The 46743-nt window shown below is 73.8% G+C and carries 36 protein-coding genes; 19 read left to right on the top strand and 17 right to left on the bottom strand.

Annotated elements, in window-relative coordinates; all coding sequences use genetic code 11:
- The first annotated feature begins 73 nt into the window (after nucleotides 1-73).
- Complete coding sequence (locus tag V6U89_RS27915; protein WP_334575538.1) at nucleotides 74-1000, top strand: MBL fold metallo-hydrolase; 927 nt, start codon at nucleotides 74-76, stop codon at nucleotides 998-1000.
- Nucleotides 1001-1085: 85 nt separating this feature from the next.
- Here the strand turns inward: V6U89_RS27915 and V6U89_RS27910 are convergent, their stop codons facing one another.
- Nucleotides 1086-2084 (bottom strand): hypothetical protein, encoded by a 999-nt coding sequence (locus V6U89_RS27910; protein WP_334575540.1) that lies wholly within the window; start codon nucleotides 2082-2084, stop codon nucleotides 1086-1088.
- A 38-nt stretch (nucleotides 2085-2122) separates the two neighbouring features.
- Complete coding sequence (locus V6U89_RS27905) at nucleotides 2123-3970, bottom strand: thiamine pyrophosphate-requiring protein (RefSeq protein WP_334575535.1); 1848 nt, start codon at nucleotides 3968-3970, stop codon at nucleotides 2123-2125.
- Between the two features lie 234 nt (nucleotides 3971-4204).
- On the opposite strand from V6U89_RS27905, the gene V6U89_RS27900 reads away from it, so the two are divergent.
- The gene (locus V6U89_RS27900) at nucleotides 4205-4966 is read left to right on the top strand and encodes an MBL fold metallo-hydrolase (RefSeq protein ID WP_334575533.1); all 762 of its coding nucleotides are present in this window, start codon (nucleotides 4205-4207) and stop codon (nucleotides 4964-4966) included.
- Entirely contained in the window at nucleotides 4963-5544 is a 582-nt protein-coding gene (locus tag V6U89_RS27895) for a DedA family protein (RefSeq protein ID WP_334575531.1), read from the top strand. Before V6U89_RS27900 ends, V6U89_RS27895 begins: the two co-directional genes overlap by 4 nt.
- 15 nt (nucleotides 5545-5559) lie before the next feature.
- Here V6U89_RS27895 and V6U89_RS27890 read toward each other — a convergent pair whose 3' ends face one another.
- From V6U89_RS27890 to V6U89_RS27880, 3 genes are all read right to left on the bottom strand, one after another.
- Nucleotides 5560-7842: a phage holin family protein gene (locus V6U89_RS27890; RefSeq protein ID WP_334575526.1), complete on the bottom strand. Its 2283-nt coding sequence runs from the start codon at nucleotides 7840-7842 to the stop codon at nucleotides 5560-5562.
- 114 nt (nucleotides 7843-7956) lie between these two features.
- Nucleotides 7957-8571, bottom strand: a complete 615-nt coding sequence (locus V6U89_RS27885) for a maleylpyruvate isomerase N-terminal domain-containing protein (RefSeq protein WP_334575521.1) — start codon at nucleotides 8569-8571, stop codon at nucleotides 7957-7959.
- Between the two features lie 102 nt (nucleotides 8572-8673).
- Entirely contained in the window at nucleotides 8674-9096 is a 423-nt protein-coding gene (locus V6U89_RS27880) for an acyl-CoA thioesterase (RefSeq protein WP_334575516.1), read from the bottom strand.
- A gap of 157 nt (nucleotides 9097-9253) precedes the next feature.
- On the opposite strand from V6U89_RS27880, the gene V6U89_RS27875 reads away from it, so the two are divergent.
- From V6U89_RS27875 to V6U89_RS27865, 3 genes are all read left to right on the top strand, one after another.
- Entirely contained in the window at nucleotides 9254-10267 is a 1014-nt protein-coding gene (locus V6U89_RS27875; RefSeq protein WP_334575513.1) for a glycosyltransferase, read from the top strand.
- Nucleotides 10268-10379: 112 nt separating this feature from the next.
- A complete protein-coding gene (locus V6U89_RS27870; RefSeq protein ID WP_334575508.1) occupies nucleotides 10380-10841 on the top strand; it encodes a deaminase in 462 nt (153 codons plus the stop codon).
- 116 nt (nucleotides 10842-10957) lie between these two features.
- Nucleotides 10958-11401, top strand: coding sequence for an SRPBCC family protein (locus V6U89_RS27865; RefSeq protein WP_334575505.1), 444 nt, complete (start codon nucleotides 10958-10960; stop codon nucleotides 11399-11401).
- Here V6U89_RS27865 and V6U89_RS27860 read toward each other — a convergent pair.
- Together V6U89_RS27860 and V6U89_RS27855 are read right to left on the bottom strand one after the other, a co-directional pair.
- Nucleotides 11398-12141, bottom strand: a complete 744-nt coding sequence (locus V6U89_RS27860; RefSeq protein WP_334575503.1) for an N-acetyltransferase — start codon at nucleotides 12139-12141, stop codon at nucleotides 11398-11400. The genes V6U89_RS27865 and V6U89_RS27860 overlap by 4 nt on opposite strands.
- A 64-nt stretch (nucleotides 12142-12205) precedes the next feature.
- Nucleotides 12206-13261 carry a nitronate monooxygenase gene (locus V6U89_RS27855; protein ID WP_334575500.1) on the bottom strand — a complete coding sequence of 352 codons (1056 nt, stop codon included), beginning with the start codon at nucleotides 13259-13261 and terminating at the stop codon, nucleotides 12206-12208.
- Nucleotides 13262-13389: 128 nt separating this feature from the next.
- Between V6U89_RS27855 and V6U89_RS27850 the strand changes: the two genes are divergently transcribed.
- Both V6U89_RS27850 and V6U89_RS27845 read left to right on the top strand, forming a co-directional pair.
- The gene (locus V6U89_RS27850) at nucleotides 13390-13899 is read left to right on the top strand and encodes a DinB family protein (RefSeq protein WP_334575497.1); all 510 of its coding nucleotides are present in this window, start codon (nucleotides 13390-13392) and stop codon (nucleotides 13897-13899) included.
- 64 nt (nucleotides 13900-13963) lie between these two features.
- A complete protein-coding gene (locus tag V6U89_RS27845) occupies nucleotides 13964-14710 on the top strand; it encodes an ABC transporter permease (RefSeq protein WP_334575493.1) in 747 nt (248 codons plus the stop codon).
- A gap of 63 nt (nucleotides 14711-14773) precedes the next feature.
- Here the strand turns inward: V6U89_RS27845 and V6U89_RS27840 are convergent, their stop codons facing one another.
- Entirely contained in the window at nucleotides 14774-15502 is a 729-nt protein-coding gene (locus V6U89_RS27840; protein WP_334575488.1) for a DUF4386 domain-containing protein, read from the bottom strand.
- Nucleotides 15503-15770: 268 nt separating this feature from the next.
- On the opposite strand from V6U89_RS27840, the gene V6U89_RS27835 reads away from it, so the two are divergent.
- On the top strand, nucleotides 15771-15893 hold the full coding sequence (locus V6U89_RS27835) for a ribosomal protein bL36 (protein WP_334575483.1): 123 nt from the start codon (nucleotides 15771-15773) through the stop codon (nucleotides 15891-15893).
- A 44-nt stretch (nucleotides 15894-15937) separates the two neighbouring features.
- Here V6U89_RS27835 and V6U89_RS27830 read toward each other — a convergent pair whose 3' ends face one another.
- Both V6U89_RS27830 and V6U89_RS27825 read right to left on the bottom strand, forming a co-directional pair.
- Entirely contained in the window at nucleotides 15938-17038 is a 1101-nt protein-coding gene (locus V6U89_RS27830) for an L-dopachrome tautomerase-related protein (protein WP_334575478.1), read from the bottom strand.
- Nucleotides 17039-17244: 206 nt separating this feature from the next.
- Complete coding sequence (locus tag V6U89_RS27825) at nucleotides 17245-18102, bottom strand: SDR family oxidoreductase (protein ID WP_334575475.1); 858 nt, start codon at nucleotides 18100-18102, stop codon at nucleotides 17245-17247.
- Between the two features lie 110 nt (nucleotides 18103-18212).
- Here V6U89_RS27825 and V6U89_RS27820 point away from each other — a divergent pair, with 110 nt between their 5' ends.
- From V6U89_RS27820 to V6U89_RS27810, 3 genes are all read left to right on the top strand, one after another.
- Nucleotides 18213-18647: a winged helix-turn-helix transcriptional regulator gene (locus V6U89_RS27820; protein ID WP_334575471.1), complete on the top strand. Its 435-nt coding sequence runs from the start codon at nucleotides 18213-18215 to the stop codon at nucleotides 18645-18647.
- 245 nt (nucleotides 18648-18892) lie between these two features.
- Entirely contained in the window at nucleotides 18893-20272 is a 1380-nt protein-coding gene (locus tag V6U89_RS27815) for an FAD-dependent oxidoreductase (RefSeq protein ID WP_334575469.1), read from the top strand.
- 39 nt (nucleotides 20273-20311) lie between these two features.
- Complete coding sequence (locus tag V6U89_RS27810; protein WP_088963037.1) at nucleotides 20312-20653, top strand: MmcQ/YjbR family DNA-binding protein; 342 nt, start codon at nucleotides 20312-20314, stop codon at nucleotides 20651-20653.
- Between the two features lie 19 nt (nucleotides 20654-20672).
- Here V6U89_RS27810 and V6U89_RS27805 read toward each other — a convergent pair whose 3' ends face one another.
- Together V6U89_RS27805 and V6U89_RS27800 are read right to left on the bottom strand one after the other, a co-directional pair.
- Entirely contained in the window at nucleotides 20673-22250 is a 1578-nt protein-coding gene (locus tag V6U89_RS27805; RefSeq protein ID WP_334575464.1) for a Na+/H+ antiporter, read from the bottom strand.
- A gap of 268 nt (nucleotides 22251-22518) precedes the next feature.
- Nucleotides 22519-23322: a hypothetical protein gene (locus tag V6U89_RS27800; RefSeq protein ID WP_334575462.1), complete on the bottom strand. Its 804-nt coding sequence runs from the start codon at nucleotides 23320-23322 to the stop codon at nucleotides 22519-22521.
- A gap of 270 nt (nucleotides 23323-23592) precedes the next feature.
- Here V6U89_RS27800 and V6U89_RS27795 point away from each other — a divergent pair, with 270 nt between their 5' ends.
- Together V6U89_RS27795 and V6U89_RS27790 are read left to right on the top strand one after the other, a co-directional pair.
- Nucleotides 23593-24441, top strand: coding sequence for a mycofactocin-coupled SDR family oxidoreductase (locus tag V6U89_RS27795; protein ID WP_334575460.1), 849 nt, complete (start codon nucleotides 23593-23595; stop codon nucleotides 24439-24441).
- A 155-nt stretch (nucleotides 24442-24596) separates the two neighbouring features.
- A complete protein-coding gene (locus V6U89_RS27790) occupies nucleotides 24597-25343 on the top strand; it encodes a TylF/MycF/NovP-related O-methyltransferase (RefSeq protein ID WP_334575458.1) in 747 nt (248 codons plus the stop codon).
- Between the two features lie 138 nt (nucleotides 25344-25481).
- Here V6U89_RS27790 and V6U89_RS27785 read toward each other — a convergent pair whose 3' ends face one another.
- Both V6U89_RS27785 and V6U89_RS27780 read right to left on the bottom strand, forming a co-directional pair.
- Nucleotides 25482-26273, bottom strand: coding sequence for an ABC transporter permease (locus V6U89_RS27785; RefSeq protein WP_334575456.1), 792 nt, complete (start codon nucleotides 26271-26273; stop codon nucleotides 25482-25484).
- Entirely contained in the window at nucleotides 26266-27243 is a 978-nt protein-coding gene (locus V6U89_RS27780) for an ATP-binding cassette domain-containing protein (protein ID WP_334575452.1), read from the bottom strand. Before V6U89_RS27780 ends, V6U89_RS27785 begins: the two co-directional genes overlap by 8 nt.
- A 915-nt stretch (nucleotides 27244-28158) precedes the next feature.
- On the opposite strand from V6U89_RS27780, the gene V6U89_RS27775 reads away from it, so the two are divergent.
- Nucleotides 28159-28389 carry a hypothetical protein gene (locus tag V6U89_RS27775; protein WP_334575449.1) on the top strand — a complete coding sequence of 77 codons (231 nt, stop codon included), beginning with the start codon at nucleotides 28159-28161 and terminating at the stop codon, nucleotides 28387-28389.
- Nucleotides 28390-28404: 15 nt separating this feature from the next.
- On the opposite strand, the gene V6U89_RS27770 is transcribed toward V6U89_RS27775, so the two are convergent.
- A complete protein-coding gene (locus V6U89_RS27770) occupies nucleotides 28405-28626 on the bottom strand; it encodes an acyl-CoA carboxylase epsilon subunit (protein ID WP_334575448.1) in 222 nt (73 codons plus the stop codon).
- Complete coding sequence (locus V6U89_RS27765) at nucleotides 28623-30191, bottom strand: acyl-CoA carboxylase subunit beta (protein ID WP_334575445.1); 1569 nt, start codon at nucleotides 30189-30191, stop codon at nucleotides 28623-28625. The genes V6U89_RS27770 and V6U89_RS27765 overlap by 4 nt, the downstream gene beginning before the upstream one ends.
- Nucleotides 30192-30618: 427 nt before the next feature.
- On the opposite strand from V6U89_RS27765, the gene V6U89_RS27760 reads away from it, so the two are divergent.
- Together V6U89_RS27760 and V6U89_RS27755 are read left to right on the top strand one after the other, a co-directional pair.
- Nucleotides 30619-32742: an MMPL family transporter gene (locus V6U89_RS27760; RefSeq protein WP_334575440.1), complete on the top strand. Its 2124-nt coding sequence runs from the start codon at nucleotides 30619-30621 to the stop codon at nucleotides 32740-32742.
- Nucleotides 32743-34086: 1344 nt separating this feature from the next.
- The gene (locus tag V6U89_RS27755) at nucleotides 34087-36912 is read left to right on the top strand and encodes a helix-turn-helix transcriptional regulator (RefSeq protein ID WP_334575435.1); all 2826 of its coding nucleotides are present in this window, start codon (nucleotides 34087-34089) and stop codon (nucleotides 36910-36912) included.
- 227 nt (nucleotides 36913-37139) lie between these two features.
- Here the strand turns inward: V6U89_RS27755 and V6U89_RS27750 are convergent, their stop codons facing one another.
- Nucleotides 37140-37412 (bottom strand): acyl carrier protein, encoded by a 273-nt coding sequence (locus V6U89_RS27750; RefSeq protein ID WP_334575431.1) that lies wholly within the window; start codon nucleotides 37410-37412, stop codon nucleotides 37140-37142.
- Between the two features lie 104 nt (nucleotides 37413-37516).
- On the opposite strand from V6U89_RS27750, the gene V6U89_RS27745 reads away from it, so the two are divergent.
- Complete coding sequence (locus tag V6U89_RS27745) at nucleotides 37517-39055, top strand: AMP-binding protein (protein WP_334575427.1); 1539 nt, start codon at nucleotides 37517-37519, stop codon at nucleotides 39053-39055.
- A gap of 76 nt (nucleotides 39056-39131) precedes the next feature.
- Nucleotides 39132-46743: SDR family NAD(P)-dependent oxidoreductase (locus V6U89_RS27740; RefSeq protein WP_334575422.1), on the top strand; the 7612-nt coding region annotated here is incomplete at its 3' end.

The following is a 46743-nucleotide window of genomic DNA, read 5'->3' as shown; positions in this document are numbered from 1 at the left end:
ACTGCCGGACGAATCCTCAGAACCGACGGATTACACGATCAACGTTCGAAGACGAGGCACTAGCATCCCGCGCATGCGCCTGAAGCTCGGCCGTCCCGACCTTGACCGCTACGCGGCCCGGTTCGACGTGCCGCCGGCCGCCGGAAGCTTCGCGGCCGTGTTCCTGGGCGTGTCCACCCTGCTGCTGGACGACGGCGAATCCGCCATCCTGACCGACGGGTTCTTCTCCCGGCCCTCGCTGCTCGAGGTCGCGTTCGCCAGGATCGCTCCGGACCAGGAGCGGATCACCGGTGGGCTGGCCCGAGCCGGGCTCTCCCACCGCCGGCTGGACGCCGTCGTACCGGTGCACACCCACTTCGACCATGTCCTGGATTCCGCCGTCGTCGCGGAGCGCACGAACGCCACGCTCGTCGGTGGCGAGTCGGCCGCCAACGTCGGACGCGGTCACGGCCTCCCGCCGGACCGGATCCGCGTCGTGACCCCCGGCGAGCAGGTCACGTCGGGTGCCTTCACCCTCGCGTTCGTGGCATCGGAACACTGCCCTCCGGACCGCTTCCCCGGGCACATCACCGAGCCCGTCGCGCCGCCGGTCAGGGCCCGTACCTACCGGTGCGGTGAGGCGTGGTCGCTCCTGGTTCGGCACGACAGCGGTCGCACCGCCCTGGTGCAGGGCAGCGCGGGCTTCGTTCCCGGGGCGCTGGAGGGGCACCGCGCCGATGTCGCGTACCTCGGGGTCGGTCAGCTCGGCGTGCGGGACGAGGGGTACCTCACGAGCTACTGGGCGCAGACCGTGCGGACCGTCGGTGCCCGGCGGGTCGTCCTCACCCACTGGGACGACTTCTTCCGCCCCCTGGACCGGCCACTGCGCGCGCTGCCGTACGCCGGTGACGACCTCGACACCACCATGCGCGTGCTCGGCCGCCTCGCCGACCGCGACGGGGTCGCCCTGCACCTGCCGACCATCTGGCGCCGCGAGGACCCCTGGAGCGGGCTGCCCTGAGGTCGGACCGGCCGGCGGCCGGCACGGCGCCGGACGTTGATTCCCCGAGCGACCGTGGCGGCGACCGTGGTCCGGGCGGCGGAGTTCAGCCGTCGGGCTCCGGGCCCTGCCGGCAGAGCCGCCGGTGTTCCGCGGTCACCACGCCGAGCAGGAAGAGGTCCACGGCGAGCGCGGTGAGCGCCCCGAACTGGTTGACGGTGAAGCTGAAGATCTGCCCGAACAGCAGGTCGACCAGGAGGGCGAGCTTGAACAGCCGGAAGGCCCGCGTCCGGTCGCGAGGCAGCAGCCACGCCCCGCGGATGCTGAGCACCGCGGTGATCAGCGCGGAGATCGAGACCCCGAGCACGGCCCGCCACTCCCGCTGGTCGTGCAGCTGGCCGGTGATCGTGTCCAGCAGGACGCCCAGCACGACGACGAACGGCTCGCCGACCAGGTAGAGCACCACCAGCGCCACCACCCACCGGTGCGTGGTCACCCAGACCACGGCCCGACGGGCCCGGCGCAGCCACGGCTGCCAGAACCGGGGGCCGGGTGCCTCGCGCCGGGGCACCGTGTCGAGCAGCCGGGTGATCGCGTCCTCGACGTCCGGGCCGCATCCGCGCACCAGCCGGGTCGCGGCAGCCCGCCGGTCGTCGGTGAGGCCGGTGCGCAGCCCGCCGACCACCACGTACAGCGCGTTCGCCGTCCGCTCCGGACCGGTGAGGCGGATCCGGCCCCGGATCGCCTGGGTGATCACCACGAGCAGGGCGAAGGCGCCGTAGATGATGCCGGCCGCCGGGGCGTAGAAGTAGTCGGTGCCGGCGGTGACGAACTTGCCCACCTCGTCGATGAACAGCCCGAAGCCGATCCCGCCCAGGACCGCGCCGAGGTTGCGCGCCGCGCTGCCCAGGAAGACCAGCGCGACACCCAGCCCGCTGGTCATCAGCAGGCCACCCCAGAGCACGTGCGCGATGTGCAGCCCGCCGCCGCCGAGCTGCGGGTAGCCGGCCGCCTGGAGGAAGGCCCGGACGAGCAGCACGGTGACCACCCCGGACAGCACGAACGCCTGCAGGTACGACGGCGCCTCCAGTACCCGGAGCGGCATCGTCCAGCGGGACGGACGGGCGGGCATGCTCCCGTCGCTCACCTGCGACGTGATCGGTAGGCGGTGAGGGTGGCGGGCAGACCCCGGCGGATGATGCCGGCCCAGTCGGTGTCACCGCGTAGCAGCGCCCCGGCGGTGTTGCGGGCCTGTTCCAGCGTGAAGTGCGGGGGCAGCATCAGCTCGGCGGGGTCGACGAGGGCGTTGACGACCACCGGCCGGTCGGCGTTCAGCGCCCGCTCCCACATGCCGGGGATCTGCTCCGGCGCGTCGACCAGCTCGCCACCGAGCCCGAGCACCTCCGCCCACCGGTGGTAGCCGATGTCCGGCAGTTCCTGGCTGTCCGGGAACATCGGCGTCCCCTCGGTGGAGCGCTGTTCCCAGCTGACGAAGGCGAGGTCCCGGTTGTTCAGCACCAGCACCACGAACCGCGGATCGGCCCAGCTGCGCCAGTACTTGGCCACGGTGATGAGTTCGTTGACGCCGTTCATCTGCATGGCGCCGTCGCCGATGAGCGCGACCAGTGGGCGGTCCGGGTGGGCGAACTTCGCCGCCAGCGCGTACGGCATCGCGCCGCCCATCGACAGCAGGGTGCCGGAGAGGCTGGCCAGCATGCCCGGGCGGACCTGGATGTGCCGGGCGTACCAGGCCGTCGTCGTGCCGCAGTCCACCGAGATCATCACGTCGTCGGGCAGGCGGTCGTTGAGGGTGGCGAAGAGGAGCTGGGGGTTGACCGGGTCGGCCGGTTGCTCGGCGAGATCCCGCTGCGTCCGGCGCCACGCCCGGGTCTCCGCGGAGATCGTCTCCCGCCAGCCCGTCGGCGCGGGGCCGGGCCCCAGCTCACGCAGCAGCGCGCGGAGGGTGGCGGCCGCGTCGCCGGTCAGGTTCACCTCGGTCGGGTACCGCAGCCCCAACTGGGTGCCGTCCCGGTCGACCTGTACCGCCCGGGCCTGCCCCGGCGGCGGGTAGAACTCCGAGTAGGGCATGTTGCTGCCGACGATCAGCAGCCGGTCGCAGCCCTGCATCAGCTGCCAGCTCGGGCGGGTGCCGAGCAGCCCGATCGCGCCGGTCACCCAGGGCTCCCGGTGGTCGACCGCGGGGAAGCCCAGCAGCGCGGTGGCGACGCCCGCCCCCAACCGGTGGGCGACCTCGCGTACCTCGGTCTCGGCGCCGAGCGCGCCCTGCCCGACCAGCATGGCCACCCGCTCGCCGCCGCGCAGGACGTCGGCCGCCCGGCGCACCTCCGCCTCCGGCGGCACGGTCGGGCCGCTGCTCGGCACGCTGCTGGTGTGGTAGTACCCGTGGGCGTACGGCGGCTCCGGCACCGCCGGCTCGTCCTGCACGTCCAGGGGGAGCACCAGGGCGGTGACGGTGCGGCGGGCCAGCGCGGTCCGGCAGGCGCGGTCCACCAGGTGACGCACCTGGGCGGGATGGTCGAGCTGGGCCAGGAACGCCGCGGCCACGTCCTTGTAGAGCGCCAGCAGGTCGACCTCCTGGTAGTACCCGCCACCCTCGGCGGTCAGGGCGGTGTGGCCGACCAGGGCCACCACCGGCTGGTGGTCCAGCTTGGCGTCGTACAGGCCGTTCAGCGCGTGGATCGCCCCCGGCCCGCTGGTGACCAGGACGCTGCCCAGCGGGCCGCCCCCGTACTTCACGTGCGCGGACGCCGCGAAGCCCGCGGTCTCCTCGTGCCGGACCTGTACGAACTGCGCCCGCTCGTCGGTGCGTTGCAGTGCCGAGGTCATCCCGTTGATGCCGTCGCCCGGGTACCCGAAGTAGCGGCGGACGCCCCAGCACGCCAACCGTTGCACGAGGTGATCCGCCACCGTGGCGTCCCTGGGCAGCGGCCAGGGTTCCGCCGGCACCCGCCCGTCGCCGTCCACACTCACCTGCCTGATCCCTCCCTCCACGACGCGGGCACCGGCCTCCGCCACCCCGGCCCCGCCCGGCCGCCGCCGGACGGTATGAGTATGTGGCAGCGTTTCCGGCAGAATGGCCGATTCGACCCCTCCGCCGACCGTCCGGGGGAGGGGGCCCATCTCGGTCCGACGGCGGGCCAGGTCAGGTTCGGGCCGCGCGGTGGCACCGCCGGATACGGTGGCAGGCGTGACCGAGGCGGTGTGGTGCGGCTGACGTGGTACGGGCACAGCACCGTGTGGATCGAGGACTCCGGCACCCGGCTGCTGACCGACCCGCTGCTGCGTGACCGGCTCGCCCACCTGCGGCGACGCCGTGGGCCCACCCCGCGGCTGCCGGGCGCCCCGGACGCCGTACTCGTCTCCCACCTGCACGCCGACCACCTGGACTTCGCGTCGTTGCGCCGGCTGCCCCCGGACATCGCGCTGGTGGTGCCGGCGGGTGCGGGCCGGGTGGTCCGCCAGGCGCTGGGCGCGGCGGCCGCCCGCCGCTGCACGGAGCTCGCGGTCGGCGACCGCACCACGATCGGCCGGGTCACGGTCGCCGCCGTTCCCGCCGCACACCACGCCGGCCGGGGCCCGTGGTCCCGGCACCGGGCACCCGCCCTCGGCTACCTGATCGACGGCGAGCTGCGGACCTGGTTCGCCGGGGACACCGGTCTCTTCGACGAGATGGCCGGGCTGGGGCCGCTCGACCTGGCGCTCGTCCCGGTCGGTGGGTGGGGACCCACGCTCGGCCCCGGCCACCTCGATCCGGCGGGCGCCGCGGAGGCGGTCCGGCGCGTGGCGGCGGCGTGGGCAGTGCCCATCCACTTCGGCACCTTCTGGCCGGTCGGCTGCGAGCGGGTCCGGCCGGACCGGTTCTTCGGCCCGGGGGACGACTTCGCCCGCCACGCCGAGGCGGTCTCCCCGGGCACCCGGGTGCGCGTGCTGGGGCCGGGCGAGTCCGTCGCGGTGCGCCGGCCGTGACGGCGACGCTCGGCGTGCTGGGCTCGCTGGTCCTGGTGGTGCTCTTCGGGTCCGTCGTCCCGGTGGTGCCGACCGGCGCGGCGGTCAGTGGCGCCGCCGCGCTCGCCGCCCACCAGCATCCGGTCACCGTGGTCCTCGTCGTGATCGCCGGCGCGTTCGGAGCGTACGCGGGCGACCTGGCGACCTACGGCATGCTCGGCTGGGGCGGCGAGCGACTCGCCCGACGCCTGCACTGGCTGCGCGGCCGGCAGCGGGTCGGCCGGATGACGGCGCGCGTGCGCGATGAGCTGGTTTCGACGCTGCTGGTGTCCCGGCTCATCCCGGGCGGCCGGATCCCGGTGCTGCTGGCGGCGGCCCTGTCCGGGCTGACCTGGCGGCGTTTCGCCCTCGCCGACGCGCCCGCCAGCCTGCTGTGGTCGGTGCTGTACGCCGCGATCGGCGTCCTCGGGCGGGCGATCTTCCCCGAGCCGTGGCAGAGCGTCGTCGCCGCGATCCTGCTCGTCGTGCTGGTCAGCCAGGGGCTGAGCTGGCTGGCCCGGCGCCGGGCCCTGCCGGGCGAGCCGCCGGTGGCGCCGTGACCGAGGCCGCCAGCGCTACGCGTCGCCCAGGTCGGGGTCCACTGTGCGGACCGCCGGGTCGTCCCCCTCGTCGGTCTGGTCGTCGGGCCGGCGCAGCCCGAGCCGGCGCAGCCAGGCGAGCAACTGCCCGTGCACGGCCTCCGGGCCGACCAGCTCGCCCTCCTGCGGCCAGTCGGCGGGGTGGATCAGCAGTGCCTCCGTCTGCCAGCCGCCGAGCCCGCCGTGGCAGCCCACCAGCTCCTCGAAGGCCGCCACCTCCTCCAGACCCGGGTCCACCGCACTGATCACCACGAGGTCACCGACGTGGTCCATCGCCTGGTGGCGCAGCAGGTCCCGACGCGCCCGCCGGCCGTACGGGGTCAGCGGGTCGTCGCCGTCGACCTGTCCGTCCCGCAGGTTGTGGCAGCCGCGCGCCCCGATCGCCAGCGGCCCGGCCGCCGAGTCGACGACGACCAGACCGATGCCGGGATGCGCGGCCAGGCCGTCGATCAGCCCCGGTACGAGGGTGTCGACCCGCTCGCGGGTCAGCCGCCCCGGATGGCGGGGCAGGTAGATCATCGCCAGGTTGCCCGACGCCACCACCACGGTCTCCGGATCGGTCCGGGTCGCTGCCGCCGCCTCCTCGTCGGCCGGGCCCAGGGTGACCTCGCCCTCGTCCGTGTGCGACCGCACCACCACCCGGGTCGCCGTGCCGGTCGCCCCGCCCCGGCCCGCCACCTCGGTGAGCAGCGTGTTGACCCGTCCCCACTCCTCGACCGGGCCGGCGGCCTCGGCGGTCGCCGCCTCCCGCACCGGCATCGGGAGCCCCGGCCGGCCGTCGGGGCCGGTCGGGCGCACGGTGGGCGCGGCGAGCCGGGCGACCACCTGCGCCAGCGACTCGCCGTACCGCTGGCGGAACGTGGCGCCCTGGCTCTGCCCGTGGTCGCTCAACACCACGATGTGGTAGCGCCGCGCCGCCTCGGCCGCCAGCCGCTGGAGGATGCCGAGCGTCTGGTCGAGCGCTTCGAGGACCGCCAGCGCCTGCGGCCGGGCCGGCCCGGCGTGGTGGGCCACCTCGTCGTAGTCGAGGAAGTCGCAGAAGATCACCGGCGCCCCGCCGGCCATCTGCTCGGCGATCAGCGACACGTTGAGGTCGCTGAGCAGGCTCGCCATCGGACGCAGCGCCAGGTAGGAGCCGCTGCGGCGGCCCCTGGGCTGTACGCCGCGCAGCCGCTGCCGCCGTGCCTCGTACAGCTCGCGCACCACCTGCCCGGCGCCGCGCACGATGGCCCGGGCGAACCCGTACGGGCTGGCCATGAACGCCGCGTAGCCCCGGGTGGACCGCCCGGGCAGCCCGGCGCGGCTCACCGTGAGCAGGCTGGTGGGGGCGTCGCCGGAAAAGACGGTGCTGATGCTGACCCCGCCGTCGCGCAGCAGCCCGTGCCCGGTGGACAGCCGGCGCTCGACCTCGGCGGCGTCGCGCGGCCGGCTGGTCACCATGAGCCGGCTGGCGGTGTCGTCCGCGGTCGCCTTCTCGTACCAGCGATAGGCCGGCACCCGCCGGACCTCGCCGTGCAGCAGGCCCGCCTGCGCCGCGGGCGTGGTGGCCGGCAGGCCGGTGTGCCAGTGCGTCATCCGGTGGCTGCGGGAGCGCAGCCACCCACCGATCGTGGGCAGGTTGCCGGCCCGGATGGCCCACTGCACCAGCGGCGCGGCCACGCCGTCGAGCTGGACGACGAGCAGGGCGTCCGCCGTCTGCCGCTCGGGCGGCACCCCGGCGACGCCCCGGCGGCGCCACACCCGTCGCCGGTGGCGAGCCGGTCCACGGCGTACCCGGTTCATCACCCACAGCATCTCGCTGACGAACGCGTCGTCGGTGCCGGCGTCGGCGAGCCAGTTCAGGATCGCGGCCAGCGCCACGGCGAGCCACGCGGCGGCGAAGGCGTCGGCGAACCCGCGGACGTGCGCCTCCGGGTCCAGGCGCAACGCGACGTACATGACGACGGCCTGCACGCACACGCCGATGGCCAGCGCCCCGAGGCCGCCCAGCGCGGTGGAGAGGGCGAACAGCAGCGGGCGCAGCACCGCACCGATCCCGGCGATCAGCCCGACCAGCCACAGCATCGCGACCAGGCCGCTGGCGGTGACCCCCGGCAGCAGCCACAGCGTCAGGCTGAGCACCACGAACGAGGTCACCATGCTGCGCAGCAGCGCCCGCAGCCGCCGGAGCGTGGGCCGGTAGTCGCGCAGCACCCCCAGGCCCACCCGGAGCGGTTCGGGCAGGGTACGGCGGGCCTCGGCGTCACCGTCCGGCTCCATCCCCATCACGATGCCACACCCCGCCCACCAAGATCGGCGGCTGCCGACCGGGGCGTCCGGGCAGGTCCGCCGGCTTGCCGCCGAATGCCACCTGGACCCGCGGCCGGCGTGCTGTCAGAGCACCGAGAAGCCGGCCGGAAGGCTGCCCGGGCGGCCGGTGGCGGCCAGCAGGAGCGGCCCGGCGAGACCGTGGCCGACGGCCAGCTCGGCGACGATGCGCAGCGCCTGCGCCGCGGCGGTCGCCGGCACCTCGGGCGGTACGCCGAGTGCCGTGGCGAGGTCCGCGGTGTGCACGGCAAGCTCGAACGTCCGGGTCGGCAGGTAGTCCGCGAGCCGCATGCCGCCCACGACGGTCGTGACGAGCGCGCCGCCGTCCCGGGTGTCGACCAGCGCGAGGACGCGGGTGGCCAGCTCCGCCACGGCTGCCGCCGGATCGCTGCCCAGCGCCGCCCCGGCGTCGCGTCCGCGCGCGGCGACCGCCGCACCGGCCGCGGCGGCGCTCGTGGCGCGGAAGTAGTCGCCAGTGGAGGCGACCTCGACGCCGTCGGCGGGCCGGGCCAGGTACTCCTCGACCGTGCGGAGGGACCGGCTGGTGTGGCCGACCAGGGCCCGCACGTCCCACTCGCCCAGGCCGGGCCGGCTCCACCGGTCGCCGACGAGGGCGGTGGTGCGGACGAACCAGAGCGCCGCGTCGGTGAACGCCCGACGCGAGTCGTCCCACGAGTTCATGCCTGCCAGCGTAGAAGTCCGGCCGCCCGGGACCGGCTCGTGGCGGCGGGTTTCGTCGTGCACGCCGCGTGTGTCGGTCGGCGGCCAGTGGGCGCGCCGGCCTCAGAGGCGGAGGGGTCCCGGGTCGGTGGCCAGCTCCCGGAACCGCTCGCGCGGGTCGGCCACGAGCCGCCGGGTCGACAGGTCGAGCAGACCGCCCACCCCGGTCACCGTCGCGACCTGGGTGCCGTCCAGGCGGCGGTAGTCCTGCTCGATCCGGAAAGTCCGGCCCTCACCCCAGTGGAACTCGCAGGACACGTCCACCTCGTCCCCGCCGCGCAGCTCCCGCAGGTATCGCAGGGTGACCTCCAGGGCGACCGGGCCCACGCCGGTGGCGATCAGCCGGTCCTGCGAGATGCCCGCGGCCCGCAGGCACTCCCACCGGGCGTGCTCGGCGTACTGGAGGTAGACGGCCTGGTTGAGGTGGCCCTGGGTGTCGAGCTCGTAGCCCCGGACCGCGATGCGCACCGTGAAGGGATCTCCCATGCACCCGGAGCGTAGGCGGTGGGTGCGACGCCGCTTCCGCGGCTCGTCGTCTGGCCGCTGTCGGCCGGCGAAGACCTGGACGTCGCCGACCCCCAGCCGTTGGGGGCCGACCCGGGGGCCGCGAGGTGCCCGGGAGTGCGGGCGTACCTTCGTCGGAATGCGCGTACTGTTCGCCAGCCTCGCATCGGTCGGCCACACCTATCCGCTGATCCCACTGGCGGTGGCCGTCCGGGACGCCGGACACGAGGTGCACTTCGCCGTCGGCGAGGAGGTGCACGCACCGCTCGCCGCGAACGGCCTGCGCCCCTTCCGTCCCGCGGACGCGTTCTACGAGATCTACGCCGAGGACCTGGCACCGGAACTCGCCCGGTTGGAGCCCGACCTCGTCGTCCACGAATGGGGCGTGCCGGGAGCAGCCGTCGCCGCCCACCGGGCCGGCATCCCGGGGATCTGGCACGGCTTCGGGCGGATGATCCCCGAGGGCATCGGCCTCGAACTGCCCACCCGGAACGCCGAGGCCGCCGGACGGCCGCACGTCGACATCTGCCCGCCGTCGTTGCAGGACGAGCGCTTCCTCGCCACCGCGGACCGGATCGAGTTACGGCCCGTCGCGTACTCGACGCCGGCGGCGCTGCCCGCCTGGGACAGCCGCCGCAGCTCACTGCCGCTGATCTACCTGACGCTCGGCACCGCCTTCGGCACCCGGGACCTGCTGAGCGCGGCCGTCGAGGGGCTGGCCACCCTGGACGCGCGGGTGGTGGTCGCCGCCGGCCGGGTGCCCCTGGACCAGCTCGGAAACGTGCCGGACAACGTCAGCGTGCAGCGCTGGGTGCCGCAGGCGCAGCTGCTGCCGCACGCCGATCTCGTCGTGCACCACGGCGGCAGCGGCACGACCCTCGGCGCGCTCGCCGCCGGCGTCCCGCAGCTGATCCTGCCGCAGGGCGCCGACCAGTTCGCCAACGCCGAAGCGGTCAGCGCGGCCGGCGCCGCGCTGCGCCTGCTCGGCGACGACGCGAGCGCCACGGCGATCGCCGAGCACGCCCGGCGGCTCCTGCCGCGCACCGGGCGGACCGACCACCGGGACGCCGCCCGCGCGGTCGCCGAGGAGATCGCGCGGATGCCCTCCCCGGCCGAGGTGGCCCGCCACCTGCCCGATCATGTGCGCGGGTGAGAAGTGGGCTCTCGCCGGCCGCGCCGACCACCTCGCCCGGGTCCGGGTCGGGTACGAATGACAGCATCAGTCCGGCGGAGGGGAGCGACGAGATGAGTGAGCGGCGATCAACGTGACCCCGCCGGCCGCCCTCGACCGCCGCTGGCTCCAGGACGCGATCGACCTCTCCCGGCGGTGCCCGCCGAAGGCCACCGCGTACGCGGTCGGCGCGATCGTGGTGGGCCGCGACGGGACGGAGCTGGCCCGGGGGTACTCCCGGGAGACCGATTCCCATGTGCACGCCGAGGAGTCCGCGTTGGTCAAGCTCCGCGGGGTCGACCTGTCCGGAGCGACCATCTACAGCTCCCTGGAGCCGTGCAGCGTGCGTCAGCGCCCGTCGTCCACCTGCACCGGGCTGATCCTGGCCGCGGGCATCCGTCGGGTCGTGCTGGCGATGCGGGAACCGCCGATCTTCGTGGACTGCCAGGGGGTCGAGCTGCTGGCGGCGGCGGGCGTCGAGGTGGTCGAGCTGCCGGACCTCGCGGACCAGGTACGCGCGATCAACGGGTACGTCCTGGATGTGCCGGGCGCCTGACGCCGGGCCGGCGGACGCGGCGGCGAACCGGCCGGTCACATGCCCCGCTTTCGGTGTGTCATGAGTGGTGGGCGGGCCACCCTCGACCCGCCGCGTCAGCACGAGCAGGAGGAGCCATGACCGCCGCCGTCTCCACCATCGACATCGACCGGCCGCCGGAAGAGGTGTTCGCGTACGTCACCGATCCCTCGCGGTTCGCCGAGTGGCAGCACGACGTCGTGGGCGTACGCGTGGAGTCGGGTGGCCCGGTCGGGTCGGGCGCCCGGTTCACCACGACCCGCCGGATCGGCGGGGTCGCGCGCACCATGACGCAGGAGGTGACCGAGGACAGCCCGCCCGGCCGGTGGGCGGTGCACGGGGTCGACGGGCCGATCAGGCCGAGCGTGACCGTCACCATCGAGCCTCTCGACGAGGGCGCGCGGTCACGCGTGACCTTCGCCCTGGACTTCACCGGGCACGGGGTCGGCGTGCCGCTCGTGCCGATGGTCCGCCGGCTGGCGGCGAAGGGCGCCCCGGCGAGCTACCGGCACCTGAAGCAGCGGCTCGAGGGGACCGCCTAGAGCCGGTGCCGGACCCAGACGTTGGGTTCCACGTAGACGGCGTGGTCGTGCTCCACGTCGCAGTGCACCGGCACCAGCGCGCCCGGCACGTGCACCGGCCCGCTCGTGTCGAACGGCAGGCCGGTCCAGCGGCGCCAGTCGTCGAGGCTGCCGCTGATCATCATGGACCGGGTGGCCACCCGCTCGATGCGTCCGCCCGCGCGCACGTGTACCCGCAGCCACGGGTCGACCGGCAGGCCGTCGTCGCGGACCCGGGCCGCGTACTCGGTCATCGGCAGCTCGGGGTCGGTGTGCTTGCCGCTCGGGCGGACCGGGGCGACCAGGGTGTCGTACCCCCGATCGGCGACGGCCCGCCGCATGGCGGCGAGCATCCGGGCGGAGAGTCCGGAGCCGCGCCGGTCGGGCCGGACGCAGATCTCGATGGCCGACACGATGTTCGGCGTGGCCCCGGTGAGGTGGGTGACGGTGGCCCGCTGGATCGCCCGGTCCCAGCCGCCGTCGGGCAGTTCCGGCTCGGTCCAGCGCAGCGGCACGGCGTACGCCTTCGCGACGGCGCGCCCGGGCTCGGTGGAGTCGACGGCGGCGAACACGAACTCGGGACAGAGGTCGTGGGCGACGTTGTAGTAGATGCCACCCATCGGATCCCAGAGCATGAACTGCGGCCACGCCCCGTCGAAGTCCTCGTCGAGCAGGGCAGCGAGGTCCGGGCGGTCCGCCAGGCTCACGATGTCGATCGTCACGGAGGGACACCGTAGGGCGGCCACCGGGGCGGCGCATCCCAATTCACCGCCCGAGGGCCGTGGCTCAGCCCCAGGCACCGGACCTCTCGGCCGCCGCCGTCAGCGCGGCCCTGGCCCCGGCGGTCAGCTCGGCGACCAGCTCACCCGCCGGCGTCTCCGTCGCCAGGGCGTGCGCCTGACCGGCCCACTGGTTCGCCACCGAGGCGTCCCCGCTGCCCTTGGCGGCGGCCAGCAGCGGGCGGGTGAGGTGCAACACCTGCGGGTAGCCGACGGGTGCGGACCCGTCGTGCCGGCGAAGGAAGTCGTTGACCAGCCCTCGCGCCCGTTTCCCGGTGAACGCGCGGCTCAGCGCGGTCGGCGCGGTGCTGGCCACCGCCGCCCGGTGCATCGGCGAGGTGCCCGCCTCCGGGCAGCGCAGGAAGGCCGTGCCGAGCTGGGCGGCGGCGGCACCGGCGGCCAGCACGGCCGCCACCCCGGCGCCGTCGGCGATGCCGCCGGCGGCCACCAGCGGCCGGTCGCAGCGGGCGGCGACCAGCCGGAGCAGGGGCAGCACCCCGTAGTCGTCGTCGTCCGGCAGGCCACCGCGGTGCCCGCCGGCCTCGGTGCCCTGCACGACGACGGCGTCCACGCCGAGCCCGACCGCCGCCGAGGCGGCGTCGGGGCTGGTGACCGTGGCCCAGACCTCGGTGCCTCGCTCCCGCAGGGCGGCCACCGCCGCCCGGGCGGGCAGCCCGAACACGAAGGACACCACCGGCACCGGGTCCGCGAGCAGGGCGGCCAGCTTCTCCGGGTACGCGTCGTCGCCGCCGACCGGTTCGCCGAGCGTCACCCCGTGCCGCCGGGCCTCCGGGGCGAGCCGTTCGGCGTACGCCCGGACGGCGGCCTCGTCGACCGCCCCGCCGGTCGCGTCCGGCAGGAAGACGTTGACGCCGAACGGGCGGTCGGTGCGGCTACGGACCTCGGCCACGTCGGCGGCGAGCCGGTCGGCGCTGATCATCCCGGCGGCCAGGAAACCCAGGCCACCGGCGGCCGAGACGGCCGCCGCGAGGGCCGGTGTCGACGGGCCGCCGGCCATCGGCGCGGCGACGACCGGGCGAGGCAGCACGGACAGCACGGACATCCACCCATCCTGCCGGATCGCCGTCGCTCCCACGAGGACGCGGCCCGAGTTCCGCCCGCGCGCGGGTGTTCCGTCGCCGCCGCCGTCGTGGGGTCCCCTTCCGGCGGTGGTGCCGTTAGCCTCAGCGGGTGGATCGATGCGACGAGTGCGGCTTCGACTACGCCGCCGTCTCCGCCGCCGACCTGCCGCGGCTCCTGCGCACGGTCGGTGAGCGGTACGCGACCGCGGTGGGCGGGGTGGCGGACCTGCGGCGGCGACCGGCCGAGGGGGTGTGGTCGCCACTGGAGTACACCTGCCACGTCCGGGACGTGCTCCGGGTGCAGACCGAACGGCTGGTCCTGGCGCTCACCGTCGACCAGCCGGAGTTCGCCCCGATGGGACGCGACGAACGCGCCGTCACCGACGCCTACAACGAACAGGACCCGACGGTGGTGCTCGCCGCCTTGGCCACCGCCGCGACCGACCTGGCGACCCGGTTCGCCGCACTCGACCAGGCGGACCTCGCCCGCACCGGCGTCTACCCGTGGCCGGAACCCCGGGCCCGGACGCTGCTCTGGCTCGGCCAGCACACGATCCACGAAACCGAACACCACCTGCTGGACATCACCCGCGCCGCCGGCGCCGCGCCCGCCCGCTGACCCGTCGCCGCGCCCCAGGGGGTCGTCCCGCGCGGACCGTGCGAGGTCGCGGGAGACTGACCCGATGTCGTCGACGATGCTGGTGATCGGCCCGAAGCTGGCGGTGACCCTGGTCGTGCTCACCGCCGTGGCGGCGGCCGTGGCCACCGTCGGCCGGCTCGGGCACGGGCGTCAGATCGCGGTCGCCGCCGTCCGCGCGGCGCTCCAGTTGGCGGCGGTGTCGCTGCTGATCGCCGCCATCGTGGCGTCGCTGTGGGCCACCGCCGCCTTCGTGGTGGTGATGTGCGCGGTCGCGGCGGGCACCTCCGGCCGGCGGATCACCGGCGGGGCGCGCGGCTGGTGGGCCGCCGTGCCGATCGTGGCCGGCAGCCTCTCCGTCGTGCTGGGTCTGCTGCTGGCGGGGCTGGTGCCGGCGCGCGGGATCGCGGTCATCCCGGTCGCCGGGATCCTGATCGGCGGCGCGATGACCGCCACCTCGTTGGCCGGTCGGCGGGCCCTGGACGAGCTGACCGGCCGCCGGGGTGAGGTGGAGGCGGCCCTGGCGCTGGGGCTGCTGCCCCGCGACGCGGTGCTGCTGGTCTGCCGCCCGGCGGCCGGCCAGGCGTTGATCCCGGCGCTGGACCAGACCCGCACGGTGGGCCTGGTGACCCTGCCGGGCGCCTTCGTCGGGATGCTGCTCGGCGGGGCGGGTCCGCTCGCCGCCGGGATCACCCAGCTCGTCGTCCTGGTCGGGCTGCTGGCCGTGGAGGCGGTCGCGGTGGTGCTGACCGTCGAGCTGGTGGCCCGCGGGCGGCTGCGTCCGGCGCCGTGACCGGCCGGGCCGGTGCCGCGGCTGCCGGCCCGGCCGGTCGCGGCACCACCCCGACCGGACCGCTCACACGGCCGACAGCTCGGCGCGTACCGGGCCCGTCGGTGCGTCGCCGCCGGAGGCGGCGGCCGGCGCGAAGCCCCGGAGGATGAGGTAGCCGGCGAGGCTGACCTCCCAGGCGAACACGGGCAGCGCGGCGAGCGATCCCCAGGTGGAGACCTGCTCGTAGCGCCCGAACAGCACGGCGGTCGCCGAGGCGCAGATCAGCGGCCCGCCGACCAGGCCCAGCACGGCGATGGACCGGGGCACCAGCCGCGACCGGTACAGCAGGTGGGCGAGGAGCAGGCTGTTGGCCCCGAGCGCGACGTTGGGGCCGAGCAGGAAGGCCCAGTCGTGGAGGGCGACGAGTGCCCGGGCGGCGGTGACGAGTGCGGCGTCGTCGGTGCCGGCCGTCCCGGCCACGTCCCGGCGCAGCGTCACCACCGACAGGACGCTGAGGATGCCCACGACGATGACGACCGCCTCCAGGATGCGTAGGCAGAGGTAGCCGAGAGCGGCGGCGTGGTGCTGCCGCCTGACGACGGGGTAGAGCGTGACCGCGGTGCCGACGATGGCACCGACGAGGATCAGCTCGAAGAACCCGCCGAGCAGCACCCGAGGGTCGGCGCCCGCCCCGAGGACGTAGTCGGCGTCGGTCAGCACCGGGCGGTAGAGCACCAGCCCCGCGATCGCGGCGATCTCGGTGATCAGGAAGAACACTCCCGCGGCCACCGCGGTCCTTCTCGTGGGGCTCATGTCGACTCCTGTCCGCGACCAGCAGGTGTACGCCGTACACCTGAGTACCCACGAACCCTAGGTGTACGACGTACACCTGTCAAGCGGGAGCGCCGCGCCCCGTCAGCGGCCCACCGCGGGTACGGCGAATGCCCGTTGCCGGGTCGGGTACACCAGCCGCGGTGTGCCGACGGCCCGGGCGACGAGGTCCCGGCGCCGGGGCCGCCTCCTGCCGGCCGACCGTCCACCGGTCACGGCTGCGCGTCACCAGAGGAAGGGATGGCTCGGGATGAAGGTCAGAAGCTCCCTGCGGTCGTTGAAGCGGAAGGCGAACTCGATCGTGGTCCGCCGCCGAGGCAAGGTGTTCGTGCTCAACAAGGCCGACCCGCGCCAGAAGGCGCGGCAGGGCTGAGCGGCGGCCCCGCGCGCCACGCGGGGCCGCCCACGCGCCCGCCGTCAGCGCAGCAGCACCGGTCCGGCGTCGATCCGGGTCCGGAACAGGGCGTACGGCTTGCGCCGCAGATCCTGGCCGCGCTGGTAGGTCGGCTGGCGGTGCAGTTGGTTGGCGGTCACGTAGAGGTACCCGTCGGTGGCGACCGACATCGTGTCGGGCCACAGCAGCCGGGGATCGTGGATCAGCGTCTCGTACTCGCCGTCGGCGCGGCGGCGCAGCACGGCGTTGTGCTCGTACGAGGTCAGGTAGAGCCGGCCGGCGTCGTCGGACTCCAGCCCGTCGGAGGCGCCGCCCTTGTCGCCCTCGTGGGCCACGGACGCGGCGACCACGCCGTCGTCGACCGCCGGGTCGGCGAGCGCGTCGGTGGACACGCTGTACCAGTGCCGCGAGGCGAGCGGGCAGTAGTACAGCCGGGCGCCGTCGTGCGAGATGGCGATGCCGTCCGAGCCCATCGCGATCGGCTTCGGCGGGCCGTCGGCAGGGCGTTCCAGCAGCGGCCGGCCCTCGACCACCGGCCGGAACGTCGCCAGCGGCTCGGCCTTGGTGGACGGGTGGTCGTGCAGCCGCCGCCAGGACGCCCCGGAGGCCAGGTCCACCACGACGATCCCGTTCGGGCCGGAGTGCGACGAGTCGGTGACGTAGGCGATGCCGGCCGCGCCGCGCCGCAGGTCGAAGCGCACGTCGTTGAGGTACGTCGTGGGCAGCGCCACGTCGGTCGGGAAGGTGATGACCTGGCCGACGTTGTCGGTGTCCAGGTCCACCCGGACCAGTTTCGGCCCACCGGGGGCGGTGGGTCGGAACATCGGACTGCCGGTGTCGAGCACCCAGAGCCGGTCGGCGGGGTCGACCACGACGCTCTGCACCGACACGAACGCCGTCGCGTCGTCGTCCCCGGACGGACTGTTCCATCGCTGGTCCGGGAAGGGCACCTCCGCGCCGTCGCGCAGTTCGACCACCGTCGCCGGCACCTCGTCGCCCCACTGGGGGAAGTTGACGAAGACGCGGCCGGTGTGCGAGACACTGACCCCGGTCGGCATCGGCCCGGTGAAGCGGTGCACGAGTTCCAGCTCACCGAGCGGCTCGTCGGCCACCGGCCCGGTCACGACGTGCTCCGTCGGCTGCGCCCGCTGGCTCGCGCCGCGAGGGTGCGCGGCCACCGGTGGGTCAGGTCCTCCATCGAGGTCATCTCCGTTCGGCGGGTGGAGGTCGGTCCTTCCCGCCGCCCACCGCCGCAAACGCCCGAATCACCACCGTGCTCGGCGCGGGCGCCGGTGGCCGGGCTGCGCCAGGGCCACCGGCGCCGAGGGCGTCAGCCCTTGAGTGCCACCGCGACCGCGTCGGCGAGGGGGGTGGTGGGGCGGCCGGCGAGGCGGCGCAGGTCACCGCTGTCGGTGGTCAGCTCGCCCCGGGCGATGCCCCGGTCGCACTCGGCCAGCGTGGCCGCGTACGGCTCCGGCAGGCCGGCGGCGACCAGCGCCGTCGCGTACTCCTCGGCCGGCAGGTCGCGGTAGACCACCTCGGTGCCGCTCTGCCGGGAGATCTCGGCGGCGAGTTCGGCCAGGGTGAACGGCTCGTCGCCGCCCAACTCGTAGACCGCGTTCTCGTGGCCCTCGCCGGCCAGGACGGCGGCAGCGGCGGCGGCGTAGTCCGCGCGGGTGGCGGCGGCGACCCGGCCGGCACCGGCGCTGCCGAGGACCGCGCCGTGCTCGAGCGTGGCGGCCAGGTTGCCGGTGTAGTTCTCGGTGTACCAGCCGTTGCGCAGCAGCACGTACGGCAGGCCGGAGGCCCGGATCAGCTCCTCGGTCGCCTGGTGCTCGGCAGCGAGCGGGAAGGTGGCGGTGTCGGCCTTCAGGACACTGGTGTACGCGATCAGGCGTACCCCGGCGGCCACGGCGGCGTCGATGACGGCGCGGTGCTGCGCCACCCGCCGCCCGACCTCGTTGGCGGAGACGAGCAGCAGGCGGTCGGCGCCGGCGAGGGCGCCGGCCAGGGTCTCGGGGCGGTCGTAGTCGGCCTCGCGCACGAGCACCCCCCGGGCGGCCAGGTCGGCGGCCTTCTCCGGGGTGCGGACCGCCGCGACGATCTGCTCGGCGGGAACGCCCCGGTCGAGCAGTTCGGTGACGACGAGGCGGCCGAGCAGGCCGGTGGCTCCGGTTACGACGATCATGGTTGCTCCTCGGGATGGCGGATGCCTTGAGCATGCACTAACTTTTGGAAAGTGCCAACTCGCAAGTAAGTGCGGTGGATCGGAGGGTGTCGGCCGGGTACCGTCGAGCCATGACTGCTCCCCTCACCAACCCCGGCGGAGCGGACGCCCGGGACGCCGACGACCAGCTCGTCGCGGACGTCTTCGCCCGCGGCTGCGGCTCGCGTCGCACGCTGGAGAACATCGCCGGCAAGTGGGGGATCCTGGCGCTGTCCGCGCTGCACGAGGGCGCGTACCGGTTCAACGCGCTGCGCCGCCGCGTCGACGGGGTGAGCGAGAAGATGCTCTCCCAGACGCTCCAGGCGCTGGAGCGGGACGGCCTGGTGCGGCGGGACGTGCAGACGACCATCCCGCCGCACGTCGAGTACAGCCTCACCCCGCTCGGCGCCCGGGTGGCCGAGCGGCTGATCGGGCTGATCGAGCTGGTCGAGAGCGAGCTGGGCACCGTGCTGGCGGCCCAGGCCGAGTACGACCGGGCCGCGGCGGACCGCAACCGGCGGAAGTAGGCCCGGTCGGCGGGTGCACCGGGTGGGAAGCCTTCTCCGTTTTCGGCGGCGTCGGAATGACGACAGCCTTAACGGAGGCCGGCGGGCGGCCGAACGGTTAGATTCGCCGCGAGGCTCACCGCAGAGTCAATCCGCTCGGCCTGCCCGTCGATGCCCGCAGCCCCGGCCTCCCCGCGCACCCGCGGGGACGCCCGGACACGCGCCACGACGCCGGCACCCGGACCGCCGCCCCCCGGGAGGTCGTGATGTACCAGTCGCCCGCGCGCGTCTTCGCCCGGATCGGCGCCATCGGGCCCGCGACGGCACCATCGGTGCTCATGGGCCGGGCCGTGGTGCTCGGCGCGAGCGTGGCCGGGCTGCTGGCGGCCCGGGTGCTCGCCGAGCACGCCGAGAGCGTGTTCATCGTGGACCGGGACGAGCTGAGTGCTGGCACCGGACACCGGGCCGGTGTGCCGCAGGGCACCCAGATGCACGTCCTGCTGCCGGCGGGCCGGGACCAGATCGACCGGTGGTTCCCCGGCTTCTCCCGCCAGGCGGTGGCCGAGGGTGCCGTCCTGCTGCCCGCCGCCGCCCGCCGCAGCTACCTCGACGGCCGGCGCAAGGTCGCGGGCTCGGACGTCGACATGATCGCGGCGAGCCGGCCCTTCCTGGAGGAGCTGCTCCGCCGCCGCACGTTGGCGCTGCCCAACGTGACCCTGCTGCCCGGGCGCGTCACCGGCCTGGACTTCGCCGGCACCGCGGTCACCGGAGTACGGCACCAGAGCGCCACCGGCCCGGTCGTCACGCCCGCCGACTTCGTGGTGGACGCCACCGGCCGGTCGAGCCGCCTCGGCGACTGGCTGGAGCAGGGCGGGTGGGAACGCCCGCCGATGCGCCGGATGGCGATCAACCTGCACTACGCGACCGCCACGTTCCGGCGTACCGAAGAGCACCCGGTGCCGGTCGCGGTGCTGGCCGGCTGCACCGCCGCGGCCGGCGGCGACATCGCCGGCGCCGCCTTCTCCGCGATCGAGGGCGACCGGTGGATCGTGATGCTCGGCAGCTACGGCGACGACCGGCCCGGCCGCGACGCGGACGACCTCGTCCGCCGGTGCCGGGAGGACTTTCCTCCCGAGTTCGCCCGGGTGGTGGCCAACGAGATGCTCGGGACGGTCCGCACCTACCGGCAGGCCGACAGCCGGCGCCGGGACTACCACCGGCTCCACCGGCTGCCGGCCGGGCTGGTCGCGGTCGGTGACGCGGTCTCCTCGTTCAATCCGATCTACGGCCAGGGCATGTCGTCGGCGGCCCTGCACGCCTCCTGCCTGTCGGAGTACCTCCGCTCCGGCGCCGACCTGCGCCGCCCGGCCCGGGCGTTCCTCGCGTTGCAGCGGGTCGTGGTCGACGCGGCCTGGGGGATGTCCACCTCCGCCGACCTGGCCCGCCCGTCGGTGCCCGGCCCCCGCCCCCCGGGCTACCGGATCTCCCGGTGGGTGGCCGACCAGATCACCGCCGCGTCGGTGACCGACCCGGTGACCGCCCGGCGCTTCGACGCCGTCGTCGAGATGCGCCGCCACCCGAACTCGCTCGCCGCCCCCCGCACCCTGCTGCGCGCGGTCCGGGTCAACCAGGCCCGGGGGCGCTGAACGCCCGGGGATGTCGGCCCCCACCGCTACGGTCGGCGCATGGTCACCGTCGCCGACGTACGGTCGCTGGCACTGACGTTGCCGCGCACCACCGAGCACCTGATCCGCGACCGGGTGAAGTTCCGGGTGGGCGCCATCGTCTACGTCGCGTTCTCCCGCGACGAGACGACGATGGGTTTCGGCTACCCGAAGGAGGAACGCGACGCGCTCGTCGCCGCCGAGCCGGACCTGTTCTTCCTGCCCGGCGCGTCCGACCTGCGCTTCCACTGGGTCTGCTGCCGGCTCGACCGGCTCGACCACGACCAGATGACCGAGCTGGTGACCGAGGCGTGGCGGATGGTCGTGCCGAAGTTCCTGGCCCGCCAGCGGCTGGGTGCCTGAGGCCGGTCCGCCCGGCGCGTCATTCGCTGGTGCTCGGCCCCAGTAGCCGGATCTCCTCGATGTCCAGCGCGGCCTGCACCTCTCGCTGCACGGCGTCGTCGATCTCGTTGTTGTCGCGCAGCCGGTTGACCTCGCGGCGCTTGTGGTCGAGCACGCTGAGCCGCAGTTGGCGGTCCAGTTCCCGGGCCTGGGCGGCCTCGTCGCCCGTCTCGGCGGCGAGCGTCTCCTCCAGGTGCCGCTGGTAGTCGGCGCGGAGCCGGTCGACCGCGTCCTCGCCGATGCCGAGCCCGGCGGCGACCTCGGGCAGCGCGGCCAGGCCCGCCCTGGTGGCCGCCGTCCGAGCCCGCTTGACCTCGTCCTCCCGCTCCACGTCACCCTTGAGCTGCGCCCAGTTGACCACCGCAGGCAGGGTGGTGCCCTCGATCACCATCGTCAGCACGATGACCATCGCGGTGCAGAAGATGATCAGGTCACGCTCGGCGATCGGCTCTCCCGCCTTCGTCGTCATCGGCACCGCGAGCGCCGCCGCGAGGGACACCGCGCCACGGAAGCCGGCCCATCCGGCCGCGGTGCGCACCCGGTAGCCGGTCGGGCCCCTGAGTCGCGACCTGCGACGGGCGACGACCTCCAGGCCGTAGCCGGAGATCTGCACCAGGATCATCCGGGTCACCATCACCACCGCGGCCGCCACCGCCCCGATGGTCAGCGCCTGCACCGTCGAGGTGCTGGTGATGCTCTCCGCCGCGCGGGGGATCTGCATGCCGAGGAGGACGAACAACGAACCGTTGATCAGGAAGGTGGTGAGATCCCAGAAGGCGTACGCCAGCACCCGGGACCGGGCCCGGATCACCCGCGGCCCGAAGTAGGACAGGACGAGGCCGGCGACCACCACCGCCAGCACCCCGCTGGCGTGGACGAGCTCCGCCAGCAGGAAGGCGAGGAACGGGGTCAGCACGCTCAGCGCGCCCTCGCGCAGCGGGTCGTCGAGACGTTTACGGATCGCGATCACAACCCCGCCGGCCAGCAGGCCGGCGGCGACCCCGCCCGCCGCCGAGCCGGCGAACTGGCCGAGCAGGACCGGCGCGGCCGGCCAGGCGCCCCCGGCGATGAGGCCGACCGTGACGGAGAAGAGCACCAGCGCCGTGCCGTCGTTGATCAGGCTCTCCGCGCGCAGCGTGGTCAGCAGCCGGCGGGGCATCCGCTTGGCGAGGCCGGCGACCGCCGCGGCGTCGGTCGGCGCGAGGACCGCGCCCAGCACCCAGGCCGCGGCCGGTTCGACGCCGAACTGCTGCACGGTCAGGGAGACCACGATCATCGTGACCGCCACCAGCACCACCGCGAGCAACGTGATCGCCGGCAGGTTGGCCCGGATCTCGCGGATGCTGATCACCAGGCTCTCCCGGTAGAGGATCGCCGGCAGGAAGAGCAGCAGCACCACCTCCGGCTCCAGCACCACCTCGGAAAACGGCGGGAGCAGCGCGAGCAGCGCACCCATGGTGATCAGCAGGACCGGCGGGGCCACGCTGTACCGGCCACCGAGGGTGGTGCCGACGAGCACGGTGGCGGCCAGCACCACGATCAGCACCAGCGCGCTCACGTCACCCCTTCCGCCGGTCGACGGTCGGCACGCCGCAGGAGGTCGTCCCGACCGGTTCCGGGCCGATGGCCGCCGCCGCCCGCCCGCGCGGCCGGGGGCGGGCCCGCCGGTCGCCGGCCACCCCGAACATCGTGATACGGCCGGTGGCCGGCGCGGGCCGGAATGATCGATCCGGCCCGTCCCCGATGCGACGGCGGGGGAGCGAGTCAGCGACCTGCCCTCGGGCCGTGCGCCTTCGTCGTCGGGACGTCGACGTTCGGGTTGATCGTCACGGTGCGTCCGACGGCGCGAGGTCGCGGTGCGGCGCAGGCGGGAGCGGGCCGTCCAGCAGCCGCCGGACCGCCTCGCCGATCACCGGGTCCACCGGGAACCGCCCCGCCAGCCAGTCGAACACCGCCCGCGCCGCCTCCCGGTTGCGCGCGTACCCCGGGACCATCGCGGCCAGCGGCAGGACCTCCGGCCGGTACGCCTGCTCGACCCGCCGGCTGGCGTCGAACGGGTCGCGCCGGTGTCCCGCCCCGGCCCCGGTGAGGCGCAGCAGTGCGATCACCCGGTCCACCGCGTACGACTGGATGAAGCGGGCCGCGGTGAGCCGTTCGCCGCGCAGCTCCCGGTGCAGGCCGACGTAGAGGTTGGTCAGCGCCTCGTTCAGGTGGAACTCCACCGTGTCGTACGGCGGCCCGCCCGGTGGCCGGCCGCACTCGGCCAGGGTGGCGGGCGCGTCGTCCCGCTGCCAGACGACGCGGGCGCCGGTGAACGGCAGCCGCGCCAGCTCCGCGACGGTGAACACCGCGTACTCGACGAAGATCCCGTCGGCGTAGAGCGCCTTGCGGCCGTTGCGCTCGTTGGCGAAGCTGTACGCCACCGGGCACGGCGCCGCCAGCCAGCCGATCTCCTCGACGTAGCGGGGCACCGCGCCGTCGGCGACCACGACGAAGAAGTCCAGGTCGGAGTGCTCGTCCAGGCGGTCGTACGCCATGCCCGCCGAGCCGAGGCCGAGCAGCGCCACGGCATCGGGGCGGGTGCGCAGGTGGGCGGCGAGGTCATCGAGCCGCCGCAGCATCGGGTGCATGCCGTCGTCCCTTCGGCGAAGAGTCGACGTTTCAGCCCGTACGGCCCTGATCGCCGCCGGGGTCGCGACACCGGTGCCGCCCATTCTGTGCCCCGCAGGCCGTGCCGTTCAAGGGACCAGTAGGGGTCGGAAGGGGTTCAGAGGAGTCCCGTACCTGGTTAGCGTCGGCCCCGAGCGGGCCACCGTACGCGAGAAACCACCGCCGCACGCGGCGCTGCTCCCGGTCGGTCTCGACTCACCTTTCACGCGATCCGGCAGAGGGAGACCCACATGGGGCGGGCGGAGAACAAGGTCGTCGTCATCACGGGCGCGGCCCGTGGTCAGGGGCGCAGCCACGCGGTCCGGCTGGCCGAGGAGGGCGCCGACATCATCGCGATCGACATCTGCAGGGACATCGACTCGGCCGGCTACGGCATGGCCGGCAACGAGGACCTGGAGGAGACGGCGCGCCTGGTCAAGGAGGCCGGCCGCCGGGTGGTCGTCCGGCACGCGGACGTCCGCGACTACGGCGCGCTGCGCGGGGCCATCGACGAGGGCGTCGCCGAGCTGGGGAAGATCGACGTCCTGATCCCGAACGCCGGCATCCTGCCGATGGGGCCGGACCAGCCGATCACCGCCTTCACCGGCACCATCGACGTCAACCTCGCCGGGGTGCTGAACACGGTGCACGCCGCGCTGCCGCACTTCAACGAGGGCGTGTCGGTGATCATCGTCGGCTCGATCGCGAGCTTCCTGCCGCCGATGCCCTCCGACGTGATGGCCGGCGCCGGGTACGCCGGGTACCGGTTCGCCAAGCACGTCCTGGTCGACTACGTGAAGGCGCTGGCGCTGCAGCTCGCGCCGACCAGCGGGCGGGTCAACTCGGTCCACCCGACCACGGTGGACACCGACATGGCGTTCAACAAGGGAATGTTCCAGACCTACCGGCCGGACCTCGACGACCCCACCGTCGAGGACGTCGCGCCGATCCTGAGCGCCATCCACGCCATGCCGATCTCGCACGTGACCCAGGCCGACGTGACGCACGCCGTGGTCTACCTGGCCTCCGACGAGTCGCGCTACGTCACCGGCAGCCAGATCAAGATCGACGGTGGCGCGCTCGCCATGCAGCACCTCTGACGTCGTCCCGCCGTACCCGTACGGCGGGGTGGTGGACGCACCGGCGGTCGGGCCGTGCCGGATGCGGCGCGGCCCGACCGGCGTCCGGCAGGGCAACCAAGGACCGATCGACAGCGGCGTCGGCACGCGCGCCGGCCGCGGAAGAGGACGGACAGATGACCGACACGGGAGTCACGCTCTACCTTGAGCTGATCAAGAAGGTGATCGCCAACGAGATCTACACCGACAACGCCGCTCCCTGGTGGACGGGGGCCGAGGGCGCCGCGGTGCCCGAGGGGGGCCTTCCGGGCACCTCCGCAGCCCACACGCTGGTCGGTCTCGAGGGCCTGGACAACGTGCAGGAGTGCGTCGAGCGGGTGCTGGCCGACGGAATCCCCGGGGACCTGGTCGAGACCGGGGTGTGGCGCGGCGGCGTGACGATCCTGATGCGCGCCATCCTCAAGGCGCACGGCGTCACCGACCGGCGCGTCTGGGCCGCCGACTCCTTCGAGGGCGTGCCCGAGGCGGGGGAGGGCAGCCACCCGCTGGACCAGGAGATGGCGCTGCACAACCTGAACAGCATGCTCAGCGTCTCGGCGGACGCGGTCCGGGCCAACTTCAAGGCGTACGACCTGCTGGACGAGCAGGTGGAGTTCCTGGAGGGGTGGTTCAAGGACACCCTGCCGGCGGCCCCGATCTCCTCGATCGCCGTGCTCCGCCTCGACGGCGACCTGTACGAGTCGACCCGGGAGGCGCTGATCCCGCTCTACCCCAAGCTCTCCGTGGGCGGGTTCATCATCATCGACGACTACAACATGGAGCCCTGCCGGGCGGCGGTGCACGAGTACCGCGACGAGCACGGGATCACCGACGAGATCCGGCCGGTGGACAACGGCGGGGTGTTCTGGCGCAGGACGGCCTGAGCCCGCGTACGCCGACAGGGCGCCGCCTCCCGACGGAGGCGGCGCCCTTGTCGTGTCGGCCCTGCCCGCGCACGCGCGAAGGCCCTTCTCCAACGGGGGAGGAGAAGGGCCTTCGCTGTCGGTGACCGACGCCCGCGCTCAGTCCGTCTTCTTCTGGAAGAAGACCGCGGCGAGGGTGACGGAGACGACGAGGATGCCGACGGACCAGGCGAGCGCGATCCAGGGGTTGTCGCCGACCGGCCGGTCGAGCAGGAACCCGCGGACGCTCTCGATGATCGGCGTGGACGGCTGGTGCTTGGCCACGCCCTGCAGCCAGCCGGGCAGCGTGTGGATCGGGACGAACGCGCTGCTGACGTAGGGCAGGAACATCATGATGAAGGCGAAGCTGGCGGCCGCGTCGGTGGACTTGGTGAGCAGCCCGACCACCGCGGAGAGCCAGGACATCGCCAGGATGAAGGTGACCAGGATGCCGCCGGCGGCGAGCCACTGGAGCAGGCTTGCCTCGGGCCGGAACCCGATGAGCAGGGCCACCGCGATCACCACGACCGTGGAGACGATGTTCTTGATGACGCTGGCGGTGACGTGGCCGCCGAGCAGCACGGCGCCGCTGACGTCCATCGACCGGAACCGGTCGATGATGCCGGTGCTCATGTCGTTGGCGACGCCCACTCCGGTCTGGGCGGCACCCCACACCGTGCAGAGCAGCAGCACGCCGGGGGAGACGTAGGTGACGTAGTCGCCGCCGGTCTGGATCGCCCCGCCGAAGAGGTAGACGAAGAGCACCATCATCATGATGGGCAGCATCAGCGCCATCATCAGGGCGTCCAGGTCCCGGCTGGTCAGCCGGGTGCAGCGCGCGATCATGGTCATCATGTCGGTCCCGAGCGAGGTGGGTCGGGGCCGGTTGCGCAGGACGATGGACTCAGTCACCGACAGTCTCCTTAACTCGCTCCACCTCCGGGCTCGGGGTGGGGTGGCCCGTCAGCGCCAGGAACACGTCGTCCAGCGTGGCGCTGTGCACCTGGAACTTGGTGATCCGGTTGCGCTGCGGGTCTGCCTCGTCCAGTACGGCCCGTACCTGGTTGGCCGAGCCGTCGGTGGTGACCCCGATCGTCAGCAGGTCGAGATCCTTGGTGACCACCCGCTCGCCCAGCAGCGTGAGGACGTCCTCCAGCGCCGTGCGGTCGACCAGCTCCAGGTCGAGCCGCTGACCCGCGACCCGCTCCTTGAGCTGGGTGGGGGTGCCCTCGGCGACGATGGTGCCGCCGTCGAGCAGTGCCACCCGGTCGGCGAGGCGGTCGGCCTCCTCCAGGTACTGCGTGGTCAAGAAGATGGTCAGGCCGTTGGCGGCGAGGTCGGCGATGACGCCCCACAGGGCGAGGCGGCTACGCGGGTCCAGGCCGGTGGTCGGCTCGTCGAGGAAGACCACCGACGGCGCCCCGACCAGGCTCGCGGCGAGGTCCAGCCGGCGGGCCATGCCGCCCGAGTAGGTGGCCAGTCGCCGGCCACCGGCGTCGGTCAGGTCGAACCGGGCCAGCAGTTGCTTCGCGCGCTCCTGCGACTCGGCGCGGGACAGGCCGGTGAGCCGGCCCATCATGCGCAGGTTCTCCTCGCCGGTCTGGTTCTTGTCGATCGCCGCGTACTGGCCGGTCAGGGTGATGGCCCGCCGCACCTTGCGCCGCTCCTTGACGACGTCGAAGCCGGCGACCCTGGCCTGTCCCGCGTCGAGGGAGGTGAGCGTCGAGAGGATCCGGACGCTGGTGGTCTTGCCCGAGCCGTTCGGGCCCAGCAGGGCGAAGACGCTGCCCCGGGGGACGGTGATGTCCACGCCCTTGAGTACCTGCACGTCGCCATAGGACTTTCGTAGCCCGCTGGCTTCTATTGCCAATTCGTAGGCCATTGTCGTTGCACTCCTTGCCGTCCCTGCTCCGGGTGGTCTTCTGCGTGCCTCATACGCTGATTCGTGTAGACTGTACGCAGTTCGATGTTCGCCTGTCAACCGTCTTCGTCGCCGCAGGTCAAGACCGTTCTCGCCGCCGCGCCGGGCGCCTCCGGTGGGGGCTCGCGGGCGGCACCGGTCCACGGGTGGTGAGGCGGTGGCCGGCGGGTCGGCGAGCGCTGGAGCGGCGGCGGCGTCACGGCCTGCAATGGGAGGCGGCGTGGCTGGATTTCCCGTGCTCCACAATGCGCGGAATCGTCACCGACTGTCGGTCGGCTCTGCTGTTCTGAAACGTCCTCACTCATTTTCCGTCACCCGGGATCAGATGGGGGATGACCCTGATTTGTGGCCCCGCGAGGCGCGCGCTGACCCCTAGGTGGTCCGCGTCCGTGCTGCTCACGGCCGAGTTCCGAACCGTCGCCAGTGGTCCTGGTCCCGGGTGCCGGCGGGCCGCTTCCCGGCCGGCGCCCGATGGTGGGGTTGACGCGTCGAGTAGCCGGTGTGTACGGTCTGCAACAACGGTATACGGCATACACAGAAGCTTTCGGGGTCTATTCCCGAGCCGATTTCTGTTCGGTTCGAGGTTGACGCCGGGAAAGTCGCCACAATCATTCCGTTCTCACTTGTCGCATTGATGTTCGACTTCCTGCGTCATTCGCGCCCGGCGCGGGACCGGCGCGGGTCGTCGAGGCGGAGGGTGGGACGGCGCGGACGAGAGGGCGCAGGCGGCCGACGGCCCGGGAGGACTCACCCCTCGGGTGGTCGCCCCTCGCCCGGGAGGTGAGGGCGACCGTGATCGGAGCGCACAGGGATCGGGTGAGGGTGATGTCGGGAGGAATGGTGGGTCTGCGTTGGGAACACAACGTGGAGGTCACGGTGTCTCCGGACGGGTGGCTGATCCTGCACCGGCAGCCGACCGCCGTCACGTACCGGTTCCCGCCCTTCGTCACGGTCTCCTGGATCTCGCTGCAACGGCACGGCGGCGACCTCAACCTGGCCGCGGACGAGGTGGCCACCAGCTGGGAGGCCGACCGCGCGGAGATCATCGTGGTCATCGGCCGGTGGCTCGACGAGCTGCGCGAGGCGGGCCTGGTGCGCGAGGACTGAGCCCGCCCGACCGGATCAGTGGCATCGCGAGGCCCAGGCACCCGGCGCCCGGTAGTCCGCCGGCGTGGACCAGGACGCCTCGGTGCGCCGACGGGCGGTCCGGGCCGTACCCCGAGCGGCGCGCAGCGCGCACATCAGGGCGACCGTGGCCGCCGCGAGCTCCTCCTCGGTTGGCGCGCCCCGAACCACCACCAGCCGGGTGACCTCCGCCGCGTCGAACTCCTCCGTCCCGGTCACGTCGGCGGGTTCCCGTGCTTGCGCCCCGGCAGCTGCACCCGTTTGGCCCGCAGCGTCTCCAGCGCCCCGACCAGCACCGCGCGCGTCTCGGCCGGGTCGATGACGTCGTCCACCAGGCCGCGCTCGGCCGCGTAGTAGGGGTGCATCAGCTCCTGCTCGTACTGCTTGATCCGCTGCCGGCGGGCCACCTCCGGGTCGGGCGCCGCCGCGATCTCCCGGCGGAACACCACGTTGGCCGCGCTCTCCGCGCCCATCACCGCGATCTCGTTGCTCGGCCAGGCGAACGAGAGGTCCGCGCCGATCGACCGGGAATCCATCACGATGTACGCCCCGCCGTACGCCTTGCGCAGGATCACCTGGATCCGGGGCACGGTCGCCGAGCAGTAGGCGTACAGCAGCTGGGCCCCGTGCCGGATGATCCCGCTGTGCTCCTGCGCGGTGCCGGGCAGGAAGCCGGGCACGTCGACCAGGGTCACCAGCGGGATGCTGAAGGCGTCGCAGGTCTGCACGAAGCGGGCCGCCTTGGCCGAGGCCAGCCCGTCGAGGGCGCCGGCCAGCATCCGGGGCTGGTTGGCGACGATGCCGACCACGTGCCCGTCCAGCCGGGCCAGGCCGCAGACGATGTTGCGCGCCCAGGAGGCGTGCACCTCGAGCAGGTCCCCGTCGTCGACGATCTCCCCGATCACCTCGCGCATGTCGTACGAGCCGCGGGGGTCGGCGGGCACCAGGTCGAGCAGACGCGGGCAGCGGCGGTCCGGCGGGTCCCCGGTGGGCTGCACCGGAGGCAGCTCCCGGTTGTTGGACGGCAGCAGCGAGAGCAGGTGCCGGACCTCGGCCAGGCACTCCGCCTCGGTGTCGTGCACGAACGAGACCGTGCCGGTGACCGAGGCGTGCACCTCGGCCCCGCCGAGCTGTTCGTGCGTCACGGTCTCGCCCGTCACCGCCTGCACCACGTCCGGCCCGGTGAGGTAGAGCTGGGCCACGTTGCGGACGGCGAAGACGAAGTCGGTCAGCGCCGGGGAGTACGCCGCGCCGCCGGCGCAGGGCCCGAGCATCACGCTGATCTGGGGGATCACCCCGGACGCCTGCACGTTGCGGCGGAAGATGCCGCCGTACCCGGCCAGGGCGGTGACGCCCTCCTGGATGCGGGCACCCGCGCCGTCGCCGAGGCAGACCAGGGGCGCGCCGGCCGACTCGGCCATGTCCATGATCTTGTGGATCTTCTCGGCGTGGGCCTCACCCAGCGAGCCGCCGAAGATCCGGAAGTCGTGCGCGTACGCGAAGACCGTCCGGCCGTCGACCTTGCCCCAGCCGGTGATCACGCCGTCGGTGTGCGGGCGGCGGTCCTCCAGCCCGAACCCGGCGGCCCGGTGCCGGCGCAACTGCTCGATCTCCCGGAACGTGCCCTCGTCGAAGAGCAGGTCGAGCCGTTCCCGGACGGTGAGTTTGCCCTTGGCGTGCTGCTGCGCCGACGCCCGGGGCCCCGGGCCGGCGACGGCCGTGGCCTTGACGGAATGCAGCTCGGCCACCCGGGACCCGAGGTCGGAATGCGGTTTGTCCACCATGCGTCGTCGCCCCTCACGCTCGCCGACGTCGACCCGCGTCAACCGGCTGGTCGGACTTTGACGTAACCACCGGCGACGGCGGCACGAACAGAACGGCCGCCCCCTAACCAGGGCGGTGGATCCCCTAGCCGCCCGCCCGACGACCCCAGGGCTGCCGCCATTTCCGCAGCTCAACCCGCGTGAGAGCGCTTCTTGCCCACTGATCGGACACTCTGCCGAAGTGCTTGACGCTGTTCCGCCGTACTGCATAGCATGTACGCGTGGGGCATACGCAGAAGCGTGCCCCGCGTGGTGGGGCACCTTTGGAAATGGCCGTCAGGCCCGATGAGCGACGAGGTCTTGTCCCCGTCCCAGGCGGACGACGCCGGGATCTCCGTGCCCTGGACGATGAAATCGGCATAGACGGGCATAGAAGGGTTTCGGCTCAATGAGCGATTCTGTCGGGCTACTGGCCAAATTGCCGAGTGGTCGGCGTTCCAAGTGGGCCATCCTCGCGTTGTGGATAGTCCTCGCCGTCGTGCTCGGCCCGCTCTTCGGCAAGATCGAGGACTACGAGGACCGGACTCCGTCGGGCAGCCTCCCGCGCGGCGCCGAGTCGACCGCCGTGATGGAGGAGTTGGACAAGTACCGCTCCGCCTCCGAGGCGGTCCCGGTGGTCGCCGTCTACACCCGCGAGTCCGGGATCCAGGACGCCGACCGCAGCAAGGTGGAGGCCGACCGTACGGCGTTCGCGAAGTTCGCCGACGGTGGCGCGGCCATCCAGCCGGCCATCCCGTCCCAGGACGGCAAGGCGCTCATGCTGGTGGTGCCGCTGACCCGCGACGACGTCGAGATCGACTTCGCGGTCAAGGACCTGCGTACCGCGGCCCAGGCCGGCGCGCCGGCCGGGCTGGACGTCGACCTCGGCGGCCCCGGCGGCCTGCTCAACGACTACACGCAGGCGTTCGAAAACCTCGACGTCAACCTGATGATCGCGACCAGCTCGATCGTCATCGTGCTGCTCCTGCTCATCTACCGCAGTCCGTTCCTCTGGATCTTCCCGCTGCTGGCCGTCGGCTTCGCCAGCGCGCTCACCCAGGGCGTGGCTTACCTGCTCGCCAAACACGCCGGGCTGCCGGTCAACCCGGCCAGCTCCAGTCTGCTGATGATCCTGCTGTTCGGCGTCGGCACCGACTACGCGCTGCTGCTCATCGCCCGCTACCGCGAGGAGTTGCGCCGGCACGCCGACAAGCACCTGGCCATGGGCATCGCGCTGCGCCGCTCGGGCCCGGCGATCCTCGCCTCGGCCGCGACCGTCGTGGTCGGCCTGGCCTGCCTCGCCCTGGCCGACATGCAGAGCGCCCGCAGCCTCGGCCTGGTCGGCGCCACCGGTGTGCTCTGCGCGTACCTGGCGATGGTCACCATCCTGCCGGCGCTGCTGGTGATCGCCGGCCGGTGGGTGTTCTGGCCGTTCGTGCCGAAGTTCGGCCAGGAGGCGCGGGCCGGGCGCGGCTTCTGGAACCGGATCGGCACGGCCGTCGGCCGCCACCCCCGGGTCGTCTGGCTCGGCTGCCTGATCGTGATCGGCGGCCTCGCCGTCAGCGCGCTGGACATCAAGATGGGGCTGGCCCAGACCGAGGTGTTCCAGACCAAGCCCCAGTCGGTCACCGCGCAGGAGAAGCTCGCCCGGCACTTCCCGTCCGGCGCGTCCGACCCGGCCATCCTCGTCGCCGACGCCTCGGCGGCCGGGCCGGTCAAGGCCGCCGCCGCCGGCGTGGACGGTACGACGGTCGGTCAGGAGTCGCCCAGCCCCGACGGCAGGCGGGTCATCATCGACGTGGTGCTCCGGGACGCGCCCGACAGCGACGCAGCGAAGGAGTCCATCGACGAGATCCGGGACGCGGTGCACGCCGTACCCGGGGCCAACGCGAAGGTCGGTGGCACCACCGCGGAGACCCTGGACATCGACCGGGCCTCCAGCCGGGACGCCAAGGTGGTCATCCCGGTCGTGCTCGCGGTGATCCTGCTGTTCCTGATCATCCTGCTCCGCGCCCTGGTGGCGCCGCTGGTCCTGCTCGGCACGGTGGTGGCGTCCTACTTCGCCGCGTTGGGCGCGTCGCACCTGCTCTTCAAGCACGTGTTCGGGCACGAGGGGACGGCCTGGCAGTTGCCGCTGGTCAGCTTCGTCTTCCTCGCGGCACTCGGCGTCGACTACAACATCTTCCTGATGACCCGCGTACACGAGGAGGCCGCGCGACACGGCCATGCCGAAGGCGTACGCCGTGGTCTGTCCACCACCGGCAGCGTCATCACCTCGGCCGGCATCGTGCTGGCGGCGACCTTCGCGGTCTTCGCCTCCATGCCGGTGGTCGACATGATCCAGTTCGGGGTGGTCGTCGCGGTGGGCGTCCTGCTCGACGCCTTCCTGGTACGGACGCTGCTGGTGCCGGCGCTCTCCTTGGACATCGGCCGGGCGAGCTGGTGGCCCGGGCGCCTCTACCGGGACCTCGGCAGGCAGGCCTCCGCTCCGGTCAGCGCTGGAGTGCCGGGGCCGGTACGGGCCAGCAAGTAGCCACCGGGCCGGGGCGGGTCCCTGGGCCCGCCCGGCCTCCGGTAGGGCTGCGTGCTCTGGCGGGCGGCGGTCGCCGGCGTTGGTCGGGGACCGTGACCCGGCGGAACCGAGCCCGAGCAGGACGTGCGATTCGCTTCGGCGGCGCGCCCGACGATCTCGTCGGGCGCGCCGCTTCGTCGCTCTCCGAGCCGTCCCAGCCGCCTGGCGCAGGGCCGCTGTCACCGCGCCTCGTGGGGCACCGATTGCGGCGTGTCGCGGTGACGGCCGACGGGGACGGCGCGACATGCCGCAAAGCGGGGGCCTGCCGTCCACATCGCCCCGTCCGGTGTCGAGGCGCTGCTCCTGTGGCGGCACGGTTTGCGGCGTGTTGGGGTGACGGGCGGCCGGGACGCCCCGACTTGCCGCAAAGGGGCGTCCACGCCGCACCGTCCGGTGTCGGAGCGCTGCCTTCTCGGCGAGCTGACGGCAGGGCAGCCGGCCCTCGGCGAGCGTGCGCTGCCCGATCGAGCTGGTAGCAGGGCAGCCGGCCTGCCTGGGGGCGGCCCGTCCCGATGGGCGGTCGTGGCCGTCGCCGAGGGTGGGCGGCGAACATCCGTACTGCTCCAATGCGCATCGGGCTCCAGCCGCGTCCCAGGACGCCACCGGATCGACATGACGCAACCAGGATCCGGCCGCCCAAGTCCCGGGCGCCATCGGCCTCGATCTGCGGAACAGTGGGCCGGGCAACGTGTCGGGAACCGGCCAGGTCGACGGGCGCCGGCGAGGGTGACGACGGGCCGGCGGTTCGTCCCGACGGCCCGTCTCGGATCGCTGATCGCCGGTGAGGACCGGCCGGACGGCCGGCGCGGGGAAGGCCTGTCATCCGGGCCGTCGAGGCGTCCCGCCCGGCCGGATCAGGTCACGGCCAGGTCACACAGCCGCCGCCGGGTGACGACGGGCCGGCGGCGGGTGTGAGCGCCTGGCGGAGGCAGCTCGGCAGGAGCGGACCGGACCTGGGCGAATGCCGGAATCCCGCCTTCGCCAACACCGAAAAGTGAACGATAAGTTGCCGGATCAAGTAACGGTTCGTGACATTTGAAGATCGCTCACATCGTTCCGGATTGATTAACGGCGGCGTGATCAGTCGCATTAAAAATGGGACACACCGGCGAACTGGACATTCTGCAATTCGCCCGGATCGGATCGCCGACAGAACCGCCTGACCAGGGCCTTGTGCCCGATCTGTGCTAAAGAGGGCGGACTAGCATCACCGTCGATCTGTGGATATGATACGCCGCAACGTGGCTACCAGTGCTGGAGCGTTTCGACTACTACGCTACTTAGGGGTATGCAAACGTGGCGACCATGGGATATGAGGGGGCCCTGTCGCTGTTGCAAGGGCTCCTTCGCCAATGCGACGGCTCAAGCGGTCGACTGGCGCTCGTCGAGGGGGGACTCGCCAGCGGTAAAACATATCTGCTCCATCAATTTTCGCGTTACGCGGTGGAGACGGGGGCGTTACTTCTCAGTGGTACGGCATCGCGGGCGGAGCAGTCGGTGCCGCTCGGAGTGGTCGATCAGTTGTTCCGCAGTGCCGACCTGGTGGACGCGCTGCCCGAACGGGCCGCCCGGCTCATCGGTTCGGCCGAATCGGCCGACCAGGACGGGGGATGGTCGGACCCGCTGGCGGAGCCGGATGCTCGATCGGGCTGGATGCGTGAGTTCTGCGGAGTGCTGCTGGGCCTGGCCCGGGAGCGCACCGTCGTGATCGTGATCGACGATCTGCAGTTCGCCGATTCCGCCTCGCTGCGGCTGTTGTTGTCTCTGCAGCGGCGGATGGATGCGGCTCGAATGCTGCTCGTCCTCGGCAAGTGGCACCGACGCCGCCCGACCCTGCCGCTTTTCTACACGGAACTGACCCGCCAGCCGCACGAGAGCATCAGGTTGTCGGCGTTGACCGTGCCGGACATCGCCGATCTGCTGACCGAGAAATGGGGAAAGCCGGCGTCCGGGTCCGTGGCCGAGGAATACCACGATCTGACAAACGGTAATCCGCTGTTGGTCCACGCGCTGCTCGACGACAATGCGTCGGATGCCGGGATCGAGGACGGGGCCACGCCCGTCGTCGGTGACGGATATGCCCACGCCGTGCTGGCCGGCCTGCACCGGTGGGACGCGCAGCTGCTGGACGTGGCCGCCGCGGCCGCGGTACTGAACGAGCGTTCGGATCCGGCGCTGATCGGCCGCCTTCTCGGAATGCGGAACGAAACCGCGGAGGAGATCGTCGGAATACTGACCGAGGCGGGCGTACTGCGGGACTGTCGCATGCGCCATCCGCTGGGCGCCACCACGGTCCTGGAGAGCATGACCCCGCCGGAACGGTCCGCCGTCCACGTCCGCGCCGCCGACCTGCTCCACCAGCAGGGCGCGCCGGCGGCCGAGGTCGGGCGGCACCTGCTCAACGCCGAGCAGGTGCCCGCCGACTGGGCGGTCGGGGTGCTGCGTACCGCGGCCGACCAGGCGCTGGCCGCGGACGACCCGGACCTGGCGGTGCGCTGCCTGGAGCTCGCGCTCTCCGGCTGCACCGACCGCAAGGAACGGATCGCCATCATGCACGCGCTCACCGGCGCGCTCTGGCGACGGAACCCGTCGGCCACGCTGGCGTACCTGCCCTGTCTGCAGGGCGCGGTGCAGGACGGTGAACTGCACGGACCGGACGCGGCGGCGGTGATCCGCTACAGCCTGTGGAACGGCGACGAGGACGCGGCGGCCCGGGCCGCCACGGCGCTCGGCGCGTCCGCCGACCCGATCGACGCGCAGACGGCGGCCGAGCTGGCCGTCAGCTTCCACTGGTTCCTCGGGCCGGCGCGGGGGCGCCTGTCCGAGTTCGGGGCCACCGGCACCACGCACCCGAGGGACCTCTGGGCGGACGCGGCGCAGCGACTCACCTCGCTCTGGGGCCGGGGCGGCGGGGAGGCCGCCACCACCAGTGCCGAGCAGATCCTGCGCAGCTGCCAGATCGGTGAGACCCCGCTGGAGGTGGTGGCCGCGGCGGTGCTCGCGGTACAGCGCGGCAACAAGCCGGAGCTGGCCCGCACCTGGTGCGATCGGCTGATGCGGCAGGCCGCGGAGCGCGGCGAGGTCACCTGGCAGGCGGTGCTCTCCTCGCTGGCCGGCAGCATCGCCTATCGGCGCGGCGACCTGGTGAACGCGATCCGGCACGCCGAGCAGGCGCTGGCCCTGCTGCCGGAGAAGGGCTGGGGGGTCCTGATCGGTCAGCCGCGCGCCACCCTGATCGTCGCGCGCACCGCCCGGGGCGAGCTCCGGGAGGCGGCGGAGGTGCTCCAGGCGCCGGTGCCCGACTCGATGTTCGGCACCGTCTTCAGCCTGCCGTACCTGCGGGCGCGGGGGCAGTTCCACCTGGCCACCGACCGGGTGCTGGCCGCCGGACGGGACTTCCAGCTGTGCGGCCGGCTGATGCGCGAATGGGACGTGGACGTGCCGGCGCTGATCCCGTGGCGCAGCGACCTGGCCGAGGTGAACCTGCGGCTCGGCCGCTCCGTCGAGGCCCGGGACCTGCTCACCCAGCAACTGGAGCGGGCGCGCGCGGCCGACGTTCGGGTGCGGGGCATCTCGCTGCGGGTGCTCGCCGCCGCCAGCGAGCCGGCGCAGCGTCCGACGCTGCTGCGGCAGAGCGTGGAATGCCTCCAGGCGGCCGACGACCGGCTGGAGCTGTCCAAGGCGCTGACCGCGTTCAGCGTCGTCCGGCAGCAGCTCGGCGAGTTCGACCGGGCCCGGGTGCTGGCCCGGCGGGCCGCGCAGGTGGCCCAGGCGGGTACGACCGGTCCGGCCGTCCCCGCCGCCGGGGACCGACCGGTCGAGCCGCCCGCGCTGGTGGGCCGCTGGCACGACCGGGAGAAGGAGGGCCGGCACGTGCTCAGCGAGGCCGAGCGCCGAGTGGCGAAGCTGGCCGCGTTGGGGCACACCAACCGGGAGATCAGCCAGACGTTGTACATCACCGTCAGCACCGTCGAGCAGCACCTGACCCGGGTCTACCGCAAGCTCGGCATCACCCGGCGCACCGACCTGCCCGCCGAGCACGAGCTGCGCAAGCGGCTCTCGGAGTCCCGTGGCGAGCAGACCACCGGGCTGCTCCACGCCGGGCAGGACTGGGAGGAACTGGCCGGCTGAGCGACCGCGCCCGCCTGGAGCACCCGGGACCGTGCTCCGGGCGGGCGCTGCGCTGCCCGGACCCACGACGGCGTCCCGACCGGGCGGTCGGGACGCCGTCGAATGTCCACCGGGTCAGCGGAAACCGTCGACCGCAAAGCCGGCCGGCGGCCGCGCACGTCAGGGGGCGCTAGGGGTTTCCGCGGGTACGGGCCTGCACCAGCATTGCCTCACACGGGCGTCACGGGTCAGTGGCCGACCCGGGCCGCGGTCACCTGGCCCGTGACGCCCAACGCGGTGAGGCTCGCCCAGATCGTGCCCGGGGTGGCGAAGTTCTCCAGGCTCAGCAGGTCGTCGACGAACCGCACCCGGTATGTCGACTCCAGGTCGGAGATCAGCTCCACCGTGGCCATCGAGTCCAGGCCGAAGTCGCGCAGCGGGGTGTCCTCGGTGAGGGTGTCGGTCGGCGACAGGAAGGCCAGGTAACCCCGCAGGATCCCCTCGAACTGTTCGTCCAGCATGGGTCACTCCGAATCTGTCGGAACCGGTGTCGGCGGTGACCTCGATACAAGTACCTGCCCGTGCGGCCGACAACCCCTGTCGCCCCTTACTGTTGGAGCACCGGATGGTAGACGTGGACGGTCCCGCCCTGTCGGCGCGTTTCCTTCGCGGCCTGTCGGCCAACCCCACCGGCACGGCCCTGCGGGTCGGATCCCGCGCCGTCAGCTACGAGGAACTGCACGAGCTGGCGCTGGCCCGGGCCGGGGCGCTGCGCGCCGCCGGGGACCAGCCGCCCGAGGCGGTCGCGGTGCTCACCGGCAAGAGCGTCGAGGCGTACGCGGGAATCCTGGCCGTGCTGTACGCGGGCGCCACGGTCGTACCGTTGCACGCCGGCTTCCCGGTGTCGCGGACCCGGCGGATGCTGGAGGTCTCCGGCGCGACCGCCGTGGTGGCCGACGAGGCCGGCCTGGCCACCCTCGGCGAGCTGGCCGGGGCCGGGCTGGAGCTGCCGGTGCTCGCGCCCGGCCTGGACGCCGACGCGGTGCCCGGGGCGGCGCGCATCCCGCTCGGCGAACGGCCCCTCGACGCGCCGCTGCCGGTCACCGCGTCGCAGCTGGCCTATGTGCTGTTCACCTCCGGCTCCACCGGCCGGCCCAAGGGCGTGCCGATCACCTACGGGATGACCGACCACTACTTCCGGCTGGTGGACCGGCACTACGACTTCGACACCACGGACGTCTTCTCGCAGACCTTCGACCTGAACTTCGACTGCGCGGCGTTCGACATGTTCTGCGCCTGGGGGGCCGGAGCGGCCGTGCAGCCGGTGCCCGCGCAGGCCTACCGGGACCTGCCCGGCTTCCTCGCCGAGCGCGCGGTGACCGTCTGGTTCTCCGCGCCGAGCGCGATCACCCTGATCCGCCGGCTGGGTGGCCTGCGCCCCGGCGGCATGCCCGGGCTGCGCTGGAGCCTGTTCGCGGGGGAGGCGCTGCGCGCGGCGGACGTGGCCGACTGGCACGCCGCCGCCCACCGGTCCACGGTGGCCAACATCTACGGCCCCACCGAGCTGACCCTCACCATCACCGGCCACCGCTGGTCGCCGGAGACCTCGCCCGGGCTCTGCGTCAACGGACTGGTGCCGATCGGGCACCTGCACGAGGGGCACGACGCCCTGTTGCGGACCCCCGACGGGGACCTGTCCGACCACGAGGGTGAGCTCTGCGTCACCGGCCCGCAGATGGCCCCCGGCTACCTCGACCCGGCCGACGACGAGGGACGGTTCCTCGACCACGACGGGCGCCGCTGGTACCGCACCGGCGACCGGGTGCGCCGGCTGGCCAACGGGGAGCTGATCTACCTCGGCCGGTGGGACGCCCAGGTGCAGGTCAACGGCTGGCGGATCGAGCTGGCCGAGATCGAGCACGCGCTCGCCGGCTGCCCCGGCGTCCGGGACGCGGTGGCGGTCACCCGGACCGTCGACGGGCTGGTGGAGATCGTCGTCTACTACACCGGCGAGCCGGTGCCCGCCGCCCAGCTCGCCAAGCAGCTCGCCGAGATCCTGCCGAAGGGGATGCTGCCCCGCCGGTACACCCACCTGGACGAGTTCCCGCTGAACTCCAACCGGAAGATCGACCGCGGCCGGCTGGCCCGGGCGGCGGCGAGCTGATCCGCCGGCCCCGATCGGCACCGGTAGGGGCTGGTAGGGGATTCGGAAAGCCGGCTCCCGACGTAATTCTGGGCGGGTGGCAGAAGAGGGTACGGAGAACCGGGGAACGCCCGCGTCGGTCGCCCGCCTGGCGGGCCTGCCGGGACCGGAGCAGACGCGCGTCCTTGTCGACCTGGTCCGCGCGCAGGCGTCGGCCGTGCTGCGGGAGATCGGCGCCGACGACGCGCCGGACACCGTCGACGCCGGCCGGCCGCTGCGCGAACAGGGCCTGGACTCGCTCGGACTGGTGCAGCTGCAACGGCAGCTCACCGCCGCCACCGGCGTGACCCTGCCACCCACCGTCGGCTTCGACCACCCGACCGCGATCGCCCTCGCCGACCACCTGCGCACCCTGCTGCTGGGCGAGCGTGCGGACCCCGCCGAGTCGGCCCCGGCCGGCCCGCCGGCCGAGGAGGAGCCGATCGCCGTGGTGGGCATCGGCTGCCGCTACCCGGGCGGGGTGGACTCCCCGGACCGGCTGTGGGCGCTGGTCGCCGACGAGGGCACCGTGGTCACCGGGTTCCCCACCGACCGGGGCTGGGACCTCGACGGGCTCTACCACCCCGACCCGGACCACCCCGGCACCACGTACGTGCGGCACGGCGGCTTCCTCGACGACGCCGCCGGCTTCGACGCCGAGTTCTTCGGCATCAGCCCACGCGAGGCCAGCGCCATGGAACCGCAGCAACGGCTGGTGCTGGAGACCGCCTGGGAGGCCCTGGAACGGGCCGGCATCGACCCGCAGTCGCTGCGCGGCAGCCGCTCCGGCGTCTTCATCGGCGCCGACCCGCAGGACTACGGCATGCGGCTGCACGAGGCCCCGGACGGCCTCGACGGCTACCTGATGACCGGCAACTCGCCCAGCGTCGTCTCCGGCCGGCTGGCGTACGTGCTGGGCACCGAGGGGCCCACGCTGACCGTCGACACCGCCTGCTCGGGCTCGCTGGTCGCGTTGCACCTGGCCGTCCGCTCGCTGCAACGCGGCGAGTGCACCCTGGCGCTGACCGGCGCGGCGTCGGTCATGGTCAACCCCGGCGCGTTCACCTCGTTCAGCCGCCAGCGCGGGCTTTCCCCGGACGGCGTCTGCCGCCCCTTCGCCGCCGCCGCCGACGGCACCGCCTGGGCCGAGGGCGTCGGGCTCTTCGTCCTCGAACGACTCTCCGACGCGCGCCGCCACGGCCACCCCGTGCTCGGCGTCATCCGGGGCACCGCGATCAACTCCGACGGCGCCAGCAACGGGCTGACCGCCCCGAACGGGCGGGCCCAGCAACGGGTCATCCGGCAGGCGCTGGCCGACGCCGGGCTCACCCCCGCCGAGGTGGACACGGTGGAGGCGCACGGCACCGCCACCACCCTCGGCGACCCGATCGAGGCGCAGGCGTTGATCGCCACGTACGGGCGGGCGCACCGGGCCGACGCCCCGCTCTGGCTCGGCTCGATCAAGTCCAATCTCGGCCACGCCCAGGCCGCTGCCGGGGCCGCCGGGCTGATCAAGGTGCTGATGGCGATGCGGCACGGCACGCTGCCCCGCACCCTCGGCGTGGACGCACCGACCCCGCACGTCGACTGGTCCGCCGGCACCGTGCGGCTGCTCACCGAGGCCCGGCCCTGGCCCGCCGACGGCACCCCGCGCCGCGCCGGCATCTCCTCCTTCGGGGTCAGCGGCACCAACGCGCACGTCATCGTCGAGGAGCCGCCGCCGACCGAGCCGGCCCCGGCGCCGCACCCCGGGCCGCCCGTCGCCGCCGCGCTGCGCCCGGTCGTCGTCTCGGCCCGGACCGCGCCGGCGCTGCCCGCCCAGGCCGCCCGGCTGCTCGACGCCACCGACCCCGCCGGCACGCCGCCGGACCTGGTCGACCTGGGCTGGTCGCTGGCCACCGGCCGCGCGGCCCTCACCCACCGCGCGGTGCTGCTGGCCCGCGACACCGACGAGGTACGCGCCGGACTGCGCGCCCTCGCCGCCGGTGACCCGGCCCCCGGACTGATCCGGGGCACCGCCACCGGCGGCCGGCTGGCCCTGCTCTTCACCGGCCAGGGCAGCCAGCGCCTCGGCACCGGCCGCCGGCTGCACGCCGCGTACCCGGTCTTCGCCGACGCGCTGGAGGAGGCGATCGGCCACCTCGACCTGCAACTGGACCACTCGCTGTGGGACGTGCTCTTCGCCGCCGAGGGCACCGACGAGGCGGCGCTGCTCGACCGGACCGGGTACGCCCAGCCGGCGCTCTTCGCCGTCGAGACCGCGCTCTACCGGCTCGTCGAGTCGTGGGGCCTGCGGCCGGACTTCGTCGCCGGGCACTCCATCGGCGAGCTGGCCGCCGCCCACGCGGCCGGGGTCTTCTCGCTGCCCGACGCCGCCATGCTGGTCGCCGCCCGCGGCCGGCTGATGCAGGAGCTGGAGTCGGCCGGCGCGATGGTCGCGGTGGCCGCCGCCGAGGACGAGGTCCGCGAGCTGCTGGTCGACGGGGTCGACCTCGCCGCCGTCAACGGCCCGGCCGCCGTGGTGATCTCCGGCGTCGAGGGCGAGACGCTGCGGATCGCCGCCGAACTCGCCGGCCGGGGCCGGCGCACCAAGCGGCTGCGGGTCAGCCACGCCTTCCACTCGCCGCTGATGGAGCCGATGCTCGACGAGTTTCGGCGGGTCGCCGAGCTGGTCACGTACGAGCAGCCGCGCGTCCCGGTGGTCTCCAACGTCACCGGCGCGCTCGCCGGCGCCGACCTGTGCACCCCCGACTACTGGATGCGGCACGTGCGGCAGCCGGTCCGGTTCGCCGACGGCATCGCCTTCCTCGACTCCGCCGGTGTCGACACGTACCTCGAACTCGGGCCCGACCCGGTGCTCACCGCGATGGCGCAGGAGTGCGTCGCGCCCGACGGCGACCGCGCGTTCGTCGCCGCCCTGCGCCGCGACCACGACGAGGAGCGGGAGGTGCTGGCCGCGGTCGCGGCGGCACACGTCCGGGGCGCCGACGTCGACTGGTCGGCCTGCTACGCCGGCAGCGGCGCGCGCCGCGTCGAGCTGCCCACCTACGCGTTCCAGCACCGGCACTACTGGCTGACCTCCCCGCCCGCCACCGGCGACGCGTCCGGGATCGGGCAGCTCGCCGCCGACCACCCGCTGCTCGGCGCGCTGCTGCACCTGGCCACCGAGGACGGCACGGTGCTCACCGGCCGGCTGTCCCGCCGCTCCCACCCGTGGCTCGCCGACCACGTCATCGGCGGGGTCAACCTGGTGCCCGGCACCGCGCTGGTCGAACTGGCCGCGTACGCCGGGGACCAGGTCGGCTGCGCGCTGGTCGAGGAGCTGACCCTGGAGGCGCCGCTGGTCCTGCCGGCCGACACCGGGGTCGCGCTCCAGGTCGTGGTCACCCCGCCGGACACCGACGGGCGGCGGACCGTGGAGTTCCACTCCCGCCGCGAGGACGCCCCGCCCGGCGGCGACTGGACCCGGCACGCCAGTGGGGTGCTCGCCCCGACCGGCGCCGCCCCGACCCGCGACGACGACCTGACCCGGTGGCCGCCGCGCGACGCCGAGGCCGTCGACGTCACCGGCTTCTACCCGAACCTGGCCGAGCAGGGCTACGGCTACGGGCCGACCTTCCACGGCCTGCGCGCGGTCTGGCGGCGCGACGGCGAGGTCTTCGCCGAGGTGGCACTGCCCGAGTCCAGCACCGACGGCGGCGCGTACGGGCTGCACCCGGCGCTGCTCGACGCCGCGCTGCACGCGCTGGACCTGGCGCTGCCGCAGCCCGCCACCGGGGTCACCCTGCCGTTCACCTGGTACGACCTCACCCTGCACGCCTCCGGTGCCACCGCCGTGCGGGTGCGGCTCACCGCGACCGGGCCGGACACCGTCCGGGTCGCGCTGGCCGACGGCTCCGGCGCGCCGGTCGCCACCGTCGGCGCGCTGCTGGTGCGCACCGTCGACGCCGAACAGCTCGGCGCCGGCACCGGCGGCGGGGATTTGCTCCGCGTCGAGTGGACCGAGCAACCGCTGCCCGCGTCGGCCGAGGCGTCCGTGGCCGTCGTCGGCCCGGACTCGTTCGGGCTGGCCGACGCGCTCGGCGTACCGGCGCTGACCGGTCCGGAGGCCGTCGAGGCCGCGCCGGACCTGCTGGTCGCGACGTTCGACGCCGGCGACGGCGAGACCCTGGCCGGCGTACGGGCCGCCGCGCACCGGGCGCTGCGGCTGGCCCAGGACGTGGTCGCCGACGACCGGCTCGCCGACACCCGGCTGGTCGTGGTGACCCGGCACGCCGTGGCGGCGCTGCCGGGGGACCCGATCGCGCTGACCACCGCGCCGCTGTGGGGCCTGCTGCGCGCGGCCCAGGCCGAGAACCCGGGTCGGCTGCTCCTGCTCGACCTCGACGCCGCCACCCCGGCCACCGCCCTGCCCGGCGCGGCCGCCGCCGGCGAACCGGAGCTGGCGCTGCGCCAGGGCCGGCTGCTCGCCCCCCGCCTGGTGCCCGTCCGCCGCCCGCGCGCCGCCGCCCCCGCCACCTGGGACGGCACCGTCCTGGTCACCGGCGGCACCGGTGGACTCGGCGCGGTGCTGGCCCGGCACCTGGTCAGCACCCACGGGGTGCGGCACCTGCTGCTGGCCAGCCGACGCGGACCGGACGCCCGGGGCGCCACCGCGCTGCGGGACGAGCTGACCGCCCTCGGCGCCCAGGTCACCCTCGCCGGCTGCGACGTCGGCGACCGCGACGCCCTCGCCGCACTGCTCGCCACGATCCCCGCCGACCAGCCGCTCACCGGCGTCGTGCACGCCGCCGGCATCGTCGACGACGGCACGTTCGCCGGCCTCACCCCGCAGCGGCTGGACGCGGTGCTGCGCCCCAAGGCCGACGCCGCCTGGCACCTGCACGAACTGACCCGCGACGCCGACCTGCGCGCCTTCGTGCTCTACTCCTCGGCCGCCGGCTTCCTCGACGGCTCCGGGCAGGCCAACTACGCGGCGGCCAACACCTTCCTGGACGCCCTCGCCGCGCACCGCCGAGCCGCCGGGCTGCCCGCCACCAGCCTCGGCTGGGGGCTCTGGCCGCGGGACATCGGCATGGGTGCCGGGGTGGACGACGTCGCCGCGCACCGGGTGAGCCGCCTCGGGCTGCGGGAACTCACCGTCGCGCAGAACCTCGCCCTCTTCGACGCCGCGCTCGGCGCGGACGAGCCGTTCCTGGCGCCGCTGCACTTCGACCTGGCGGACCTGCAGCAGCGGGCCGCCGAGCTGCCGCCGCTGCTGCGCCGGCTGGTCCGCGCGCCCCGGCGACCCGCCGCCCGGGCCGCCGCCGGTGCCGTCCCGGTCGAGCTCTCCCTGGCGCGCCAGATCGCCGAGCTGACCGAGGCGGAGCGTACGTCGGTCCTGCTGGACCTCGTCCGTACCCAGGTGGCCGCCGTGCTCGGGCACAGCGGCGCGGACGCCATCGCGCCCCGGCAGGCGTTCAACGAGATCGGCTTCGACTCGCTGGCCGCGGTGGAGTTGCGCAACCGGCTCAACGCGGCCACCGGGCTGCGGCTGACCGCCACCCTCGTCTTCGACTACCCGAACCCCCGTGCGCTGGCCGGGCACCTGGTCGAGAAGCTGCTCGACCTGCGCCCGGCGGCCGAGCCGGTCCGGGCCGCGGTGCGCGCCGTCCCGGACGAGCCGATCGCCATCATCGGCATGAGCTGCCGCTACCCCGGCGGGGTCAGCTCGCCGGAGGAGCTGTGGCGGCTGGTCGCGGAGGGGGTGGACGCCATCGGCGAGTTCCCCGCCGACCGGGGCTGGAACGTCGACGAGCTGTACGACCCGGAGCCGGGCCGGTCGGGGCGTACCTCGACGAAGGAGGGCGGCTTCCTCTACGACGCCGCCCTGTTCGACCCGGACTTCTTCGGGATCAGCCCCCGCGAGGCCAGCGCCATGGACCCGCAGCAGCGACTGATGCTGGAGGCGTCCTGGGAGGCGTTCGAGCGGGCCGGCATCGACCCGCACTCGGTGGCCGGCTCGCGTACCGGGGTGTTCGCCGGGGTGATGTACCACGACTGGGCGACCCGGCCCGGCGAGATGCCGGAGGAGGCGCTGGGCTACCTGGGCAACGGGGGCCACACCAGCGTGGTCTCCGGGCGGGTCGCGTACGTGCTCGGGCTGGAGGGGCCGGCGGTGACCGTGGACACCGCCTGCTCGTCGTCGCTGGTGGCCCTGCACTGGGCGATCCAGGCGCTGCGCACCGGGGAGTGCGAGCTGGCCCTGGCCGGCGGCGTGACCGTGATGTCCACTCCGGACACCTTCATCGACATGAACCGGCAGGGCGGTCTCTCCTCCGACGGTCGGTGCCGGTCGTTCGCCGCGTCGGCCGACGGCACCGGTTGGGGTGAGGGGGTCGGCGTCCTGCTGGTCGAGCGGCTCTCCGACGCCCGCCGCAACGGTCACCCGGTCCTCGCCGTGGTGCGCGGTTCGGCGGTGAACCAGGACGGCGCGTCCAACGGCATGACCGCGCCGAACGGCCCGTCGCAGCAGCGGGTGATCCGGGCCGCGCTCGCGTCGGCGGGGGTCAGCGCCGCCGAGGTCGACGCGGTGGAGGCGCACGGCACGGGTACGACCCTGGGCGACCCGATCGAGGCGCAGGCGCTGCTCGCCACGTACGGGCAGGAGCGCCCGGCGGAGCGCCCGCTCTGGCTCGGCTCGATCAAGTCCAACCTCGGGCACACCCAGGCCGCCGCCGGCGTCGCCGGGATCATCAAGATGGTCCACGCGATCCGCCACGGCGTGCTGCCGCCCACCCTGCACGTGGACGCGCCGTCGCCGCAGGTGGACTGGTCCGCCGGTGCGGTGGAGCTGTTGACCGGGGCGCGTCAGTGGCCGGTGAACGGGCATCCGCGCCGGGCGGGCGTGTCGTCGTTCGGCATCAGCGGCACCAACGCGCACGTCATCATCGAGCAGGCCCCGGACGACACCCCGGCGGTCGTGGCGTCGGCGCCGGCCGGGCCGGCCGGCGACGCCCCCGGCCCGGTCGGGTCCGCCGGCCGCCCAACGATGGTGCCGTGGCTCCTGTCCGCCCGGTCCGAGGCGGCGGTGCGGAGCCTGGCGGGCCGGCTGGCGGAACTCGCCTGGTCGATGGAGCCGGCGGAGGTGGCACCCGCGGCCCGGACCCTGGCGACCGGGCGGGCGCTCTTCGACCACCGGGCGGTGGTGCTCGGCGCGACCCCGGCGGAGCTGTCGCCGGCCCTCGCCGCGCTCGCCGACGGCGAGTCCGAGCCGGCGGTGGTGTCCGGGGTGGCCCGGTCCGGTCGGCTGGCGGTGTTGTTCACCGGTCAGGGCGCGCAGCGCCTCGGCATGGGTCGCTCGTTGCACGCGGCGTTCCCGGTGTTCGCGGGGGCCTTCGACGCGGTGGTGTCCGAGCTGGACGCGCACCTGGATCGGCCGTTGCGTGAGGTCGTCTGGGGTGACGACGAGGAGTTGATCCGGCGGACGGGTTATGCGCAGGCGGGGTTGTTCGCGGTCGAGGTGGCGTTGTTCCGGCTGGTGGAGTCGTGGGGTGTGCGGCCGGACTTCGTGGCGGGGCATTCGATCGGTGAGTTGGCTGCGGCGCATGTGGCCGGGGTGTTGTCGCTGGCGGATGCGTCGCGTCTGGTGGCGGCGCGTGGGCGGTTGATGCAGGCGTTGCCGGCTGGTG

Source organism: Micromonospora sp. CPCC 206171 (genome assembly GCF_036906755.1).
GTDB classification, from domain to species: domain Bacteria; phylum Actinomycetota; class Actinomycetes; order Mycobacteriales; family Micromonosporaceae; genus Micromonospora; species Micromonospora purpureochromogenes.
Note: the sequence above shows the minus strand (reverse complement) of the source record. Positions and strands in the feature narration are given on the sequence as shown.

Coding starts and splice junctions, on each gene's coding strand:
- V6U89_RS27845 (WP_334575493.1), top strand. CDS start 13,964: ATGTCGTCGACGATGCTGGTGATCGGCCCGAAGCTGGCGGTGACCCTG.
- V6U89_RS27855 (WP_334575500.1), bottom strand. CDS start 13,261: ATGTCCGTGCTGTCCGTGCTGCCTCGCCCGGTCGTCGCCGCGCCGATG.
- V6U89_RS27755 (WP_334575435.1), top strand. CDS start 34,087: ATGGGATATGAGGGGGCCCTGTCGCTGTTGCAAGGGCTCCTTCGCCAA.
- V6U89_RS27910 (WP_334575540.1), bottom strand. CDS start 2,084: ATGCCGCTCCGGGTACTGGAGGCGCCGTCGTACCTGCAGGCGTTCGTG.
- V6U89_RS27780 (WP_334575452.1), bottom strand. CDS start 27,243: ATGGCCTACGAATTGGCAATAGAAGCCAGCGGGCTACGAAAGTCCTAT.
- V6U89_RS27815 (WP_334575469.1), top strand. CDS start 18,893: ATGTACCAGTCGCCCGCGCGCGTCTTCGCCCGGATCGGCGCCATCGGG.
- V6U89_RS27835 (WP_334575483.1), top strand. CDS start 15,771: ATGAAGGTCAGAAGCTCCCTGCGGTCGTTGAAGCGGAAGGCGAACTCG.
- V6U89_RS27745 (WP_334575427.1), top strand. CDS start 37,517: ATGGTAGACGTGGACGGTCCCGCCCTGTCGGCGCGTTTCCTTCGCGGC.
- V6U89_RS27890 (WP_334575526.1), bottom strand. CDS start 7,842: ATGGAGCCGGACGGTGACGCCGAGGCCCGCCGTACCCTGCCCGAACCG.
- V6U89_RS27875 (WP_334575513.1), top strand. CDS start 9,254: ATGCGCGTACTGTTCGCCAGCCTCGCATCGGTCGGCCACACCTATCCG.
- V6U89_RS27825 (WP_334575475.1), bottom strand. CDS start 18,102: ATGATCGTCGTAACCGGAGCCACCGGCCTGCTCGGCCGCCTCGTCGTC.
- V6U89_RS27865 (WP_334575505.1), top strand. CDS start 10,958: ATGACCGCCGCCGTCTCCACCATCGACATCGACCGGCCGCCGGAAGAG.
- V6U89_RS27880 (WP_334575516.1), bottom strand. CDS start 9,096: ATGGGAGATCCCTTCACGGTGCGCATCGCGGTCCGGGGCTACGAGCTC.
- V6U89_RS27840 (WP_334575488.1), bottom strand. CDS start 15,502: ATGAGCCCCACGAGAAGGACCGCGGTGGCCGCGGGAGTGTTCTTCCTG.
- V6U89_RS27750 (WP_334575431.1), bottom strand. CDS start 37,412: ATGCTGGACGAACAGTTCGAGGGGATCCTGCGGGGTTACCTGGCCTTC.
- V6U89_RS27800 (WP_334575462.1), bottom strand. CDS start 23,322: ATGCACCCGATGCTGCGGCGGCTCGATGACCTCGCCGCCCACCTGCGC.
- V6U89_RS27810 (WP_088963037.1), top strand. CDS start 20,312: ATGGTCACCGTCGCCGACGTACGGTCGCTGGCACTGACGTTGCCGCGC.
- V6U89_RS27820 (WP_334575471.1), top strand. CDS start 18,213: ATGACTGCTCCCCTCACCAACCCCGGCGGAGCGGACGCCCGGGACGCC.
- V6U89_RS27795 (WP_334575460.1), top strand. CDS start 23,593: ATGGGGCGGGCGGAGAACAAGGTCGTCGTCATCACGGGCGCGGCCCGT.
- V6U89_RS27760 (WP_334575440.1), top strand. CDS start 30,619: ATGAGCGATTCTGTCGGGCTACTGGCCAAATTGCCGAGTGGTCGGCGT.
- V6U89_RS27915 (WP_334575538.1), top strand. CDS start 74: ATGCGCCTGAAGCTCGGCCGTCCCGACCTTGACCGCTACGCGGCCCGG.
- V6U89_RS27765 (WP_334575445.1), bottom strand. CDS start 30,191: ATGGTGGACAAACCGCATTCCGACCTCGGGTCCCGGGTGGCCGAGCTG.
- V6U89_RS27885 (WP_334575521.1), bottom strand. CDS start 8,571: ATGAACTCGTGGGACGACTCGCGTCGGGCGTTCACCGACGCGGCGCTC.
- V6U89_RS27790 (WP_334575458.1), top strand. CDS start 24,597: ATGACCGACACGGGAGTCACGCTCTACCTTGAGCTGATCAAGAAGGTG.